Consider the following 57186-nt stretch of genomic DNA (forward strand, 5'->3'; position numbering starts at 1 on the left):
TGAATCCTTCAGAATCAGTAGTGACAGAAGAATTGAAACCATTCGAAGGTGGAGTAATTTCAGAAGTAGCATCGGTCAAAGAAGAATTACCTGAACTTAAAGTAGCATTTTTAAGAGATGAAGAAGGCAATGTCTTAGATGTTTTAGCAATTTCTGAAAAACCAAAAGAACTAAAAGGCTATAAATACACAGGAAAAGAAGAAGTAGATAGTGAAGGAAATAAAATTTACATTTATAAAAAAGCCGGACTAAATGCTATTCAAACTGTAGAGCAAGATGCTATTGTTGTTAATCAATCGCAAGTATTAAAAGAAAATATTGAAAGTAAAACTGAGATTACTACTGATAAGAACGATAAAAAAACAGTAGATAAAATATTGCCTAATACAGGAAAGACACCTACAGAACATGGAGTATTAGGTGGAATGTTACTTGCTGCAACAATGATGTTAGCCAAACGAAAAGTAAAAAAATAATATAATAAAATAAAGAGGAGACTTAGATCCAACAAAATTGGATATGATAGGCTCCTCTTTGTTATAAGTTTTTGTTGTTTGTTAAATTCGGAGGGCTGTGAATAAAGGTTTGTAAATCGGGATATATGCTAACTTAATAGAAAAACTTAACTTGAAATTTTTAATAAATAGATTATTACTAATTGTTTTTAATGAAAGCGTATAAAAGTGAACAAATAGTGAAAATAGATTATATTGTCCGATAATTTTGAGTTTTTTATAAAAAATGGTTGTAAACGTCTGTATTTATGATATAATTATTAATGGAAAAAATATTTGCTTTCAGGAGGCGTAACTAATGTCAATAATCGTAGTAGTAGGTTCACAATGGGGAGATGAAGGTAAAGGTAAAATTACCGACTTTTTAGCAGAACGTGCTGATGTAATTGCTCGTTATCAAGGGGGTAACAACGCAGGACATACTATTAAGTTTGATGGAAAAACTTACAAACTTCAATTAATCCCATCTGGAATTTTTAATGAAGAAAAACTTTCAATTATCGGTAATGGTCTTGTAGTAGATCCTAAGTGGATTTGCAGTGAGATTGATAGATTAAAAGAAAGTGGAGTTACTTGCAACGGATTAAGAATCTCTAACAGAGCACACGTAGTATTACCATACCACTTAAAACTTGATGAGGTTGAAGAAGCTCGTCGTGGTGAAAATAAAATTGGTACTACGAAAAAAGGTATTGGACCATGTTATGTAGATAAATACAAACGTTGTGGTATCCGTATAGCTGATTTATTAGATGCTGATCTATTCAAGAAAAAATTAGAACAAAATCTGAAAGAAAAAAATGAACTATTCGAAAAAATCTATGAAACTGAAGGATTCACGATAGAAGAGATCTTCAATGAATACTTCGAATATGGAAAAAAATTAGCACAATATGTTACAGATACTTCTAAAGTATTAGAAGATGCACAAAATGAAAATAAAAATATCTTATTCGAAGGTGCTCAGGGCGTAATGTTAGACATCGATCACGGTACATACCCATATGTTACATCATCTAATCCATCTGCAGGTGGAATCACAGTAGGTAATGGATTCGTACCGACAAATGGTCTTAAAGTATTAGGAATTTCAAAAGCTTATACTTCACGTGTAGGTGATGGACCATTCCCAACTGAATTATTCGATGAAATCGGAGATACAATTCGTGAAGTTGGTCATGAGTACGGAACAGTTACTAAACGTCCACGTCGTATTGGATGGTTTGATACTGTAGTGATGCGTCATTCAGCTCGTGTATCTGGAATGACTAATCTGTCAGTAAACTGTCTAGATGTACTTTCAGGACTTAAAGAAATTAAAATCTGTACAGCATACGATTATAAAGGTGAAATCTTAACAGAATACCCAGCTAATGAAAACATCATTAAAGATTGTAAGCCAATTTATGAAACATTACCAGGATTTGATGAAGATATTACAGGCGTAACATCACTTGATGAGCTTCCTGATAACGCAAGAAAATATCTAGAAAAAATTGAAGAATTAGTAGGTGTTAAAATCTCTGTATTCTCTACTGGACCAGATAGAACACAAACTCACTTACTAGAAGATTTATGGAAATAATCTAATATAAAAATAGAGATGAACTTCGAGGTGTAGAGAATTATGCCTCGAGGTTTATTTTTGTAAAAATCAGATTGAAAAACAGAGAGTAAAAGTGACGAATATGTCACATAGAGTAGTTATTTTTATAGATATAAAGAGAATATATTAGAATATGACGTATTTGTCACGTTATTAAAATAAGTATTAATTTAATGGTAAAATATATGAGAAAAGACTATTTTAATAATCTTTAATGTATTTATTTATAGAAGAAAATAGGTATAAATTATTCTTAATATTAAAGTTTAGGAGATAAGGAATGAATGAGAAGAATTTGCATGGAAGTATTTTTAAAAAACTAAGAGAGGAGAGAGGATATAAGTTAAAAGATGTCGCAGGCGATGTAATCTCTACGAGAACATTAATGCGCTTTGAAACTGATGAGACTAGTATTTCAATTGCAGTTTTTGAGAAATTATTGGAAAATTGTGGTATAGAGTTTCTAGATTATTTAGTATATTACTATGACAATGCTAACATAGAAACTTCTGAATTTTCAAAAAAAATTAATGAATATCTACAATCTGGTTCTCCATCAAAGATAATAAATGAATGTAAAAAGGAACTAAAGAAAAAAAATATTGAACTATCAAAAAGACTAGATATTTTATCGGCTATACAAGCAGTGGGTTGGAAAGAAGATAGAGAATTATTTGATAATAATAAGAGAATAATTAGGGAGATAATTGAGTCAACTAATAAATTAGGTTGGAATGAAATGTCCGGACTTAAATTTTTAATATATTCCGCTTCACGAGAAGAGTATTCAGTTGAATATATTGATAGAATTATTGAAGAGTGTTTACAAAATATTCCCGTTAGGAATTATCTGAATCAATACGTTGGTGGGGCATATTGTAATTTATTAATTTCATCATTAGCATTTTTATCAAGAAATGGTTATTATGAATTAGTTGAAAAAAGATGTAAGGAGGCAATTGAACTTTTTGATGGACAACCATTGTTAATAGAAAAAATGAATTATTATGCCGACGTAATGAGCATCTTAGCTATAGCATATTTACGCCAAAATAAAAAAGAAGGTATTGCTCTTGCTAATAAGGTTTTAAAATATAAAAACATTGTTGCGGAAATTACGGATGATGCTTATTATAAACGTTTAAGAGACATTGTTTATAAAAGTTTTTGTGAAGCAAATAAAACAGGTATTGATATTGAATTTTAATAATTTATGAAATTGTTAAGGAAATGGGGTTAACCCAGAAGTCCTAAATTTAAAAAAAGTGTATATGCGAACTCATAGGCGTAGTGATTTATTGATATCTAAAAAAAGCTTTTTAGATATCTAATAAACTGTGCGGGAGTGACTCAAAAATTGTGATTTCTTAAGAAAAAAGATTTTGTTGAGTCACTCCCGTCTTTTTTTTTATCATATAAGATAGTATATATATATTTTTAATTGAATTTGTTGAAAGTCATACGACACATATGTCACACTAGAGGGAATAAAGTTTGAAATGTATTGTATTTTTTTATGAAAAGTGACAGTTTCTTCTGAATTTACATAATCATAAATACTCTATGGTAAAATTATATCATAAACAAATTATCAAAAACTTTAGTGGAGGAAAATTATTATGATAAAAAGAAAGCAGAGATTTTCGCTTAGAAAAAACAAAATAGGTACAGCCTCGGTATTATTAGGTTTAACGATAGTAGGAGCTAGTTACACTGGATCACAAGTTCAAGCAGCGGATGTCCCTGTGGAAACAACTGTTAAACAAGATAAAACATACACTGTTTCTGATGAACAAGTACTAGATGCAAAGAAAAAAGTTGATGACAAAAAAGTCGAAATCGATAATAAAACTAAAGAAGTAGATGTTAATAAAAATGAAATTACAACTTCTCAGAATGAAAAAAATGAATTAGAAAAAAAAGTCGATTCTTTAGTAAAAAATATTGATGAAGCTAAAAAAATAACACCAGATGTAATTGAAGGTGTGAAAAATGATATAAAAAAAGCTGAAACAGATAAAGCTACTAAAGAGCAAGAATTTGACCAAGCTCAAAGAGATAAAGCGGCTAAACTAAATGCTAAAAATACTGCAGATGAAAAAGTTAAAGATGCTCAAAAAGCAGCAGATGAAGCAGATAAAGATGTGGATCTTAAGAAAAAAGCATTTGATCCGGGACAAATAGATATAGCGAAAAAGAAATTAACAGAAGCTGAGAAAATTGTTAATGAAAAACAAAAACAAAAAGATAACGCTCAAAAAGAACTAGACGATTCTAAAAAGCACGATCAAGATTTAGCAAACCGTCGAAATGATGCAAACTCTGATTTAAACAGCAAAAAACAAAATAGAGACGAAAAACAACGTCTTTTAGACGAAGCTAAACGCAAGCAAAAAGAAGCTGACGACGCGCTTAAAAAAGCATTCCCATACCCAACTAAATTTTTAGCAACAAAAGAATGGTTAGACGCATTTAATAAATTCAGAAGTATTCATAATGAAGCATTTGATATGCGAGCATGGGAAGCTAAAAATCCAATTACTGATGATACAGATCCGGCAGAATATGCGGCAAGAATGGATAAAGCTATGGACGAGTTTTATGCGGACAGAAATAAACGCCAACTTGACATGATTATAAAATTACAAGCGATTGAAAATAGTCAACCAAAAGCAAATGATTTAAAATATGGTAACAAAACTGATGATAAAATTACTTATGAAATCAACAACTTACCACAAGACGTACTTCTTGAGCTATCTCAATACTTCGCACATTTAGTAAATAACGCACGTTCTCAACTAGGTATCTCAGATAAAATTAAGGTTCATTTAGACTCTATTGAATTCGCTAAAGAGGTTGCTAAATCAGTAGTGGATAATAACGCAACAGTCGACGGGCACTTCGGGCGTGGTATTAACGACGCCGCTCGTAAACGAGGGCTAGCTACATCGGCCGACCCAGGTGTTGACACAGAAAAACAATACTACGAAAACCTAATGAGCTCAAAAAGATCTGATAGTACAGTAACGCGCTCTGAGCTATTCGCTTATCTATACAAATATTTTAATGTATTCATGCATGAAGGGCAATTAACAGGGCACTATAATCACGCATTATCGCTTCTTGATTCGAAGAATGTTGGAGTTTCATTCTCACACTTACAAGATGGCACATTTAAATTACACGCAATCTCAATCAACCCAGGATTTATTCAAAACGATAGAGGTGATGTGGAATATGAAAAACGTTATGGGGCAGCTACACTACTTGATAATGTTGATTATCCAGATAGAGACGTATTACAAAAAGCATACGACGATGCAATAAAAGAAGTTGAAAAAGCTACACAAGAATTAGACAAAGCGATTAAAGACGCTGCTGATGCTCAAAACAGAGTTGATGAGCTAAGTAAAATTAAAGAAAAAACACAAGATGCGCAAATTAAATTTAATAAATCTGCAAAAGATTTACAAGATGCGGAAAAAGAAAAGCAAAAAGCTGAAGAAAATTTAAGAAATGTAACAGCAGATCAAGATTCTAAACAAAGAGCATTAAATGATGCTTTAAATGTTCAAAAACAAAAACATGATGAATTAAACAAAGCTAAAGCTGATGCAAATAGAGCACAAAAAGAATATGATGATGCTCTAAAAGCTTCTAAAGATAAACACGAAGATCTGAACAAAATTATAGAGAAAATCCAATCTTTAAATAAAAAGAAAAAAGATATGGAAGATAACGTAGTTAAACTTAAAGAAAATGAAAAAGAACTAGGTAAAGTAAAAGATCAACTTCAAGATATAGTAACTAAGTTGACAAATCTTTTACAGACTAAAACAAAATTAAACGATCAATTACAAAAATTAATATCTGAATTAAAAGATTTAGAAAAAGAATATAATCGTTTATTAGAAATCTATACAAATGAACGTAAACAAGAGCCACCTATAGATCCAAAACCTTTTATAGATATTAAAGAAGAAGTAAAAGAAGAAGACGTTAATTATAAAATTATTGAACAAAACGATCCAACATTAGAAGAAGGGAAACGTGTCGTTAAAGTAAAAGGTAAAAAAGGTCGTAAATCAATTAAAACAATAACACTATCAGAAAACGGAAAAGTGTTAGATGTAGTAACTCAAGAAACGATGCTTGAAGAAGTAGTAGATGAAGTAGTATTAGTAGGAACTAAGAAACCAGGAGATAACCCAGGAGAAAATCCGGGAGATAAATCAGAAGACAAAGCTCCAGGTTCATCTAATAACCAACCTGACTTACAACGTCCTAGTGTTAATACAAATGGATTAAATACTTTACCTAATACAGGCGAAAGTCAAACAGGTATAGCAACTGTAGCAGGCTTAGTAGCTTTAGCAGTAGCTACGAGACTAAGAAAAAAAGCTAACGAAAACTAAATATAATATTAAATAAATATATAATAAAAGCATAGTTCTTAGTCTATGTTTATTGAAATAGAATTTAAACCCCGAGGTATAAAGTACTAATACCTTGGGGTTTTATTCATATATAATATATAAAAGTAAAATAAAAAATTGTCAAGTATATAAATCAATCAGAAAAATATTCAAGATTTATGGTGAAATATAAATACAGTATCATTATTTTGTTTTTTTCTAATAAGTTACTAAAATTTAATACGAATATTATACGAGTGAAGGGGTAGATTCAAAAGTTCTAAATTAAAAAAAGTGTATATGAGAACTCATAGACGTAGTGATTTATTGATATCTAAATTCGCTTTGTAAAAGCTAGATATCTAACAAACCACTGCGGAAAGTGACTCAAAAATCTCGTTTTTTCGAAACTGCAATTTTTGAGCCACGCCCAGTTTAATTAATATGTATTATATTTAAAGAGGAGATAAACAGTGCAAGAATTTAATATTCATAGTTATAATTTTCCATTTTTGAATTATATATTAAAGTTTTGCGACATATATGTCACTTATTGTTTATCTTGAATATCAAAATTACTGAAAAGAAGAGAAAAATGACAATTTCTTCGCAAAATATGTAAACATAAAAATGTTATGATAAAATATAGGTATAAATAAACTAAGGAGGGATGTTTTAGTTTTCGAAGTATAGCATTATTAGCAGGATTTGAAACTTTGATGGATTATTTAATAAATTGAAATAAAAAGTTTTTAGTGTATTGGTGTATTGACTGTTTAAGTGATGTTGAATTAAACAGATGTTTTTAAAGACTATAGAGTATTTCAATAAAGTAATATATAAAAGAGAGAATCTTAAAAAGTAATAGTTATGCTCTATCAAGAAAAGGATATATTTTATAAACATATATTTTTGATGATTGAAAAATAGTAATTCACGTTTCGCATAATATATAGATATAAACAATTTTTAAAAATAATATGTTTTGTAAAATAGAAGTTTAGAAGTTTATAAAAAGTACTTATAAGAAGGTCAAAACAACACAACAAAAAAAGAAGTTTATGAATTAAGAGAGGGCTGATTCAAAAGTCCTAAAATTTTAAAAAGTGTATATGATAACTCATAGGCACAGTGGTTTATTGATATCTAAATTCGCTTTATAAAAGCTTTTTAGATATCTAATAAACTTTACGGGGGGTGACTCGACAAGATCTTATTTCTTCGGAATCGGAATTTTTGAGTCACTCCCTTTTTATGAGGAACAATAAAAAACATATAATTATTCAAATATCCTTTAAAATACTTTTTGGATTAGATTTTCAATGAAGTTATAAATGTTTGTATTTTTGATTAACGGAAAAATCGTAGGTTATCAAGTGTAATTTGTTAATATTTGATATAATTTTTTGTTAATATTTGATATAATTTATAAAAGTAATGGTGAGATTAACGTTTTTACTCGTGTATTTTTTGTGAAAACCGAACGTTCAGTATTTTAGTAAAAATAGTGTCACCTATGTCACTTCTTCCTAAATATAACTATTAAAATATCGAAAAGTGACAATTATATCACAATTCGTTATTTTATGTAAAATTGATGATATAATGATAATTGTCTATAAGAGTCCGTACTTATTATTCGCTACAAAACAATTGAAATATCATGTTAGCACTTTTGGTTGTTTTTTCGTTAACATGGATATTCTAGGGAAAATGTGGCTATAATCAATGTTTTATAGAGAAGAAGAAAAAGTTTATAAAAAGTAATTTTGTTGACTCGTATTTTAAATTTGTTTGAAAAAGTGTTTAAATAGATTTAAATTAACAAAATTGGAGAAAAAATGTATTATGTACCTAAATACAATTAAGTAAATAAATGATGAAAAAATATTGATTTTGAAGTTTATAAACTAAATTATTATTCGGCGAAATATATAGGCATATAAAAAAGAGTAACTGTGTTGTGTTGTGTTGTCAGTTACTCTTTTTTTATTTTTTTGAAAAAAGATCTATAATAGATTACGGTTGAAGCATCATGGGAGTGACTCAAAAATCGTGATTTTGTAGAAGCAAGATTTTGTCGAGTCACTTTCCGCAGTGGTTTATTAAATATCAATAAACCACTACATCTATGAGTTATCATATACACTTTTTTTAATTTAGACCTTTTGGCTCAACCCCAAGTCGACATAATATCATGAAAAAATAAAATGTATTTCAACATTAGTTGCATGATTTATGTTATAATTATAACAAGACTAATTTAGGAGGCGGATACTTAAATGGACGATAAGAATATACATGGAAAAATCTTTAAAAAAATTAGAGAAGAACGTAGAATCAAATTGAAAGATGCGGCTGGAAATGCTATATCAGCAAGAACTCTTATTAGATTTGAAGCTGATGAGACTAGTGTATCGTTAGAGGTTTTTGAACAATTATTGAGAAATATTGGTATATGTTATCAAGATTATTTTTCTGAGTATTTACCTCTTATTGAAGTAGATCAATCAGGATTTTTAAAAGAGGCTAATGCGTTGGAAAATGCGGGAAATTATTCAGCTGTCAAAACTCTGGCTATTAAAATTCTGGAAGGCGATAATATTTCTATGACAACGCGCTTATATATTGAACAATATTTAGGACTCTTCCAAGAAAAAATGATTCCTAAAATTATAACGGAAAATAGAAAAATTGTTTTAGACTATCTTCAAAACTTAGAAAAACATACAAAAAATGAACTACTGACATTGGCTTTAATGTTGAGAGTTTTGGGAGAAGATCAGATTTCTATTGAATTTATTCGCAGAATTATTGATGAGAATTTAAAGCCTGTTGGTGTCGGTGATATGTTTTCTGTTGATAAAGGGGAAAGGGCATTGCTTACTTTGCATAGTGCTATAGCGTTATTGTCTAGAAGGGGTTATGTAGAAGAAGCAGAGGGTAAATGTCTTAAAGCAATAGAATTGTTAAAGAGTAATTACTATAAGTTGACACACTTTAATTTTCATGCTAATGCCTTCTTCTTTATATTAGCTCAAATGCAATTGAAACTAAACAAACCTGAAGGGGTAGAATTAGCCAATAAGTGTATTCGCATTATTGATGCTCAAATTGAGTTGTATAATATGCAATCAGATATACATATTAGAGATAGTTTAGTTCGAAGTTTTTATGAACGTAATAAAACAGGAATTGATTTTGAGTTTTAGTAATCAATTTTCAATATAAAATAATAGAGTTCATAACATGAGGAGAAAATCTCTGATGTTTTGAACTTTTTTGTTTATAAGATTAGAAATATTTTTTTAAATTTATTTAAAATATATAAGCTATATTTTAAGTAAAAACGTTATCATATAATTATAGAATGATAATAGTTATTAATACTATTTACATAAAAATAAATAAAAGAGGTGTAAAGAATGTCGATTCTAAAAAAGGCATGGTTATATATAATCAGAAAAAGTTTTAAATCATTTGTTATATTCTTGATATTAGCTACTATGTCATCATTAATTTTAAGTACTATATCAATTAAAAAATCAACTGATGCTTTATCAAAAGAGACTTTTCAAAATATAACGAGTAGTTTTTCTATGGAAATAAATAGAAAGACCAATCAAGGGACCGCTAGGGGTGCAGGTAACTTAATAGGTGAGGATATTGAGAAGATAAAAAATCTTCCTGGAGTGAAGAAATATATCAAAAGAATGAACGTAAGTGCGGATCTAATTGACTTAGAACCTTTAAAACTTGCGAATCATCAGCAAGAAGAGAAAAACAATAAGCAAAGACAACTTTTCTCTAAAACGGTTATCGTAACTGGAACTAATGATTCTTCATTAGATGATAGATTCTCAGCAGAGACGTTAAAATTACAAGAGGGACGTCATCTAACTGATAATGATAAAAATTCTGTTTTAATTCACGAAGGTTTCGCTAAGAAGAATAAAGTTAAAGTTGGAGATAAGATTAAATTAAAAGGTAATCCAAATGACGCAGATAATGAGAAAAAATCTGATAAAGAGGTTGAAGTTACTGTAGTTGGTATTTTTGGAGGTCAGAATAAAGGTACTACGTCTAGTCATATGGAACTTTATGATAATATTTTTATAGCTGATACTCAAACAACAAAAACTTTATACAACTATGAAGATGGTAAAGAAATTTATCAAGATGCAACATTCCTAGTTGACGGGAAAGATAAAGTTGATAGTATTATAAATGATGCTAAAAAGCTCCCTATTAATTGGAAACAGTATATGTTAGTTAAAAGTAATCAAAACTTCCCAGCTCTTCAACAATCATTAGACACAATTTATAGTCTAACTAATGGTGTATTCATAAGTACAATAGTCTTTAGTATAGTGATTCTGTCGCTAATATTATTCTTATGGATAAACAGTAGAAGAAAAGAAATCGGTGTAAGTTTAGCGATTGGTATGACTAAAGCGAGTATCATAGGAGAATTTATTCTTGAAGTTCTATTAATTAGTATTCCAAGCTTTATCGCTTCATATTTCGTAGGAAGTGCAATTAGTCAAAATATCGGAAATCAGATACTACAACAATCTATTAAATCTGTAAGTAAAACTATTTCAAATCAAGCTAATGGAGTTAATCTAGGTGCTAATGCTGAAGTAGAGGGAGCAAATAAAATTATTACGGCTTTAGATGTAAGTGTTAGTATGGATAATATGCTAACGGTAGTATTTGTTGGTGTAGCAATAATTGTCATTGCTGTAGGGATTGCTTCTAGCAGATTAGCATATAGAAAACCTAAAGATTTATTATCTGATATTAATTAATGTAAGGAGAAATCGATGAGTATTTTTAATAGGGCATATCTTTATATTATTAGAAAAAAAGTTAGAAGTAGTATTTTGTTTTTAATAGTGACACTGATATCATTTTTCTTATTAAGTGGTAGTGTTTTGAATACTACGGTAAATAATATTTCTAAAAATTTATATAAAGATGTTAATTTTGGATTTAATGTTGAAAGTGCAGATAAATCCAATAAAGAAATAGAAAAGGATACTTTGAAAAAAATTGAAGAATTAAAAGGAGTAACTACGAAAAATTATATTTTTTCAAAACCAGTTACTGTTGAAGGGAAAAAGGTAGTTCAGGAGAATCAAAATATTACTTTAAATGATGAAATAAAAAATAATAGCAATTTAGTAATGTTGAATGGTATTACCGCTTCTAAAAGTAATATTGATTTTAAGAGTGAAGTTTTAAAATTGGAAAAGGGAAGACATATTGAAGAAAATGATAAGAATAAAATCATAATTCACGAAAAATTTGCCCAATTAAACAATGTTAATTTGGGTGATAAAATTAAGTTATCACAAGAAGGTAAAACATTAGAGTTAGAAATTGTTGGAATCTACTCTGGTGAAAAGATTAATACATTTAACGGCTTAAGCTCAGATTTTATTGAAAATACAGTTTATACTGATTATAAATCAAGTCAAGAATTATCAAATTTAATAACTAATAATAAAGTAACTTCAGTAGAATATGGAGTTGAAGATCCAACTAAGTTAGACGATATAATTAAAAGTGTTGAGGATTTAGGACTAAATAACTTAATGGTATCTAAATCAAATAAAAATTATGAGCTTATTACATCATCAGTAGAGAGTATAACGAAAATAACTAATATGATAAGAATAGGTAGTGTTGTAGTTGGAGTAGTTATACTATCATTAATATTAATGTTTTGGGTTCGTGAAAGAACTTACGAAATTGGGATTTTACTGTCGTTAGGAACTAGTAAAGTAAACCTGGTGTTACAATTTATAGTTGAGGTATTATTGGTAACAATATTTGGTCTAATGATTGCACTCGGTATAGAGATAGCGACTATCAAGTATTTAGCGAGCAATGTGGGAAGTATTTTTTCTGAGGAACTACCAAAATCAATAGCTGATGAATTAATGAAGATGTCTGTTAATGGAATAGAGATTGTTAATCTAGTTATAGTAATGATAGCTATAGTGATTATTTCGGTAGTTGTGGCGTTACTGCCAATCTTGAAGATGAAACCGAAGAAAATTTTAACGAATATTAATTAGTGAGGAATAAGAAATGTCGATTTTTAAATTGAAAAATGTAAGTTACTTATATGATAATAGTAAGTCAAAAGTTTTAAGTGGAATTACTTATAATTTTGAAGTAGGGAAGTTTTATGCGATAGTAGGTAAGTCAGGAGCTGGGAAATCAACTTTACTATCGTTATTAGCGGGATTAGATAGCCCTTCAAGTGGAGAGATATTATTTAATAATACAAATATTGAAAAAATAGGTTATAGTGAACATAGACGTAAAGATATTTCTTTAGTGTTCCAAAATTATAATTTAATTGATTATCTGACTCCATTAGAAAATCTAAAACTTGTTTCAAAAAATGCAAGTAAGGATATTCTATTAAAACTTGGATTAGAAGAAGAACATGTTAATCGAAATGTTATGAAGCTTTCTGGAGGGCAGCAACAACGTGTAGCTATTGCAAGAGCATTAGTATCTGAAGCACCTATAATTCTAGCTGACGAACCTACAGGGAACTTAGACGAAAATACTGCCGAAGAGATAATCGAAATCTTGAAAAAGGTAGCTGTAGAAAACAATAAATGTGTTATCGTAGTTACTCACAGTAATCAATTAGCAAGTGCTGCTGATGTAGTATTAGAGTTGAAAGATAAAAAGTTAAAAGTTAAATAAGTAAAAAGCGAGATTGGCTTTAGAAATTGATTATTTTAAATCAAAATTCTCAAGTTGCTCTCGCTTATTTTATTAATTATAAGTGATTTTTTAAACAAAATAGTTTATCAAGTTCGTTTAGTGCTTCTTCAAAGCTATAAACAAGAGTTCCATGTTTTAAAATTCCCCCAAGAACGTAATGATTCATTGCATAACTTGGAATATCATATTTGTTTGCAGATTTTAAGCGAATATCTGAATTTATAGCGATAATTTTTTTCTTAAGTGCAATTGCAATTCCTAACTCGACCATTACACCACTATCTTCATTTGTAACATCAGCTAAGAAGATATCACAATTTTCTACAGCGTGAGTGTCTCCGTTAAAAATATCTTCGGGTGTTGGTAATGTTTGTTTATCTTCGTTAAAAGGTTGTTCTATCGGATTAAAGACAGATAATCTTTCTCCAAATTTTTCTTTTAATAATTTTCCTTCTTTTAAACGTTGAGCTATTTCAGCCTCGTTAAATAATGCTCCAGCTAAATAAAGTTTCATAGAATAGTCCTCCTTAGTTGTTATTTAAATTATAATATATATCAACTCAATTTTACAACTAAAGTAAAAAGAAATTGATAGTGATTATTTGTTTTATTAGTTATTTTAAAGATAATCAATTATAATATATATGAAATGTTTTAAAATGAAAATCAATTAAGATATATATTTTACAGTTTCAAAGGTGAATCATTGACAGGTGTATAGATATATTATATAATGGAGTTAATAAAGAAATGGACGTGGTTCGTCCTACCTAAAAGCTCTTGTCTATACAGGGGCTTTTTTGCATGTTAAAGTGAGTGGGGAATAAGATTATGAAAAAATTTAATAATATAGATAGTCAAATAGAATTATTGAAATCTAGAAATTTAAGAATACTGAATGAAGAAAAAGCTAAAGAAAATCTAAAGTTATATGGTTATTATGAAATAGTGAATTGGAGTCAGAAGTATTTTAAAAAATTATTTATCAAAATATCCAGAAGATAAGAATATGCTTCTTACAGAAATAGGAGTGCCTCCTACAATAATTGAATTTGATTTAGAAGAAATTTTTGATGTAACTTTGTATTAGTTGAAAATCAATTGAGACTAGTTTTTACATTTATAATCAATGCAGTATGTATCAACTTTCTAATTTTACTAGTTATTTTAAACTATTTCTATTATAATAATTATTGTAGTGAAGAATATATATGAGAGGAATTTATTGATGAAAAGTGTAGTACTTTGTGAAAAACCATCGGTTGCTCGTGATATTGCGAGGAATCTTGGTGCGAAAAATAATAAAAATGGTTGTCTTGAAGGAGATAAGTATGTAGTTACTTGGGCGCTAGGGCATTTAATCACCCTTCAAACTCCCGACAAATATAAGGAATTTAACAATGTAAATTTAGAGAATTTACCGATGATTCCAAAGTTTATGAAAACAGAAATAATTAAGAAAACTTTTAAACAGTATAAAGTAGTTGAAAATGCTTTGAACAGGAAAGATGTTAATGAAGTTATCATTGCGACTGATGCAGGTCGTGAAGGGGAGCTTGTTGCTCGTTATATTATCGATAAGGCTAAATGTAATAAAAATGTAAAAAGACTATGGATCTCTTCTGTAACAGATAAGGCGATTAAAGATGGATTTAGAAATTTAAAAGATGGTAAAGAGTATCTTGGCTTATATCATTCTGGTATAGCGCGTGCTAATGCAGACTGGTTAGTTGGTATTAATGCATCAAGGGCATTAACATTGAAATATAACGCATCACTTAACTGTGGTCGTGTTCAAACTCCAACATTGCAGATGGTTTTTGAGAGAGAAGAAAAAATTAAACAGTTTAAACCAAAAGATTATTATACTTTTGAGGCGCAAATCGATGGTGTGAAATTCGGTTGTGGGAATAGCGAGTTTAATCTGGAAAAAGCGGAACAATTTATTAAAAAGAACATCAACAAAGAAATTAAATTCAATGAGGTTCAGAAGAAAGCTAAAACTTCATCAGCAAAACCCTTATACAATTTAACGGATATTCAACAAACTGCTAGTGCGCTATTCGGTATGTCACCAAAACAAACGTTAAATATTGTTCAAAGTTTATATGAGAGACATAAGGTATTAACATATCCAAGAACGGACAGTAGATATTTAACTAGTGATATGAAAAATACTCTAAAAGACCGTATTCAAGCTATCGGTGGAGATTTTAGAGAAACTACTGCAAAATTACTTAAAGTAAAAGATTATAATACTAAGAAAATTATTAACAATGCAAAAGTTAGCGATCACCACGCTATTATTCCAACAGAGCAAAGACCTAATTACATGTCGATGTCAGATATGGAGACTAAAATATATAATTTAGTCGCAAAGAGATTTTTAGAGAATTTATTACCTGAGTATAAATACGAAGAAACTACTTACTCGTTTAATATTGAAAATAAAGTATTTTCTGCCAAAGGATTAAAAGTGATTCAAGAAGGATATAAAGAATTAAGTAGGGAAGAATTACAGGACAAAACTATTAACCTTCAAAATGGTAGTCATAAACTGGAATCATTAGTTTATAATAAAAAACAAACAACCCCACCTAGTTACTATACTGAAGGTACGCTAATTTATGCTATGGAGAATCCATTTGAGTTTGTTGAGGATGAGAATGAAAGAAAGATTCTAAAGGAGACTAATGGTATTGGTACTGTAGCAACACGTGCAGATATATTAGAGAAATTATTTACAAATGATTACTTAGTTTTAGATAGTGGTCGAATCAAAACTACAAACAAAGCGAAGCAGTTATTGAATCTAGTACCTAAAAATCTTAAGAGTCCATCTTTAACAGCGGTTTGGGAGAAACAATTAGATAATATCGCTAAAAACAAACTTTCAAAAGATAAGTTTTTAAATGATGTTAAAGATTATACTAAATCATGTATTGAGAAAATTAAAGATAGTGAAGATAGATTTAAACACGATAACATTAGCGGCAAGAAATGTGAAGAATGTGATAGTTTTATGCTTGAAGTAGATAAAAAAGGTACTAAAATGCTAAAATGTTCTAATCCAAGCTGTCGCAATCGTAAGGTCATTAGTAGATTAACAAATCTGCGTTGTGATAATTGCCATAAGAAGATGACATTATTTGGTAATGGTGAAAATGCTACTTATCGTTGCCAATGTGGTAATTCATTAAAACAAAAAGAAGTAGATAAACGAATTAAATCTAGTAAAAAAGACAAAGCAAGTCGTGTAGACATGAAAAAATATATGAAACAAGAAAAATTAGAAAACAATGCTTTGGCAGGTTTAGCAGGATTGAAATTGAAATAAGGTGCTGACCCAAAAGACCTAAACTTAAACAAAGTGTATATGAGAACTCATAGACGCAGTGGTTTATTGATATCTAAATTCGCTTAATAAAAGCTTTTTAGATATCTAATAAACTTTGCGGGGTGACTCTACAAAATCGATTTCTACGAAATCACGATTTTTGAGTCACTCCCAATGTAAAATTATTTGTAGTGTAATATATTTTTCAATTAATTTTATTGATAATTATAGCTGATAAATTAACTTTTTTCACTTTAATTCTAGTGTTTGAATCGAGACTATGCTATAATAAATAATGAAAAAATTTGTCTGAGAGGTAAATGATGAAATATGTATCGGTGGCTGTAGATGGGCCAGCAGGATCAGGAAAAAGTACAATAACAAAAATGGTAGCAAAATCATTAGGATTCAATTATGTTGATACTGGTGCAATGTATAGAGCTTTAACGTATAATTTCTTAGCTAATGGGTTAGATGAATTAGAAGAAGAAAAAATTAAAGGATTATTAAGTAAAACCGAATTCAAAGTTAAGTATGTTGATGGAGTTCAATACGTTTATGTTAACGATGAGGAAGTAAGTGGTAAAATTCGCACAGCAGAAGTATCGAAATTTACTTCGTTATTCGCTAAATCTCCTGCAGTGAGAGATTTCTTAATTGATACTCAAAGAAATCTAGCCAATACCAATAATATTATTATGGATGGAAGAGATATTGCTTCTGTAGTGCTTCCTAATGCTGATGTTAAAATTTTCTTAACTGCATCAGTTGAAGAAAGAGCTAGACGAAGAATGTTGGATTTTGAACGCCAAGGTATTGCAAATGTAGACTTCGAAAAAGTAAAAGAAGATATTAAAGCGCGCGATTGGCAGGATGAAAATAGAGATATTGCGCCACTTGTTAAGGTGGATTCTGCAATATTATTAGATACGACAAGTATGACTATTGATGAGGTTGTTGTGAAAATGACTGAATTAGTAAAAAGTGTAGAAAGTAGAAATTAGCAGGAGAGTACTATGTATAATTTTATCAGAAGTTTATTGGCTCTTTATTATAAGATTTTTTATAAAGTCACTATTGTCAATAAAGAAAAAATCGAAAATGCTAAAGGTGTTGTAATTTCAGGTAATCATTTAAGTAATCATGATCCGTTATTATTCCCAGCGTTCTTTGATAAGAAAATTCGTTTCATAGCAAAAGAAGAATTATTTAAAATAATTTTTGTAAAACAGGCTTTGGAAGCTACGGGAGCAATTCCAATTAAGCGAGGAACGTTTGATAGAGCTGCGATTAATAATAGCATAAAATTGCTTAGAGAAGGTGAAGTTGTTGGGATTTTTCCTGAAGGAACGCGTTCACATTCGAAAGAATTAGATTTAGGAGAGTCTCACAATGGAGCATCATTCATAGCAACAAGAGCAAAAACTAAAATTATCCCATTTGCAATTATCCCTGATAAAAATTTTAGAATTTTTTCTAGTATTAAGATTGTAATTGGTGATGAAATTGATGCTGCCTCGTTAAAAGAAGAAGGTAAGAGTCACGATGAGATTACTGCAATTTTAATGGAGAAAATTTCAGAGTTGATTGCAAAGGAGAAATAAAGTGTACGAAAAAACAATAAAATTTAAATTAGAAAAAAAATTCTTCAATCAAGCAGGTTTTTTAGATAATAAATATGTTTATGATTGGATGAATTTGGCTAAAAAATATTATTTAAATGGCTTAGGAATAGATATTGATTCATTGATGAATTATAATCTGTATTATGCTGATATTGATGTTAGGTATTCAATTAGATCGAATATTAGATATAATAGTCAAGATATATTTATTAAGACGTGGATAGAAAAGCATAGTGGTATTAAAACTATATTTTCTTATGAATTTTATGTAGATGGTGAGGTAGTAATTCTTGCTACAAGTTCACATAATATTCTTGGTACTGATAGTGATCGTGCTATTAGAATAGACCGTAATTTACCGAAGTGGGACCAGATTCTTAAAGATGTTGTAGGTAATGAATACACAGAATAGGGCTGCTTAAAAGCAATGAACAACTAGTAACTATGAAAAATGATAGTTATTAGTTGTTTCTTTTTTGATTATTGATTAACAAAGTAGCGCTATAAGGTATTAATTTAAAAATTATGATTGATTGAATTAGTGGTAAATTTCTAACATAGTTTTTACGTTCGAAATAGCTTTTGATTAAGGATTTTACTCAAAATTTTAAAAAATTTATATGAGAATTCATAAATGTAGTGATTTATTGATATCTAAATTTGCTTTATAAAAGCTTTTTAGATGTCTAATAAACTTTGAATGAGTGACTTGAAATAATCGATTTCTTTAAAATTATGATTTTTGAGTCGCTTTCTTACTTTGGGAATTAACAAATGAATTAGTTTTATTAATAATAGCCACTTTAATTGATAAAATATCTATTTTGTTATATACTTTAAGGTGGTTTAAAATGTAATAATTTTAAAATTAGATATATTGAAAAATAAAAAAAGAAAGGTAGATAGTATGATATATTTAGATAATTGTGCTACAACTAAACCGTATAAAGAAGTACTTGATACATTTGTTGAAGTTAACAATTCTTATTTTGGTAACGCTGCTAGTATCAATAAATTTGGAAAAACAACTAATAAACTTCTTTCAGCTGCCAGAGGACAAGTAGCATCTATCTTACAAGTAGCAGAAGATAGTATATTTTTTACATCTTGTGCTACTGAAAGTAATAACATAGCTTTACTAGGAAGTGTTGAACATAAGAAAGATTTTGGTAATAGGATTATTGTTTCAAAAATTGAACATCCGTCAGTTTTAGAATCTTTTAGAGAATTAGAAAGAAGAGGGTTCATATTAGATTATTTAAATGTTGATGAAGATGGAGTAGTCGATTTAAATCATCTAAAAACTTTACTAACAAAAGAGACGATTTTATTAAGTGTAATGCAGGTTAATAATGTTTTTGGAGTAATTCAACCAATAGAAGAAATTTCAGAAATATTAAAAGATTATCCGAAGGTTCACTTCCATGTTGATGGAGTACAAGGAGTATTAAAAGATAAACTTGATTTATCAAAAGTTGATAGCTATGCTATTTCAGCACATAAATTTCATGGTATAAAAGGTATTGGTGTACTGTATTTAAAATCTAGAAGAACAGTTCACAATATAACTTTTGGTGGAGGTCAAGAGGACGGTTTACGTAGTGGTACGGTAAATGTTGCAGCTGCGGCAAGTCTTGCGAAAGCTCTGAGATTATCACAAGAAAAAGTAGAAGCTGTAAAAATAAAACATAGAGAATTTAAGGCTATGATTGTTAATGAATTTTCAAAATACAAGCACATGGTGATTAATTCACCTTTAAATGAAAAGTATATTGATTCAATTATAAATATAAGCTTACCTAAAATAAAAGGAGAAGCAATAGTTAATGCCCTTAATGAAAGGGGGATAATGGTTTCAACGACAAGTGCTTGCTCATCAAAAACCTTCCATCTAAATGAAGCTCTTTTTGCAAGAGGGCTGTCAAGAGAGAATATAGAGGGAAGTATTCGTGTAAGTTTTTCGAATGAGACTACTAAACAAGAAGTTGAAACATTTATTGAAGTATTCATTGATGAATACAATAAAAAATTTAAAGAGGTAATTGAAAGTGGAATTTAGTCATATTATAGTAAGATATGGAGAACTTACATTAAAGTCTGGTAATAGAAATGAGTTTTTAAAAAAATTAACAAAAAACATACGTTACAATCTTCAAGGATTAACAGGTTTTCATGTCCAAACAAAAAGAGATAGAATGTATATTCATCTAGATCATAATGAAGATGTTCAAGAAATCATGGAGAGATTAAAAAAAGTCCCAGGTATTCATAATTTCTCTCCAGTATTAAGAGCTGGATTAGATGTTGAAGAAGCTAAAAAGGTTATTGATAGACTTTTAGAAACTAAATTAGATAAAGAATATAAATTCAAAATCCAAACTAAAAGACCTAATAAGAACTTCCCACACAATACAAATGAATTAAATAACGTATTTGGAAGTCATGTTCTGATTAATTATAAAAATTTAAAAGTAAATGTTAAACAACCGGATTTTATAATTAATGTTGAAGTACGAAGTGAAGGAATTTTTATCTTTACCGACTTTATTAAAGGGGTAGGAGGATTCCCGGTAAATACTTCTTCTAAAGCATTGTTATTATTATCAGGAGGTATCGATTCACCAGTAGCGGCTCATACACTGCAAGTAAAAGGTGTAGAAGTTGAAATGATTCACTTCCAATCACCACCATTTACTTCAGCTGAGGCTTTACAAAAGATTTTTGATTTAACAATTAAATTAAGTCAAGTTGTAGGTAAAATTAAACTTCATGTTGTAAACTTTACAAAGTTACAAACAGAAATTGTAAAACGTGTACCTTCAAACTACACAATGACTTCAACTAGAAGATTTATGCTACGTGTCGCTGAAGAAGTTGCGAAAAAAGAAGGCTGTTTAGCTATTGCTACAGGTGAATCTCTTGGTCAAGTAGCATCGCAAACGCTTGAGTCAATGAATTGTATTAATGAGGTAACTAATTTACCAGTTCTACGTCCATTATTAACTATGGATAAGGTTGACATAATTAAAATAGCACAAGAAATAGATACTTTAGAAATTTCTAATTTACCGTTTGAAGATTGTTGTACAATCTTCACACCGAAAGCACCGAAAACTAAGCCAAGATTAGAAAAAATAACAGCTTATGAAGCTCGTGATGACTATTCTGATCTAATTGCTGAGACACTAGCTAGTGTGGAAACATATCTATTTGATAAGAATGGTAGAGTAGTTACTCAAGATATGAGAGAACAAGAAGTTAAAAAAGAAGAAAAAGATGATTTTTCTGGATTACTATAAAGATAGAAAGAGAGACAATTAATGGAAAAAAAAGTAATAGTAATAGGTGCTGGTTTAGCAGGGAGTGAAGCTGCTTGGCAACTAGCAAAACGTGGAGTTAAAGTAGATCTTTACGAAATGAGACCTAAAAAAATGACACCTGCGCACAAGACTCAAAATTTTGGAGAATTAGTATGTTCTAACTCTTTAAGAGCTAATAACGTAACAAATGCGGTTGGTCTTTTAAAAGAAGAAATGAGAATGTTAGATTCTATTATAATTAAATGTGCAGATGCGACTCAAGTACCAGCAGGTGGAGCGTTAGCTGTAGACAGAGATAAATTCTCAGAAATGATTACAGAAACTATCAAGAATCATCCAAATATTAATGTAATTGGTGAGGAGTTACCAACAATACCTAAAGGAGATGTACCGGTAATTGTTGCGACAGGTCCTCTTACATCTGATGCATTAAGTCAAGATATTAGAAATTATACAAAACAAGATGGATTATATTTTTATGATGCAGCAGCACCTATTATTGAAAAAGATTCAATCGATATGAATAAGGTTTATCTGAAATCAAGATATGATAAAGGTGAAGCAGCATATCTAAACTGCCCGATGACAAAAGAAGAATTCTTTAATTTTTATAATGAATTGATAAATGCGGAAGCAGCTCCATTAAAAGAATTTGAAAAAGAAATTTATTTTGAAGGTTGTATGCCTTTTGAAGAAATGGCTAAACGTGGAGAAAAAACTTTATTATTTGGACCTATGAAACCAGTTGGGTTAGAAGACCCAAAAACTGATAAGCGACCATACGCAGTAGTGCAATTGCGTCAAGATAATAGTGAAGGAACTTTATATAACATCGTAGGATTCCAAACGCACCTAAAATGGGGAGAACAAAAGAGAATTATCAACATGATTCCAGGATTAGAAAATGCTAATATTGTCCGCTATGGAGTTATGCATAGAAATACATACTTAAATTCTCCACAATTATTAGAAAAAACTTATAGATTAAAAGAAGAAAAAAATATTTATTTTGCTGGTCAAATGACAGGGGTAGAAGGATATGTAGAGAGTGCAGCTTCAGGGATTGTAGCAGCATTAAATGCTTTGTATAATACTGAAGATAAAGAAATAGTATTCCCAACAGAAACTATGATAGGTGCAATGGCAAATTATATCGTGGATAATACAAGTAAAAATTTCCAACCTATGAATGCAAATTTTGGAATTATTAAACCACTTCCAGAAAGAATTAAAGATAAAAAGGAAAAATACGAAAGATATGCTAAAAGATCACTTGAAATGTTAGAAAATTTCAAAATTGATTAAATTAATTTTTAAAAAGTCTTACAATTTATTAAAATTAATGGTATAATAAGCAAGGAAGTATTTTGTAAGGAGAAAATTAATGGCAAGTTTATTACAAAAAACAAGAAAAATTAGTACAATTTTACAAGAAGGACGCCATGAAAATGTAGACTTTGAAGCTATGGCTATGCGTCTTAGTCCAATTCTAGATTCAGTCGTATATATTCTTGATACTGAAGGTAATATACTTGGATATGATTCGATTATTGATTATTCTAATGAACGAATGGAAAAAATTATTCAAGATAGAAAAGTTCCTAAAGCTTACTTAGATGCAACATTAAAAGTATATGCTACAAAAGTAAATATTCCATTCCAAGATCCATTATCTATCTTCCCTGAGGAAGAACAAGAACGTTTCGAAAGTAATAGCTATACGGTTATCTTACCTATTCGTGGAGGAGGAGATCGTTTAGGAACACTGGTTATCGGTAGAATGGATAGTGACTTTAAAGATGATGATTTAGTACTAGCTGAATATGCATCAACAGTAGTAGGAATTGAAATTTTACATGAGAAACAAGATAAAGAGAAAAACTTAGCACGTGACAAGGATATGGTCAACATGGCACTGAATTCATTATCATTCTCTGAGAAAGAAGCTATTGAACACATTTTTAGAGAGTTAGATGGTACTGAAGGTTTACTTATTGCAAGTAAAATTGCTGATAGGGTAGGAATTACTAGATCTGTAATTGTAAATGCATTAAGAAAATTAGAAAGTGCGGGAATTATTGAATCTAAGTCGTTAGGAATGAAAGGGACTTATATCAAAGTTCTAAAAGAGTATTTCTTAGAATTAATGTTTTCTAATGAATTTTAAAAAGTAAAATTGTAAGAAAAGGGGCTGACCCAAAAGTCCTAAAATTTAACAAAGTTCATATATGAACTCATAGATGCAGTGGTTTATTGATATCTAAATTTGCTTTATAAAAGCTTTTTAGATATCTAATAAACTTTGCGAGAGTGACTCTGCAAAATCTTGTTTCTTAAGAAATCACGATTTTGTAGAGTCACTCTCTTTTTGCTATTTATGGTATTTTTAATGATTCTTATGAAAGTTTTCTTAAGAATTTTTCGTTATTAATGATAACTCTAGTATGAGTAGCATCTCCAATTTTTTTATCTCCCTCGAAAGCCTCTAAAGAAAAAATTATTATTTTTTCTTTGATAATTTCTGTTATCTGACCTTGAACGGTGATTTCTTTACCGACAAGAGTAGGAGCTAGGTGATTTATATTGATGTTACTACCAACGCTACCTAAGTCATCTGTTAGAAAGGTATTTAAGTAATTTTTAGCGGCGTTTTCCATAAATGCAACAAGACTTGGTGTTGCAAGTACATCTAAATCACCACTACCCATATTTTTAGCAGTATTGTTTTCTACTACTGTATAATTTTGTTTGAACTCTGTATTAATTTCAATATTCATAATATTATCCCTCTATTTATTCGTAAAATGTTACTTCATAATCGATAAATTTATTATCTTTATAGTTGAATTTAGCTGAGAAGAATGGTTTATCTTTGACTAACCAATCAAGAAAGATGTAATCCCCTTCCCATGTTTTTATATTTTGTATTTCTGATTTTTTCACCCATATTAGATCGCCTTCGTTGCAATCTTCAGTCAAACTTCCTTTGTAATTTGTCGCAGTATATACGTAAGTGTACCAGTCTTTTTCACCATCGAAATTAGGGAACGTTATAATGCCTCTAAGTTTTGGATTTATTATGTCAAGATTTGTTTCTTCTTTAACTTCTCTAACGACACAATCTTCTGGACTTTCACCTGGTTCGAATTTTCCGCCAACGCTAATTGTTAAACCTTCATGTATGTCATTTTCTTTTTTATTTCTTTTTAACATTAAAAAATTTTCGCCATCATCAACGTAGCACATAGTTGCAAGAACATTGTTCATATAATTATCTCCTATATTTAAAGAAAAAGTAGGAAGGAGGAAAGACTCCTCAATACCTACTTTACAAAATTTCTATGTATTTATTAAAAAAATTATTTTTCTTCGCGTTTTTTATCTAAACCTACTACGTCTAATAGCGCAACAAAAATAGTAAATAATACAGCTAGTATTGCACAGTCGCGAAGTGTATTAATCTCACCATTAGTTCCTAAAATAGATGAAACGATAAATACTATAACAGCTGAAAATATAAACGACCAAATAAGTGAAATAATATATTTCATTGTCACCACTCCTTAAATTTTATCTACAATATCTATTATACAACTATTCTTATAAACTAGCAAGATTTTTATTGATATTTTATATATTTATATGCCTTTTAAATTATAGAGAAAAGGTGTAGAATTATTAATGATAGGTATGACGGTATTTTGTAGGGGATTTTATGAAAACGATAATAAGTTTTCATAAATTGTAGCTATAAATAAAAATTATGTTATAATATATACAACGTTATGGAGGTTACCAATGTACCAAAAAGTATACATAGATAATAATATTGAAAATTTAATAACTGATGAAATTAGGAGTGTATTTAATGATTATTCTATACCTTTTAGTTTTATAGAAGACTCAAATATTGCCGATAGAAATGCATTGTATTTAACTAATGATAAAGAAAAACTTAGTGATAAGTTAATAAATGTATTTTTATTGAGTGATGAATATGATTTTTTAGATGTAAAAAATTCAATTTTTATTAAAAACATAGAAGATATAGTAAATGTTATAAAAAACGATGTTTGGAAAAAATGGGCACAGGAATTGCAGTTTTTAGCACAGTGCAGTTTAGCGTATAGTAAGGATAGGTTTGATAGAGAACGCTCTGAAAGAATTAGAGAAATCGCATGTGAGATGTTAGCATTCAAATATGATTTACCTATTGACAAGATAAAAATAGATTTTGCTGGTGAAATAGGATATCAAACACCAAAAGTTGAAACTAGAGCGGCGATAATTAAGGATAATAAGATACTGTTGGTTAGGGAGCAATTTGATGGGAAATGGGCGTTGCCAGGTGGGTATCAGGATGTGAATATGAGTATTAGAGAAAATGTTATAAAAGAAGCAAGCGAGGAAGCAGGTGCTGTGGTTAAACCGCAAAAAGTAGTAGCAGTTCTTGATTATAATAGACATCATCACGTTAATTTTCCATTTGGTATGGTGAAAATATTTGTCTTATGTGAATATATTTCTCATAATTTTCATGAGAATACGGAAACTTTAGGTGCCGAGTTCTATTCGTTAGATGAATTACCGGAATTATCATTAACTAGAACTACGAAAAAACAATTGGAAACGTGTTTTGAATGTTATAAAAATCCTGAAAAATGGGATACTATATTTGATTAATATATTTTAGGAGATGGTTTTAAAAATATGAATTTACGAGAGACTTTAATAAATAAAAATCTTCCCGTACATGAGCAACTCATGTTTTGTTTGTTGTTAACTGCGGTTGGAGGTTTTTTCGATGCTTATACATTTGTTAACTGTGATGGTATTTTTGCTAATGCGCAGACAGGAAATTTAATTTTTGTAGGTATAGACTTAATTGAAGGAAACTTTCGAGAGGTTTTACATTATTCAATACCGATATTATCTTTTATAGTAGGAGTATTGGTGAGTAAACATATCGAAACGAAGTATAAAGAATTATCTATATTTAAACACATATATATGTTATTGCTTACACAAATATTTGCTTTGTTGGTTATATTATTTAAACATCAATATTTAGGTGTAGATATTAGACCCATTGTAATATCATTTATCTGTGCAATTCAGTTTGATGGTTTTAGAAAAGTAAATAATTTAGTTTTTGCAAGTGTATTTTGCACAGGGAATCTGCGCTCTATGAGCGAGCATTTATATAAGTATGTTGTTTTGAAGAAAAAAGAAAGTAAAACTCCTCTTGCGATTTATTCTACGGTTATCTCGGTGTTCTTATCGGGGGTAGTTTTAGGGGCTGCAATGTCAAAGATTTTCTTGCATAAGGCGATTTTTGTACCACTGATTATTATATGTATTAACTTATTTTTGGTTACTACTATTTATCATAAGTTTGGGAGAAAAAAAATATAAAATAATAAAATTTCAAGGCGATTTTAGATATTAGTTATTAACTTTTATAAACGTCTTGAAATTTTTATATTTAAATAAAAATTGTTATAAATGCATTTACATAAAGTTTTATAGATGTTATAATCAATATAGAGATAAAAATTAGGGTAATTTTAATACTAAGGGGGTATTTTTATGAGTGAAACAGTATTAAAAAAATTCAATGAATATTTGTTAAATAGAAAAGAGTTTTCTACTAACACTATTAATTCGTACGATAGGGATTTGAAAAAAATCTTTTTATATTTAGCGGAAAAAGGGTATTCTACTGAAGATTATTCTTGGTTAAATGAAGAATTTGTATCTAGATACATTGATTACCTTAAAGATAAGGATTATTCTTCTGCAACTTTATCAAGAACTATTTCGACTGTTCACATCTTTGTGGAGTATTTATGGATTGAAAAGATTATTCCAAATAGAGTAAATATAGAAGTTCATATCGATAAAGAAGATCATCATGATTTAGTGATTTTCACAAGACAAGAAATTGCTAAAATTCTAGATGTGAAAACGAACAATTTAATGGGGTATAGAGACAAAGCTATTTTTGAATTATCTTATTCTATTGGAATTAAACCAACAGAGTGTATTAATCTAGAACTTAAAGATATTAATACTACTATCGGATATTTAAAATATAGAAAAAAAGAAGGCTATAGAACAATAGCACTTAATAGAGAATCAGTTGAAGCTATTGAAAATTATATAGTAGAGTTGAAAAAAGAATACCCAAAAATCAAAGATGATAGTAAATTGTTCTTGAATCATGACGGTGAAGGTATTAGTCGTCAAGGCTTTTGGAAAATATTCAAAAAACGTCAACAAGATTTAGGATTAACAAAAGAACTAAATACTATGAATTTTAGAAACTCTCTTGCTATTCATCTGCTTGAAGATAAGGTGCCTGCAGAAGAAGTTCAAGAGTTATTAGGTTTAAAAAATATTAATAGTTTAAAACTATATTTCTCTAGTTTGGAGGGAAATAAATCGAAAAGAATGATGACGAATCATCCAAGAAAAACGATTAATTAAAGGATAAAATAAATGTATAATGTTAACTTAGAGGTTTTTCAAGGCCCACTTGATTTGCTTTTGCATTTGATTGAAAAAATGGAGATAGATATTTATAATATACCTATAGCTCGTCTAACAGAGAGTTATTTGGAATATATAAATAATAGCGAAGAATTTTCATTAGAAAATGCAGAGGAATATATTGTAATGGCAGCAACACTATTACACATAAAGAGTAAAAATTTACTTCCTAAGTTTGAAGATGAAACTATAGAAGACGAAGAAGATTTGGTTCAGCAGCTTCTTGATTATAAAAATTACAAGGAACTTAGCGAAAAACTTGATAATCTTCAAAAAATTAGAGCACAGTTCTTAGATAAAGAAAGTGTAAATATTGAAGTAGAGGGTAGTATAGAAACACTAAGAATGCCTTCTTCGAAGTTGTTACAAGCTATGGAGAATATTCTTAGGTCTCTTGAAGATAAAGAAAATGATGTGTCATTGGTAAGTTATCGCAGAGAAGTTTCATTTGAACAAGTGAAAGAAGAACTAGTTAATAAGTTTAAAAACAGAAGAAATATGTCATTTTTCGAGTTGATTAAGTCATATTCGCAAAAGAATGAAGTTGTTTTGGTTTTTATGGGGATATTAGCGATGATTAAAGATCAGGAATTGCTATGTGTTGACAAAGATAGTGAAATCATTCTAGAATATAAATCGAAGGAAAATTAATATGCTATTAGATGAAATAAAAAAAATAATTGAGGCTTTGCTTTTTATGAAAGGTGAAGATGGACTTAATATTGAATATTTTTCTACTTTTATAGAAGTTGAGCCTCATGAAGCTGAAAATATGCTAAATGTATTTTGTGAAGAGTATAATAATGCTAATAATTCGCTAATAATTAAGAAATTTGGTACAACTTACAAAATGTTATTAAGAGATGAGATGGCTGAGGTAATAAAAAAAGCTGTAATATCTAAGAATCTTGTTAAGTTATCCAAAGCTTCTTTGGAGACTTTAGCAATTATCGCATATAATCAACCGATAACAAAAGTTCAAATCGATAAAATAAGGGGTGTAAGTAGTGATTCTATATTACACTCTCTTGTTAGTAAGGAACTTATAGTATCTAATAAAACATTAGATACTATTGGTAAGCCGAAGCTATATGAAACAACTGATATATTTTTAGATGTTTTTGGATTAGAAAGTCTGGAACAATTACCTAAATCAGAAATTGTTACTAGTGAAGAAATAAATAAATTTTTACAAAATTAGGAGGACGAGATGGCAGAAAGACTGCAAAAATTAATAGCGGCATCAGGGTATACATCACGAAGAAAGGCTGAACAACTTATTCTTGATGGAAAAGTGAGTGTCAATGGTGAAGTTGTAAAAGAATTAGGAGCTAAAGCGGAACCGAGTGACATTATTATCGTAGAAGGAGTCCGATTATTAAAAGAAAACAAGAGATATTACTTATTCTATAAACCAGAAAAAGTAATTACATCTATGTCTGATGAAAAAGATCGTACATGTGTAAAAGACTTTTTTGAAAATGTTAATGAACGTGTAGTACCTGTAGGAAGATTAGACTACGATACTTCAGGTGCACTTATTATGTCAAATGACGGTGAGTTTATTAATTTAGTAACACACCCTAAGCATAAAATTAAAAAGACATATGTTGCAAAAATTAATGGAAAATTAGAAGATAATCATCTGAGAATACTTCGTAATGGGGTTAGAATCGATAATTATAAAACTGCTAAAGCGGAAGTTAATATTGTTAAAAATAAAAATAAGAGTGGAAATACACTAGTGAGATTAACAATTCATGAAGGGAAAAATCGCCAAGTAAGAAGAATGTTTGAAGTATTAGGTTATGAGGTGATTAAATTAAAACGTGAATCTATAGAAGATTTAACTTTAGAAGGGCTAAAAAAGGGTGAGTATAGACCTCTTACAATTCATGAAGTAAAAAGACTTATTAATAAGGCTAAAAATGGAGAGAAGTAAATAATTAGGAAGTGATGTATAGTGGCAGAGAGAGTATTAATAATAGATGACGAGGAAAGAATTAGAAAATTATTGACTATGTATCTTGAAAAAGAAGGATATATTGTTGATGAAGCTAGTAATGGTCATGATGGTTTAGAAAGATTAAAGTATATGGACTATTCTTGTGTGCTTCTAGATGTTCAACTACCGATGCTGAATGGGAAATCAATTTTATCGGAACTTAGAAAGACTAAGGCGACACCGGTGATAATCATGTCAGCTCAAGCTGATGAACAAAGTAGAGTTGAAGGGTTTGAATTAGGTGCAGATGATTATGTTGTTAAACCTTTTAGCCCAAGAGAGCTGATGCTAAGAATTAAAGCCATTCTTCAGCGTACAAAGAGAAGTGTCTTTTATACTCCAGAACTTTATGCAAAAGATGTACTTGTTTTTCCAGGGTTAATCATTGATGTTAATTCGCATAAAGTTATTGTCGATGACAGTGAAGTATTGTTAACTCCTAAAGAGTTCGATTTGCTACTATTTTTAGCTAAATCACCGGACAAGGCATTTAAACGTAATGAAATACTTCGTGCTGTTTGGGATTATGATTTTTATTCAGATCTCAGAACTGTTGACACTCATATTAAACGTGTTAGGAAAAAATTTGATAAAATATCTCCAAAGGTTGCTCAGATGATTGTAACGGTTTGGGGAATAGGATATAAATTTGATACATCACAAAATAGTCTATAAAAGGAGAATATATGCTAGCATTTTATAGAAATTTAGCAAAATTAACTAGAACTGCGAGTAAATTAGCAGGAAAAAAGGGAACGGATTTACCTGGTAAGGTATTAAGAAAAGTAAATGATAATGTTCTTACTAAATTAGCTAGTGATTTTGATGAAATTGTTTTTGTAACTGGGACTAATGGGAAAACAACAACATCAAATCTTATCGGTCACACTTTAAAAAGTGCTGGTGAAAACTTTATTAATAATTTTGAAGGAGCAAATATGCTAGATGGTATTATCTCAACATTTGCTATTCAGGGAAGAAACAATACTAAATTAGCTATTATTGAAATTGATGAAGGTTCTATTAAACGTGTTATGAAATATATTACACCAACAAAATTTGTTATCAATAACTTCTTTAGAGATCAAATTGATAGATTTGGTGAAATAGACACATTAATTGCGACGATTGGAGAACAGCTTGAAGGGGAAAAAATCCAGTTAATCTTAAATAGTGATGATCCATTTGTTACAAGACTTTCTAAGTATGGTGAAGATAATATTTATTTTGGAATTGCAAAGGATGCATATCAGTTTTCTGATTTTGGAATTTCTGAGTCTAAATTCTGTCCGAATTGTGGTATGGAGTTGATTTATGATCATGTTCACTATAGTCAACTTGGATTTTACCATTGTTCTAAATGTGATTTTAAACATCAAAGCGTTAAGTATGAAGTAACAAGAGCTTCAGTTGAACCTTTTATTAAGATGAGTATTAATAATGAAGAAGCAATAGAGACAAAACTAGCTGGAGATTATAATATCTACAATCTTTTAGCAGCTTATTCATTACTTAAAGAATTAGGGTTATCTGAAGAAAAGATAAAAAATGGACTTGGAACATACACTCCTACTAATGGTCGTATGCAAAGTATTAGTTTTGCAAATGGATCTACAGTATTATTAAATTTAGCGAAAAATCCGGCGGGGCTAAATGCATCACTAGCTATAGCTAACTCAATTAAGGAAGAAATAAACTATTTATTAGTCCTTAATGATAACGGTGCTGATGGAATTGATATATCATGGATATGGGATACAGATTTCAATATACTAGCAGGACAAAATATTAATAATATAGTTTGTTCTGGAAAGCGAGCAAAGGAATTAGCTCTAAGATTAAAATATAGTGAAGTAGAAGCTAATATTGTAGTTTATGAAGATATATCAGAGGCTGTTACTAAGCTGAAAAATTATACTGAAAAATATGCGATTGCTATTCCGAATTACACAGCTTTAGTAGAAACTCAAAGAGAATTGGAGAAATAATTCTATGGATTTAAAATTATATCATTTTATGCCAGATAAATTGAATTTATATGGTGATATAGGAAATGTGATTGCACTAAAGAAACGTTGTGAATGGCGTGGAATTAATCTTGAGATTGAAAATATTACATCTACTGATGGTGTTAAACTAACAGATTGTGATATGTTTTTTATCGGCGGTGGATCTGATAGGGAACAATGCATTGCAACTGAACAGTTTAGTAAGATTAAGAATGAATTCAAGGCGGCTATTGAAGATGGGATTCCAGCTCTTACTATTTGTGGTGGCTATCAATTTCTTGGTGAATATTATAAAACTGTGGATGGCGATAAGTTACCAGGTTTAAATATACTAGATTTTTACACAGAATCAAAAAAAGATGCACCGCGTCTTATAGGTAATATACTCGTTGAATCTGAAAAATTTGGTAATATTGTAGGGTTTGAGAATCATGGTGGAAGAACATATCACAATTATGAAACTCTAGGAAATGTAGTGGTTGGATACGGAAATAATGATGAAGATAAAAAAGAAGGGATTCTATACAATAATCTGATTGGAACTTATCTTCATGGTCCAATTTTACCTAAGAACCCTAATGTAACAGATTATCTAATTAAAGCTGCATTAGATAACAAATATGGAACTTATGACTTTATTGAATTAAATAATGATATAGAGTTGAATGCTAATAAACATATGGTCGAACTGTTGAAAAGACAAATAAATAAGAAATAGGACTGATATAAAAGGTCTAAATTTAAAAGTTTATATTAAACTCATATTCATAAATGCAGTGGTTTGTTGGGGCTGACTCAAAAGTCCTAAATTTTTTAAAAAAGTGTATATTATAACTCATAGACGCAGTGGTTTATTGATTTCAAAAATCGCTTTATAAAAGCTTTTTTGAAATCTAATAAACTGTGCGGGAGTGACTTAACAAAATTGATTTTCCGAAATCATGATTTTTGAGTCACTCCCATTTTTTTATTTTTAAAATTGTTGGATACATTCTTTAAACTTAGTGATAAGTTCAGGAATTAATTCTTTATCTAAGCATGAGAATGCTATTCTTATATGTTCATCGTCCATTGAATATACTCCATATTTATATTCATTTAAGAATTTTAATCTAAACCGATGAGCATTAATTGTGCTGGGTAGTTTAATAGTGAAGAAATAACCAGAGTTGAAAGGTAAAACTGTAACTAAAGTATCTATTTGTTCTTTAGTGATAGCTGATTTTAGTTCATTATATCTTTCTTGGATAATATTATCATTTTCTTCTTTTTCTTTAAGTGATTCTTCGTTGTCTAGTAATCTTATTGCAATTTGTTGTGATAAGTTTGATGGCGATGATGTTGTGCTTCTTAAATATCCTTGTGTTTTTTCTTGAAGTTTTAGTCGTAATGAGCCATCCTTTGTATAATATGTGATGAAACCTACACGAAGCCCCCAACTGTAGAACTCTTTAGTGATTCCATCTAATTTAACTATTAGGCAGTTTGAATTTTCTGCAAGTTTATATGTTGCACTAAGAGTAGGAGTTTTGTGATTATCTTCGAAAAATAATCCGAAGTAAGCATCATCAGAAACGATGATAAGTTGTTTATTTGGGTGCTCTTTAGCGAAAATGTTAATTACTTCAACTAATTGAGTTAATTCTTCATCTGATGGCGTATAACCTGTTGGGTTATTAGGAAAGTTTAATATTAATGAAATTTTATCTTCTTTAATTGCATATAGTGCTGTTTTAAAGTTTTCGACATTAAAATTATTATTTTCATCAAATTGGTTGTATTTATAGATGTTGTTCCCTAATTTAATTGTGTATATTTGTGCGTAGTTTTGCCAAAATAGATTCGGTAAAAGTAAAGCATCCTCCGCCTCACTAAATAAATTTGCAGCAATATCAATACCTTGTGTAATACCTGTAGTTACCATTGGTAAAGATAAATATTTATCATTAATTTTAGGATTATCTTTTAAGATTTTTTCTTTCCATAATTCTCTCATTTTAGGTAATCCTGGTGTTGGAGAATATGGTAAATATTCTGAATTGTTTATTTCTGTTATGACCTTGTTTATTGTTGGTAGTGCCATTGCTTTTTTGTTTACTGTAGCAATACCAATTGTAGCATTAATTGCTCCTTCAACGGCGGCTGTTTCTTTTGATTGAATTAGTACATCTTGAGGTAAAATAATATTTTCACCTAATTTTGAAAAAAATGACATAGTATTCCTCCTGTTTAGTATATAAATTAATTATACCACTAATAGCTGATTACTAAAAGATTTTAACAAGAGTATTTTTATAATCGTAGCTAAAATTTGTTATTTGTGGTAGGATAGTAATATCTGATTAAGGTAGGAGAATTTGAATGAAAAGTATAGATTTATTAAAAAATAAAGGTGTAATGAATTTTACTCCGATATTCTTACTAATTATTGCATATTCATTTTTACAAGGTATACTATTTGAATATATCTTTAAAAATATAGTTGGTTATAATATTATATCTGTTTTATGTTCGTATATATTATCAGCTGTTATTTTATTATTTTTTGTGAAGTATTTTGAAAAAACAACGTTTGATTATTTTGGTTTTAGTAAAGAAAATAATTTAGTAGCTGTTAAAGCTGGATTAGGATTAGCTATATTTTATGTTGTAGGAGTAGTAACTATTTTGTTAATGTCGAATAGCATATCTCTAGCGTTATCTAAGGATTTAAATATTGGCATAATAATTATTCTTATAATATTAGTTTTAATGCAAGGCTTTCTAGAAGAGATTGTTTTTAGAGGTTATTTGATGACAAGATTAGCAGCAAAAAAAGGGAAATGGATAGCCATTATATTGAGTTCGTTATTTTACCTAGTTTTTCGTATGTCTAATCCGACTACATCAAAACTAGATTTAATAAATATATTTTTAATATCAATTGTAATGTCATTATTATATTGGTATTTTGATAATGTTTTAATTATTGCAATTTTTCATGCTTTTTGGAATTGTATTTCAGGTGTGATATTTGGGTTTAATATAAGTGGGATTAGGGTATCTGATTCAATATTCATTGTTGAGGCAATTAGTGATAAACAAATACTAATCGGGGGAAGTTATGGAATAGAAGGTACTATCATTACTACAGTTTTCTTTGCTATTTTAGGACTTTTGGTGTATATGGGCTTATATCTAAAAATGTTTAGAAGAATAGCAAAAAATAATTAGAAATTGACTAAGATATAAAATTTTAAGATTATTATTTTATATCTTATTTTTTATTGTTTTTAATGCTAAAAAGCAACAAAACAATCAGTTCAAATGTTCTTATATTAATTATTTTTAGTACTATTTGCTAGTAAATATAGATAGAATATGTTATAATAATGTGTATCTTTTTGGGCTTTATATCGATTTGATAATAAAAAGATAATAAGATATAAGAAAAGTTCAATAATGTGAGGTGTAATTATGGTTAAAAAGAAAGATGAAGTAAGATGTTCTTTTTGTGGAAAAAATACTAATGAAGTTTTTAAAATGATTGCTGGGAATGACGTATTTATTTGTGATGAGTGCGTTGATTTATGCTCAGATATCATAGATGAAGAAATTGACTATAGAAATGCAAAAAATAAACCGGTATTTAAATTATTAGAACCTCAAAAAATCATGGAACATTTAAATGAGTATGTAATTAGCCAAGATAAAGCTAAGAAATCAGTAGCGGTCGCTGTTTACAATCATTATAAGAGAATAATAGCAAAAGAAAACAAGGGTATAGAATTACAAAAAAGTAATATTGCTTTAATAGGTAGCACTGGATCTGGGAAAACATTAATAGCGCAAACATTAGCGAAGATGCTTGATGTGCCTTTTGCAATTTCTGATGCAACTACATTAACAGAAGCTGGATATGTAGGGGAAGATGTTGAAAATATTCTTCTTCGACTTATTCAAAGTGCGAATTACGATATAGAAAGAGCGGAAAAAGGTATTATCTATATCGATGAAATTGATAAAATTGCTAAAAAAGGTGAAAATGTATCGATTACACGTGATGTTTCTGGAGAAGGGGTTCAACAAGCTCTTCTTAAAATTTTAGAAGGGACTGTTGCTAGCGTTCCACCGCAAGGCGGAAGAAAACACCCTGGGGAAGAAATGATTAAAATCAATACTAAGAATATACTGTTCATAATTGGGGGGGCATTCTCAGGTATTGAAGAAATTATTAAGCGCCGTCTAGGAGAGAAAGTTATTGGTTTCTCTAAGAGTGAGGAATTAAATGATAGTGAGGATATCATTTCTAAAGTTAAACATGAAGATTTAGTTAAATTTGGTATGATTCCAGAATTTATCGGTCGTATTCCAGTTGTTTGTTATTTAGAAGAACTAGATGAGAAAGATTTAGTTAGAGTATTAACTGAGCCTAAGAATTCTGTTGTTAAACAGTATGAGTATCTTTTTGAACTTGATGGAGTAAAACTAGTATTTGAAAAAGAAGCTCTTGAAGAAATTGCTAAAGAATCGATTAAGAGAAAAACAGGAGCGCGTGGATTACGTTCTATTATCGAAGAGTTGTTACTAGATGTAATGTTTGAGATTCCAAGTAAAAAAGATATTAAAACTTGTACCGTAACGCGTGATAATGTAATTAATAAAACAAAACCAATTTTAAAATAAATAGGTTAGAGAGGAGTTCGTTTTGACAAAATATTATTTATTAGAGAATAGAGATTTATTCTTTCCGTCTAATACTTATACAATAGATGTAACGGACAAAAAATTTTTAAAAACGATAAAAACTGTAAAAAAAGATAAGATCCCAGTTTTTGTAACATATAAGAGAAAACCAATTGATAGTTATGATGATTCTTTTTCTGAAGAGGATGTATTTGATAGTAATGGATTCAATGTTTTCTTTGGGACATATGGTCAACTTACAATTGATAAAAAGAATAAAAAGTATGAATACCACTGCTACGGTATAGCCGAGGTTAAAAGTGGCGTTTATAACAATAATATTGTAGAAAATTTAGATATTAATATAAGAGAAATTGTAGATAATGGATTTGATAAAACATCTTTATTAAATAGTATTAGAACTAATTTCCTTAATTACTTAAAAAGAGAAAACTTTGATATTGATTACTATAAAACTGATGATTTGGAGAAGTTTATAAATAAAAACATTAAATTTTTCCCAATTGATAAGATTCTTAAACAAAGAGTGTTGTTTTTACTAGATTTAGAGAAAAAAGCAATTTTCTTAAATAGAAGTTTAGAAGCATTTTTAGTTGGTAATAGATATAAGCGTGAGATAGATGAAAAAGTACGTGAGAATATTGATAATCAACAGAAAGAATACTTCTTAAGAGAACAGATGAAAGTTGTTCAGGATGAATTGAAACAAATTGCACCTGAAGATGATGATATTGAAAAAATTCGTCAGGCTATTAATGCAATTGAGTTATCAGAAGAAGACAAGGCAGTATTATTAAAGGAAGTAGACCGTTTAGAGAAAACACCGGTGATGAGTCCGGAACATTCTATAATTAGAACTTACCTAGATACTGTAGTAGCTTTACCATGGAATACATTAACTGATGATGAAATTGATATACAAAATGCTGAAAAAATTCTAAATGAAGATCACTATGGCTTAGAAAAAATAAAAGAGAGAATTTTAGAATTTTTAGCGGTTAAAAAATTAAGAGAAGATATGAATTCTCCAATATTATGTTTATCTGGACCTCCGGGAGTAGGTAAGAGCTCATTAGCTAAGTCTATTGCCGCTTCTATGGGAAGAAGTTTTGTACGTATTTCTCTAGGAGGTGTTCATGATGAAGCTGAAATTCGTGGACATAGGAGAACATATTTAGGTGCTTTACCAGGTAAAATTATTCAGTCACTGAAGAAAATTAAGACTAAAAATCCTGTAATTCTTCTTGATGAAATCGATAAGATGGCTTCTGATATAAAAGGTGATCCGGCGGCTGCGATGCTTGAGGTGATTGATCCAGCTCAAAATAATGAGTTTGTTGATCATTATTTAGATATTCCGTTTGATTTATCGAAAGTGCTGTTTATTGCTACTGCAAATAATTTAAGTTTAATTCCAGCCCCTCTTAGAGATAGGATGGAAGTTATTGAACTTGAATCATATACGATTAAAGAAAAGGAAAATATTGCTACTAAGTATTTAATTCCACGTCAAATTAAAGAAAATGGACTTAAAAAAGGTCAAATTACTTTTAGTAAACAAGCTATTAATAAAATAATTAATGGATACACTTATGAGGCTGGTGTTAGGAACTTAGAGCGTGTCTTTGGCTCTGTTTGTAGAAAAGCTGCGTTAAAAGTTCTTAAGGGAGAAGAAAAAATCAAGGTTGGAGTTAATAATCTTGAGGAATTTGCGGGTCCAGAGAAATATAGTGCTAAAGATAAAAATGTAAAACCTGAGATTGGTTTAGTTAATGGTTTAGCATATACTGTTGTAGGTGGGGATACACTTGAGATAGAAACGGGAATTTCTAAAGGTAATGGGAAAATCATTCTAACTGGTAAGCTAGGGGATGTTATGAAAGAATCAGCACAAATGGCTATTTCATTCTTACGCTCTAATGCAGCAAAACTAGGAATTGAAGATGTTAATTTCTCAGAAATTGATATACATCTACATGTTCCAGAAGGAGCAGTTCCTAAAGATGGTCCATCAGCAGGTATTACAATAACTACTTCAGTTTATTCAGCTTTAACTAAAAAGCCAGTTGATAATAATATTGCAATGACTGGAGAAATGACCCTACATGGTAAAGTGTTGCCAATAGGTGGAGTTAAAGAAAAAATCTTAAGTTCAGAAAAAATGAATATTAATACTATAATTATTCCAACTAAGAATAAGAAAGATTTAATTGATATACCTGAAGAAGTTCTTGAAAAATTAACTATTCACACAGTAGATAATATTCAAGAAGTGTTTAAAATAGTATTTGGAGAATAGAAATGAAAAAGTTAAATACACATAATGTTGACCTACTTATTAGTGCGGTATCGCAAAAACAATATCCAGAACATGAAAAGCCTGAAGTTGCGATGTGTGGTCGTTCAAACGTTGGGAAATCATCATTTATTAATACAATTTTAGAGAGAAAAAACTATGCTCGTGTTTCTTCTAAACCAGGGAAGACTCGTACACTAAACTTTTTTGATGTAGATAATCAAGTTGTTCTAGTAGACGTACCGGGATATGGATATGCAAAATTATCAAAACCTGAAAAAGAAAAACTATATGATATGATAGTTGAGTATTTTACTAATAGTGAAAACCTTGGATTTGTATTACATTTAATTGATAGTAGACACAAGCCTTCTCAAGATGATATTGAGATGAATGAATTTTTAAATTACTACGAGATTCCATTCGTAATCGTTATGACAAAAATTGATAAAATATCAAAAAATGAATTGGCTAAAAATACGGGGATTATAAAACGAGAATTAGACCTAACGAATAATATGGCAATTATTCCATTTTCTTCGGTTACTAAAATAGGTAAAGAGCAAGTACTTAGTGAAATTGCTAAAGTATTAGAAGATTAATATATGAAATAGAGGTGAGGAGTGGCTCGAAAATCGTGATTTCTTAAGAAACAAGATTTTGTCGAGTCACTCCCTCAAAGTTTATTAGATAACTAAAAAGCTGTTATGAAGCTAATTTAGCTGTGAATAACTCACTACAACAATGAGTTCTTATATAGCCTATTTTAAAATTTAGAATTTTTAGGTTATTCCTATATAATATAGGTTAATTTTTATAAATATTTTATCTTTACATGATAAAACAAACCTGTTATAATAAGGTTTAGGTGAGTCAACAAAAAAAGTTGACATTTTTCACCGAAAAGTATTGACATACTTTTATTTTAATGTTAGAATTATATCTAGCTTAGAAAACTTAGCGTTATAGATTCAACTTTTTCATTAAAACACTTCATAAACACACACACATAAAATTAATAAAAAAGTTGAAACATAAGGAGTACAAACATGGCAGTAAAAATCCGTTTAAAAAGATTAGGTGCTAAAAAATCACCTTTCTACCGTATCGTTGTTGCTGATTCAAGATCTCCACGTGATGGACGTTCTATCGAAACTATCGGTACTTACAATGCTGTTAAAGAACCAGCAGAAGTTAAAATCGATGAAGAGTTAGCATTAAAATGGTTAGGTAATGGAGCTCAACCTTCTGACACAGTTAGAAGTTTATTATCAAAAGAAGGAATTATGAAAAAATTCCACGATTCAAAATTAAATAAATAAGATATTTAGCCCCTTAGTAAAATAAGGGGTTTTTGTTTGTTTGGAATTGTGTTATAATATAGTAAAATTTTAAATAATATCCGACTACATGGCTGTAGGGTGAGGTTGAAATATAATATAATAGGAGGATAATATATGGAATATTTAATAGAAATATTACCTAGTTTAATGAACGGTGCTCTTATAACACTAGAAGTATTTTTTCTAGTATTAGTTTTGTCTATACCGTTAGGGGTTGTTGTTGCTTTTATAATGCGTTTTAATATAAAATTATTAAATTATTTTATTAATATCTATATATGGATTATGCGTGGAACGCCATTATTATTGCAGTTGATCTTTATCTACTATGTATTACCATCTGTAGGAATACGTTTCGATAGACTTCCAGCGGCTATAATAGCATTTACATTGAACTATGCAGCTTATTTTGCTGAAATTTTCCGTGGAGGTATTGAATCGATACCAAAAGGTCAATATGAAGCAGCAAAGGTATTGAAATTTACTCAGTTTCAAACAATTAGATACGTTATATTACCGCAAGTAGTTAAAATAGTTCTACCTAGTGTATTTAATGAGATAATGAGTCTTGTTAAAGATACATCATTAGTGTATGCATTAGGTATTAGTGATTTAATATTAGCAAGTAGAACAGCAGCCAATAGGGATGCTAGTTTATTACCAATGTTTGTTGCAGGAGCTATTTATCTGATTTTAATAGGGGTAGTAACGCTTGTATCTAAACAAGTAGAGAAACGTTATAATTATGATAGGAGGTAACTTATGTTAGAATTAAAAAATATTAGTAAAAAATTCAAAGATCGACAAATACTATCGGATTTTAATTTAACAGTTGAAGAGAATAAGATTTTAGCAATAGTAGGACCTTCTGGTGGCGGTAAGACTACTTTATTAAGAATGTTAGCCGGTCTTGAAAAAATTGATTCAGGCGAGATTATTTATAACGGTGCACCACTTCCAATAGACGAATTGGAAAAAAGAAATCTTTTAGGTTTTGTATTCCAAGATTTTCAGTTATTTCCTCATCTTACTGTTCTAGAAAATTTAGTTTTATCTCCAATTAAAACTATGAATATGGCAAAAAATGTTGCAGAGAAAAAGGCTGTTGAGTTACTAGAGAAGCTAGGGTTAGAAAAGCAGATTAATAATTATCCGACTTCATTATCAGGAGGTCAAAAACAAAGGGTTGCTTTAGCTCGAGCTATGATGATAGAACCAAAAATTATAGGTTATGACGAACCAACGAGTGCATTAGATCCTGAGTTAAGATTAGAAGTTGAAAAATTAATACTTAAGAACAGAGAATTAGGTATTACACAAATTGTTGTAACTCACGATTTACAATTTGCTGAAAATATAGCGGATAGTATTGTGAAAGTAGAACCAAGATAAGAGGTGATTAAATGAGAAAGTTAAAATTCCTTATTACACTTATTATTACCGTTCTAATAGTTACTGCATGTGCCTCAGGAGGAAAAGATAAACCAAAAAAAGATAATTGGAATGATTTTCAAACAGATAAGAAGATTATTATTGGTTTTGATAACACATTTGTACCGATGGGATTCCAAGATAAAAGTGGTAAAAATATAGGTTTTGATATAGATTTAGCGAATACAGTTTTTGAAAAGTATGGAATTAAGGTACAGTGGCAGGCTATTAACTGGGATTTAAAAGAAACTGAATTAAAAAATGGAAATATTGATTTAATTTGGAATGGTTATTCTAAAACTACAGAAAGAGAGGCTGTTGTTCAATTTACTAAACAGTATATGGTTAATGAACAGGTCATAGTAGTAAAAAAATCTAAAAATATTAAAAATTTAAGTGACTTAAAAGATAAAGTTCTAGGTGCCCAAAACGGTTCATCTGGATATGATACTTTTAATGAGAATCCAGAAGTTCTTAAAAATATTGTGAAGAATAATGATGCAACTCAATATGAGAGTTTTAATGAGGCTTTAATTGACTTAGAAAATGATAGAATAGATGCATTGTTAATCGATAGAGTATATGCGAACTATTATTTAAAACAACAAAACAAATTAAATGATTTTGATATTTTAAATGCTGGGTTTGATAGTGAGGCCTTTGCAGTTGGAGCAAGAAAAGCAGATGTAACACTTGTTAATAAAATTAATGAAGCATTTTATGAGATGTATAAAGAGGGAGCATTCCAAAAAATTTCTGAGAAATGGTTCGGAGAAGATGTTGCAACTGAAGAAGTAAAAAGTAAATAAATTATTTGGAGGCAAGCTATTGAAAAGAATTTAAATAGTAAGCCTCCTTTTAGTGTAAACATGTAAATAAGAAAATTAGGGATAAAATTTAAAAGGTAGAAGAAGTAATAGCTGTCAACAAAAAAAGTTTACAAATATTAGTAAAAGTACTTGATTTTTTTTAGAATATTATTTATAATAAGTAGGTATGTGATTAACTCACTGAAAAATAACTCTGTTCGTATTAAAAGCGTTCAGGGCAGAAGGAGACGATAATAATGAGAGAAGGAATTCACCCAGATTACCGTAAAGTTGTATTCATGGATACTACTAGTGGTTTCAAATTTTTAAGTGGTTCAACTAAACCATCTAAAGAAACTATTGAGTGGGAAGATGGAAATACATACCCATTATTAAAAGTTGAGATCTCTTCAGATACACACCCATTCTACACAGGGCGTCAAAGATTCGCTCAAGCAGATGGTCGTATCGAACGTTTCAACAAAAAATACGGTATCAAGTAAGAAAAATAAAACAGACATTTCTTTATTGGATTGTCTGTTTTTATTCTATTAGTAATTGTATAATATAAACCCGAGGGGATATGTAATGATAGAAAATAGAAAATTCGGATGGATAGAATGTATTTGTGGTAGTATGTTTTCTGGGAAGTCAGAAGAGTTACTTAGACGTATAAAACGTGGAGTAATTGCTAAACAAAATGTGCTTCTATTTAAACCGTCTATAGATAATAGATACGAAGAGAATAAAATCTCTACTCATAATGGAAATAGTTATGAATCTGTAAATATTGATAAAGCAGAGCAGATTTATGACTATATAAATGATAAAAAATATGATATCATAGGAATTGACGAAGTACAGTTCTTTGACGATAAAATTGTTGAAGTTATAAATAAGCTTGCTGATGATGGAATTCGTGTTATTGTTGCAGGTTTAGATATGGATTTCAAAGCAGAGCCATTTCATCCAATGCCTGAGATTATGGCTATTAGTGAGATGGTAACTAAACTTCATGCTGTGTGCAATAAATGTGGAAAAGAAGCAAGTAGAAGTCAAAGGTTGATAAATGGTGAACCTGCTAAGTATGATGATCCAATCGTAGTTATTGGAGCTAGTGAATCATATGAAGCTAGATGCCGTCATTGTCATGAAATTAAGAGATAAATTAGGAGGAACAAATGGAAATTTTTGGACAACTTGAGATAGTTGAAGAGCGTTATGAAAAGTTAAACGAATTACTTAGTGATCCAGATGTTGTTAGTGATACAAAGAAACTTATGGAATATTCAAAAGAACAACGCTCTATAGAAAAAACAGTAGCTGTATTTAGAGAATATAAAGATATAGTTCAACAAATTAAAGATACAAAAGAACTTCTTGAAATAGAAGAAGATAAAGAAATGAAAGAAATGATGCAAGAGGAGATTAAAGAATTAGAACCAACTCTTGCACCTATGGAAGAAGAATTGAAAATTCTATTATTACCAAAAGATCCTAACGATGGTAAAAACGTTGTTGTTGAGGTTCGTGGAGCAGCAGGTGGTGATGAAGCACAATTATTCGCAGGTGATTTATTACGTATGTACACTAGATTTGCTGAATCTCAAGGATGGAAAGTTGATGTACTAGAACGTTCAGAAACTGGAATCGGTGGTATTAAAGAAGCAATCTTTATTATTTCAGGTGAAGATGTTTACTCTAAGATGAAATTCGAAAGTGGAGCACACCGCGTACAACGTGTTCCTACAACAGAATCAAGTGGACGTATCCACACTTCAACTGCAACAGTAGTAGTATTACCAGAAGCCGAAGAGATTGAAATCGATATTAATGAAAATGATATCCGTGTTGATACATTTGCATCAAGTGGTGCTGGAGGTCAATCGGTTAATACAACTATGTCAGCTGTACGTTTAACTCACATTCCTACAGGGGTTGTAGTTTCTATGCAGGATGAACGTTCACAGATTAAGAATAAAGAGAAAGCTATGAAAGTACTACGTGCTCGTGTATATGATAAATACCAACAAGAAGAACAAGCTAAGTTCGATGCTGAACGTAAATCTAAAGTTGGTACTGGGGACCGTTCTGAACGTATTAGAACATATAACTATCCTCAAAACCGTGTTACTGATCATAGAATTGGTTTAACTATTCAAAAACTAGACCAAATTATGGAAGGTAAACTTGATGAAGTTTTAGAAGCACTTCGTATTGCTGAACAAGCTGAGAAAATGGCAGAACTTAATAAAGGTGAAGAACTATAATGAACAGAAGGCAAGCTATAACAAAAGCTTGTCTTCTTTTAAGAAGACAAGGAAAAGAAGAATCTTTGGCTAGATTTTTACTAATGTACATGCTAGACGAAAGTCCGCAGTTATTCTCGAATTGCATGTCAGAGCAAATGTCTAAAGAAAATGAAGAAAAATATTTTTCTCTGATTGAAAAACACATTAAAGAAGATGTTCCATTAAGCCATTTAGTAGGTTTTGAATATTTTTATGATAGGAAATTTAAAGTTACGAAAGATGTCTTATCACCGAGGATGGAGACTGAGGAGCTTATATATAAAGTAATTGAATATGTAAAAGCGACTAATAAAAATAATTTGAAGATTCTAGATCTTTGTACAGGAAGTGGTATTATTGCTATTACATTAAAAAAAGAACTAGATGAAATCTTGATTGATGTCGTAGCTAGTGATATTAGTGAAGAAGCTATAGAAGTTGCAAAAGAAAATGCACAATATCATGATACTGATGTTAGATTTATACAATCGGATATTTTTAATAATATTGATGATAGATTTGATATTATTGTTTCTAATCCTCCTTATATTGACCGCAAAGATGAAGTGACTATGAAAGAAAATGTACTGAACTATGATCCACATCTTGCTTTATTTGCTGAAGAAGAGGGGATGTACTTTTATAGAAAAATTATAGAACAAGCTAAAGACTATCTAAAAGAAAATGGCGTAATGTTCTTCGAGATTGGTTATGATCAAAAGGATAAGATAATAAAGCTATCTAAGAAAAATGGTTATTTAGCACAAGTCTATAAAGATATTAATAATAGAGATAGAATGGCATTTTTAGTTCGTAAATAAAAAAAGCGAGAGTTACTTAGAAAAAGTATCTAAGTTATCAAACTCTCGTTTTTTTGTCGTAAATAATCTGTTTAAAATCAAAAAATTAAAGTTCCCTATATACACCAACGCATTCTCCAATTATTTCTACGTTACGCGTAACAATAGGCTCATAATCAGGATTGCAAGGATAAAGAATTACATTGTCATTTTTAACGAATATTTTCTTTAAAGAAGCTTCATTCCATTCAGTTAAACGAACAGCAGCAATTTTTCCGTTTCTAACTGAACTTTGCTGACGGATAAATACTAAATCGCCATCAAAAATACCAGCTTCAATCATACTATCTCCCTTTACTCTTAGTGCAAAATCAGCTCTCATTCCTTGATCTATGAAAATATGCTCATCATATTCCTCTTCAATATAAACACCATCACCGGCACAGATAGTTCCAAGAATAGGTAACTTTGAAACATCATCGGAAAAATCTTCTGTGTTAAATAACTTTTCTTTAGGAGTTTCGATATCCATTGTATCACTGTCGCCGACAAGCCAATCTGGATTAACCGATAAATATTCAGCTAAAACAATAAGCTTATCTCTTTTTGGAGTATATTTACCTTTAGACCAATCGCTAATTGATGATGGAGTAATATTAGTAGAACGAGCAAGTTCAGCTTGCTTTATATTCTTTTCTTTTAAACATTGTTTAAATCTGATACTAAATGTTGTAGTCATAATATTTTTTCCAATCTTTTTTTTATCTATATATAAATTATAAAGTAAACCGTATATAAAATCAAGTAACTTTATAAAAAAAATTAAGAAATATGAATTTTTTACTTGATTTTCGGTTTTCCGTATGTTATTATATAAGTACGATAAGAAATTAAGTTTTACGTATAAAAAGAAAGAAGGTAATTTTATGTTTATATATTGGATAATTATACTAGTTTTATTGGCAAAAGTATTTACATTTTTTGAAACTAATAAATTAAAAATTGTAAAAAGAGGAAAGTTGAACCGTAAAGTGTATTAATATAAACATTTTCTGTTCTAAAGGTTATTATGATAAAAAAATATTGTTTACTACTTTAAGATTAGGTGTACTGTAATTAGAGCCTAATCTTATTTTTATATACTAATATATATCAGTAAATACTACAACATAAATATTTGAACTACATCTTGTAGTTATAACGTTTTCAATTGTGTTTTTCACATAAAAACTATGTACTAATACTAGAAAATATTGTATAATAAAAATATAATAACAAAACTAGGAGGATTTCTTAAATGAAATTAGTATTAACTAGACATGGTGAAAGCCAATGGAACCTTGAAAACAGATTTACTGGATGGGTTGATGTAGATATCACTGATAAAGGTAGACAAGAAGCTATTAAAGGTGGACAAACTCTTAAAGAATTAGGTCTTACTTTTGATGTAGCTTACACTTCATACCAAAAACGTGCTATCAAAACTCTAAACTTATTCTTAGAAGAATTAGATTTATTATGGATTCCAGTACACAAAAGCTGGAGATTAAACGAAAGACACTATGGAGCTTTACAAGGTCTTAACAAAGCTGAAACAGCTGAAAAATATGGTGACGAACAAGTTCACATCTGGAGAAGAAGTTTTGACGTAGCACCTCCTGCGTTAGATAAATCTAGCGACATGTACCCAGGAAACATCGATAGATATAAAGAAATTCCAGAAGGAGAAATCCCAACAGGAGAAAGCTTAAAACTTACTATTGATCGTGTATTACCATACTGGGAAAGCGATATTTCTAAACAAATTAAAGCTGGTAAAAACGTACTTATCTCTGCTCATGGTAACAGTTTAAGAGCGTTAATCAAATACTTATTAAACATCTCAGACGAACAAATCTTAGATCTTAACTTACCAACTGGTACTCCATTAGTATTTGAAATCGACGAAAACTTAAACATTATCTCAGCACCAGAATTATTCTAATAAGTAATGAAAAAGCTGATAATATTACTGACAACCTTGCTAATTTTGCAAGGTTGTAGTTCTAAAGGAGATATTTCTACTGAACAATTACAAAATCTTACTAATTCTGTTTCAATAAGCCAGCTAGAAAAAACAGAATTTAATAAAAAAGATAATAAATTAGTTATTTCAACTAATGATGAAGTAATAAGTAAAGAAGGTTTTGATGCACTGTTAAAATCATTGAAATTAAATGGTTTTAATGGGAAAGCAATTAATATCGAGGGTATTAATTCAAACGAATTTAATAATAAAGACTTCAATATTGTAATTGTTACTAAAAACAATAATAGTGTAACATTTAGTGTTAAAGATAGTGCTAATAAGAGTTTTGAAATTTCTAATAAGAAATATTCAAAAGATTTTATGAAAAATAAATTAAATGCATTTTCTAAAGAGTTAATTAGTTTCGATGAATTAGCCGGAACTATTCAAACTGATCTTGATAAAGGGCGTTCTTTAGGAGATAAAGTTGATAAGTTCAAAGAAGTGACAGAGAAGATAAATTCTTCAATGTTAACTATCAAATCGTTATCTAATGAGAATATTGAATATGCAAAATTAGATGATGTTAAGCAAAAACTTACACGTTTAGAAGTTTTAACTAAAAATGTAGTGAGTGCTGTAAATTCTTCAGTAGAAAGCAAGAAAGGTACTGCAATAGATGCTGCTTTCTTAAATATTAATGATATAGATAAGATTGCACGTGATCTTGTAGCAATGTAAATACAATAAACAAAACCTGGAAGTGGATTTAACTCTATTTCCAGGTTTCGTTATTATGATTAAAGGAAGTCTGTTGGTTTTATGTTATCCATGCCTATCATTGGATCGATATTGTTAATATTTTGAAAATCTAGTATATATCCTTTAATTTCTTCATCTAATTCTATTGACTGTATTTCTGCTTCTCTATCAGTAGTGAAAAACCATTCTAGGGCAGTTTGTCTAGTAACAACATTCGTTGGCTCAATTGATTTATAAAAAACATTTGGATTACCACATAATATTAGTTTTTTCTTAGCTCGCGTTATTGCTGTATATGTTAGATTTTTATTTAGCATAAAATTATAATTATCAATAAATGGTATTATAACATTTTCAAATTCAGAACCTTGAGCTTTGTGAATAGAACAAGCATAAGAAAGTGTGATTTGGTTTAATTCTTGTTTTTCATATGTTACATAATTACCGTCATAATCTATAACTATTTTTACTTTGTTCCCTTCTTTGTACACTTCTTGAATATACCCGATATCACCGTTAAATATATTATCTTCTGGTCTATTTACAAGTTGCATAACTCTATCATTAATTTTATATATTAATTCGCCATATTCAATTTGTTCATCACTATCATTAAATCTTGCTTGAATCGCGGTATTAATTTCGTTTATACCACTTGTCCCTTTGTATATAGGAGCTAATATTTGAATATTTTCTTTGCTTGAATTTTTTATTAAATCATCATAAACAGCTGAAATCACGTTTATCATTTCATTTTTGTTTGCTGAAATGAACTCTTTATCATCGAAGTTTTCTAATATATCAAATGGTATATTATTTTTTATTGAATGTGAAATGTTAATAATACTTGAGTGTTCGCTTTGTCTAAAAATTTTATTTAATTTAACAGTCGAAATTGCTTTTGAATTAATCAGGTCATTTAGGACGTTACCTGGAGCAATGGAAGGAAGTTGATCATTGTCACCGACTAGAATAATTTTAGCATCTTTGTTAATGATTTTTAGTAAATTGTACATTAAGAATACGTCAATCATACTAGATTCATCAATTATGACAAGTTCAGATTTTATATATTTTTCACTAACGAATTCTTCCATGTTTTCATCCTCTGTACTCCAACCGATGGCTTTATGAATTGTCGAAGCATAAAAGCCTGTACTTTCTGACATTCTTTTTGCTGCTTTTCCTGTAGGGGCACATAGAGTAAGAATACTTCTAGTCTCATCAAGTAAATCATGTATACTATAGTTTTTTATTTTCTGGAAGATTTTTATTACAGCCAGTATGATAGTAGTTTTACCTGTTCCAGGTCCACCGGTAAGAATAGAAAAGTTATTGAGAATACAGTTTTTGATTGCTGCAATTTGTACTATATCGTAAGAGATTTCTAATTCTTCTTCAACTTCTTCGATATATTTATCAAGTAAGCTGTCGCTGATTTCAAAATTATCATCGAGTTCTAATCTTCTACTAATGTCACTATAGATAGAGTATTCAGAGTAATAAATTTCTGGTAAAAACACCCTATCTTCAATTTCAACTAATTTTCCAGTGTCTAAAGCAAAAGTGTAAGAGTTTAAGATATCTTCTTTAGATACTGCTATGTTTCGTGATGCATATAATGTATTAAATGTATTGTATAGTAGGTTATTTTTTGATATGTAAGTATTACCTGTTGAAAAACAATATGAGCTGATAGTAAAAATAAATCCATATAAAATTCTATTTTGATCATTTGCAGGAATTTCATTAGTTTCAGCTATTTTATCTACAGTTTTAAAGTTAATTCCTTTTATATCTTTTATTAAAGCATAGGGGTTTTCTGTGATTGTTCGTAAGGTATTGTGTTTATAAAAATTATATATTTTAAGAATTAAATTATTGCTTAAATTATATTCATTAAGTTTTAATATAATATCTTGGGTTTGTTTATTTGCAACAATAGTAGCATATATTGTATCTTTTCGTTGTTCTGGGATACCTTTAATACTGAATAGAGTCTCTTTATCTTCATAAATTTTATCTAATGCATCAACTCCAAGTGTATCAACTATTAATTCTGCAGTTTTTCTACCAACACCTTGGAATATAGAGCTTGAAAGATAAGAAACAATAGCTTCTTTATCTTTTTCTATAACCGGTTCTACTACAATTGCAGATAATTGCGTACCGTACTTTCTATGTTGTACTATTTCACCTTTAAATGAGTATAAATCATCTTCAACAAATTCAAAGTCGTTAAATGTTCCAACAACACTTAAATAATCTCCCTCAACGAAATCATATTGATCATTTAAAAATATTGATAAGATATAATAATTATTCTCTTTGTTATGGAAAATAATTTTATTTAAATAACCTTCTATTGTCTGCATAATAAACTCCTACTAATTTCTTTATAAGAACAATAATAATATAATATATAAAAAATGTCTAGTAGTGCTGAAGCAAAAGTCCTAAATTTTAAAAGAGTCTATATGAAAGCTCATAGCCGCAGCGGTTTATTAATATCTAAATTCTCTTTATAAAAATTTTTTAGATATCTAATAAACTGTGCAGAGGGTACCCGATAAAATCTTGTTTCTTCGAAATCGTGATTTTTGAGTCACTCTTTTCTAAAAATCGCCTTTTTAAAGTTACTTCCTTCGATAATCTTTTATTGTTATTAAAAATATTATTTGAACTTACAATTTTATAGATTTAGCAAAAAATATTAAAGAAAATAAATATGTTATTTTAGTTACAAACTATGTTTCATTATGGCAATATTTTTTATAAAGTGTTATAATAAAATGATAATAATATAAGGAGGTTAGATTTGTGATCACTGTAGAAAATGTATATAATCATTTAAATGAATTGGCAGATGTTAAATTAGCAGAAAAATGGGATAATGTAGGCTTAATGTTAGGTAATTACAATAATAATGTTAATAAAGTTTTGGTATGTTTAGATGTCACAACTAAAGTGGTTAAAGAAGCTATTGACAATAATATTGATTTAATAGTCTCTCATCATCCTTTAATATTTAAACCATTGAAATCATTGGATTTTACAGGTGATTTCAAATCTAATATTATTCGGGATTTAATAAAGAATGATATTTCTGTTATTTCGTTTCATACTAATTTAGATTCTGCAAAGTTAGGATTAAATGATTATCTAGCTAAGTTATTGGATTTAACTGATATTAAAGTATTGTTTGAACATAGCTTAGATAAGGAAGCAGGATTAGGAAGAATTGGGAAATTACCTACACCACTAGCTATAGAAGAGTTTATTAAATATATTAAAGAAAGATTTTCACTTGATAATGTTTCTGCAGTTATTGGCTCTGAAAAGGAAGTCAGAACTGTTGCATTATTAGGAGGGAGTGGGGCTGATTTTCTATATTCACTACCTGAGGTTGATATATATTTGACTGGAGATGTAGGGTATCATACGGCACTTGATGCTATTGAAATGAATAAGAATATTATTGATATCGGTCACTTTACAGAAAGTCTAGTTAAAGATTTATTACTAGATTATATTTCTAAAATTGGAGTTGAAGTTATTAAATCAACTGTCGAGAAATCACCATTTAAAATTTTATAAAGGAGGAGTACTAATATGGCAAAAGCTACACCAACCATGGAAGATTATATTGAAGTAATATATTCTTTAGTTAAAAACAAAGGTTATGCGAGAAGTGCTGATATAGCTGAGAAATTGGAAGTTTATCCATCTACTGTTACTAAGATGCTGAAAAAATTGGATGTTGAAGGGTATATTGTATATGAGAAATATAGAGGTATCGCCCTTACTGAGCAAGGTGAGAAGATGGGTGAATATGCACTAACAAGACATGAATTGTTAGAAGATTTCCTAAGATTAATCGGAGTAGATGAGGATAAAGTTTACGAAGAAGTAGAAGGTATTGAACATCACTTTGGTAAAAGTTCTTTAGAAAAAATTAAGGAATTGATGAGATATCTGAGAGAACATAATTATAGAGCGTAATGGAGAATTAGAATGGCAGATAAAGAGTATTTAAAATTGTGTAATCATATTTTACAAAATGGAATTGAGAAAGATGATAGAACGGGCGTTGGAACTAAAAGTGTTTTTGGTTACCAAATGAAGTTTGATCTGTCTGAAGGATTTCCGTTATTAACTACAAAAAAAGTTAATTTTAATTTAGTATGGTCAGAATTACTTTGGTTTATAAAAGGTGATACAAATATTAAGTTTTTATTAGAAAATAAAAATAACATTTGGAATGAATGGGCTTTTAAGAAATGGATTGAAAGTAATGAGTATACTGGACCTGATATGACTGATTTTGGGCATAGAACATTGATAGATGAGGAGTTTTCTAAACAGTATAAAGAACAAATGACTATTTTTAAAGAAAGAATTCTTTCAGATGAAGAGTTCGCTAATAAGTTTGGTGATTTGGGTAATGTATATGGAAAACAATGGAGAGATTTCAATGGTATTGATCAATTGAAAAATGTAGTAGAGCAAATTAAAACTAATCCATCTTCTCGTCGATTAATAGTTTCTTCTTGGAATCCAGCGGAAGTAGATACTATGGCTCTTCCACCTTGCCATTCATTATTCCAATTTTATGTAAATGATGGAAAGTTAAGTTGTCAGCTGTATCAAAGAAGTGGAGATGTATTTTTAGGAGTACCTTTTAATATCGCCTCTTATTCACTTCTTACTATTTTGGTAGCTAAGGAATGTGGACTTGAGGTAGGGGAGTTTATTCATACACTGGGAGATGCACATATTTATAAAAACCATTTTGAACAAGTTACAGAGCAAATGTCTAGAGATCCTTATCCGTTACCAAAAGTGAAAATTAATGATTTTAAAAGTATCTTTAATCTTAAGATTGAGGATGTTGACATTGTTAATTATGAAAGTCATCCATTTATAAAAGCACCAATAGCAGTTTAGGAGGGATAATATGTTATCACTAATAGTTGCATATGATAAAAATAAATCAATAGGTCAAGAAAATACTATACCATGGCGTATAAAAAGTGATATGCTGAGAGTTAAAGAGTTAACTACAAATCAGACGATTATTATGGGGCGGAAAACACTAGACAGTATTGGTAGAGCTCTACCTAATAGAATTAACAGGGTTCTTACTCGTGATAAAAATTCTTTAAATCATTATTCAAATATAGAAGTGTATACTGATGATTCAATTTTAGAAAATATTGAAACAGAAAAGGCATATATATTTGGTGGTGGGACAGTATATAGTAAGTATTTACATAAATGTGATGAAATGTTTATTACCGAGGTGGATACGGTTGTTGAGGCTGATACAAAGTTTCCAGAATTTGATGAAAATGATTGGGATTTAATTAGTAGGGAAGAATTCTCAAAAGATGAAAATAGTGAATTTAATTTTGTATTTATGCATTATAAGAGAAAGAGGAAAGAGTAAATGTTAGAGAAAGTAAAAGTAATTATTGATTCATCAAGTGATTTAACTTTTGATGAAATTGAAAAATATAATGTGGATGTAATTCCACTGACTATTAATATAGATGGCACAGAGTATGATTATCGTACAATTAGTAATGATGAATATATAGAAAGAATGAGGACAGCATCAACTTATTCAACTAGTCAGCCAGCTATAGGTAAATTTATCGAAGCATTTGAAAAGTGGACTAAAGAAGGATATAAAGTTATAGTTTTAACTCTTTCTTCGGCTTTAAGTGGAACTTATAATACAGCAGTTACTGCAAGCTCAGAATTTGAAGGAGTGCACGTTATTGATACAAAGACAACAACACGAGGTATGGTTTTCTTACTTAAAGAGTGTCTAAAACAACTTGAAGAAAATTTAGACGTAGAGGTAATTGCAGAAAATTTAAGAGAAAAAGCTAAGAATATTTTAACTTATGTTACAATCGATAAACTTGACAATTTGGTAAAAGGTGGTAGACTAAGTAAATCACAAGCTTTAATCGGAGGGTTACTAAACATTAAAGTTTTAACTCAGTTAAAAGAAACTGAGTTGGTTGCTTTAGATAAAGTTCGTGGTAAGAAAAAGTTAGTTCATACCTTAATTAATCATATTGAAGAAGAAAAACAAGGTAAAACAATTAAAAGTATAAGTTTACCAAATTCATTAGCAGATGAATATGTTACATTGATAAAATCAGAACTAGAAGAAGTATTTGGTTATGTTGTTGATGAAAAAGAGATATTCACCACAACACCAATTATTTCAACGCACACAGGAGAAAATGCAGTAGGTATCTTAGTAGAGTTAGTATAATCGGAGGTAAAGATTATGACAAATTTCGATGAAACAAGATTATTTGATAGCAATTTTTATGATAAAAATGATATTCACAACATCTTAAGAAATGTTGTAGAAACAATTAAACAGCGCGGATATGACCCAATAAATCAATTAATGGGCTATATTAAAACAGCTGATCCAGTGTATATTCCTAGGGATAATCATGCTAGAGAGCAAATAAGATTAATAGAAATGGATGATATACTAGAGTACTTATTATACTTTTTTATACAGGAGTCGTAAATGTTAGATAAGAGAATTATGGGCCTAGATTACGGATCAAAGACCATTGGGGTTGCCGTAAGTGATTTGTTAGGTTTTACTGCTCAAGGTATCGAAACAATAAATATTAATGAGCAGGTAAAAGATTTTAAAATAAAAAGAATTAAAGAGTTGGTTCAGGAACATAATGTTGGAACTATCGTTGTGGGTCTTCCCAAAAACATGGATAATTCTGTAGGATTTAGAGGGGAAGCAACACTATATTTTGTAGAAGTATTGAAAAAGAAAATAAAGAATGTTGAAATAATTCTACAAGATGAGCGCTTAACAACAATGGGTGCTGAAAGAGTACTTCTTGAAGCTAATGTTTCAAGAAAAAAAAGAAAAAATGTTATTGATAAAATGGCTGCGGTATTAATACTACAGACATATTTAGATAAATTAAATTAATATAAAATTTCAGGAGGAAAATAAAATGCAAGAGAAAGATTTAAAAAACATTAGTATTGATAATACTGAAGAGGTGTACACACTTAGTACATTAGAAGGTGAAGAAAAAGAATACCGTAAAATTTTAGAGTTTACTAATCCAACAAACGGTAACTTATACTATATCTTCGCTGAAGAAGAAACGATTGATGAAGAAGAAATTAGTATCTTCCCAATGGTATGTGTTGAAGATGGTGATGAAATGAGATTCGAACCTGTCGAAACAGATGAAGAATACGATATGATTTCTGAAGTATTAGATACTTTTTACTACGACGAAAGTGAGTAAAAAATGAGAGAAGATAAAATAAGAAGAAGTAGAGAATTAAGGCAAAAAAATAAGAAGAAAAAATCATTTATTCCTACAATTTTAACTATTATAGTTGTTCTAGGAATTGCTGCCTTATCAGTTTTCTATTATATGATAACACCGGTAGATAAAAGCAATAATAAAGACATTTCTGTTGAAATTAAAGAAAATTATGGAAGTGCCAAAATTGCGCAGGAATTAAAAAATAAAGGCTTAATCAAAAATGAAGAAGTTTTTAAAATCTATTCTAGATTATCACCTAGTACTTCATTTTATGTTGGGAATTTTAAATTAAAGAAAAGTATGAGCTTACCACAGATTATACAAGAATTAGGTTCTAAAAATAAGGCGAATTCAGGAAATACATTTGCTTTAATAGAAGGGGATAGCATACTTAAGATTGCTAAGAATTTGGAAAAGACTAAATTAAACAAAGATGAATTTTTAGAGAAGGTTAATGATGCGGAATTTATCAAAAAATTACAAAAACAATTCCCTGAATTAATCACTAATGAAGTATTCGGTAAAGATATTAAATATGCATTAGAAGGGTACCTGTATCCAGCAATTTATGATCTTAGTGACAATGAGACTGTAGAAAGTTTAATCACTAAGATGGTTAAGTTAACTAATGAAAAAGTTGTTCCATTATATCAAAAGAATAATAAATCTTGGAAAATAAATGGTCAACAGATGCAAATATCTATTCATGATTATATTACTATGGCAAGTATTCTTGAAAAAGAATCTACTAAATCTGATGAGAACAAACTTATTGCAAGTGTATTCTTAAATAGATTAGCCCAAGGAATGAAATTACAGACAGATCCATCTGCTAACTATGCAGCTGATAAATTGACAGGAGCACCTACACAGGCTGAATTAACGTTAAATTCTCCTTATAATACTTACGTGATTGTAGGATTGCCACCTGGTCCAATTTCATCTGTTGGAAGTGCTTCATACGAGGCATTAAATAATGCTGAGAATACAGATTACTTATATTTCTTACATGCAACAAAAGATGGAAAAGCATATTTCTCTAAAACATATGCTGAACATGAAACATTAGCTAAGGAACATATTGAAGGTTATATTCCAGCTGGAAACTAATTAAGATATTATAAATTGAATATTAGTCAGAATTTTGTTTGAATTATTTTCAAGCTGAATTTAATAAAGAAAGTAGCGACTTGTAAATTCTATTTGCGAGTCGTTACTTTTATGGTTCTTTGTCAAATTCGGTTGATTTTGAAAATTAGGAGGAAGCTATGCTATAT

General features: G+C 29.4%; 56 protein-coding genes. 49 read left to right on the plus strand and 7 right to left on the minus strand.

Translation table 11 applies throughout. From position 1 onward, the window contains the following. The 8 genes from ACO6OL_RS03380 to ACO6OL_RS03415 form a co-directional block, all read left to right on the plus strand. On the plus strand, nucleotides 1-476 hold a 476-nt coding region (locus tag ACO6OL_RS03380), incomplete at its 5' end, for an LPXTG cell wall anchor domain-containing protein (protein ID WP_485502136.1). 337 nt (nucleotides 477-813) lie between these two features. Next, nucleotides 814-2100 (plus strand): adenylosuccinate synthase, encoded by a 1287-nt coding sequence (locus ACO6OL_RS03385; RefSeq protein ID WP_485502137.1) that lies wholly within the window; start codon nucleotides 814-816, stop codon nucleotides 2098-2100. A gap of 301 nt (nucleotides 2101-2401) precedes the next feature. Then, entirely contained in the window at nucleotides 2402-3328 is a 927-nt protein-coding gene (locus ACO6OL_RS03390; RefSeq protein WP_314397167.1) for a helix-turn-helix domain-containing protein, read from the plus strand. A 412-nt stretch (nucleotides 3329-3740) separates the two neighbouring features. Next, entirely contained in the window at nucleotides 3741-6539 is a 2799-nt protein-coding gene (locus ACO6OL_RS03395; RefSeq protein WP_485502138.1) for an SEC10/PgrA surface exclusion domain-containing protein, read from the plus strand. 2282 nt (nucleotides 6540-8821) lie between these two features. Continuing rightward, nucleotides 8822-9751 carry an XRE family transcriptional regulator gene (locus ACO6OL_RS03400; protein WP_314396617.1) on the plus strand — a complete coding sequence of 310 codons (930 nt, stop codon included), beginning with the start codon at nucleotides 8822-8824 and terminating at the stop codon, nucleotides 9749-9751. Between the two features lie 213 nt (nucleotides 9752-9964). Continuing rightward, nucleotides 9965-11350, plus strand: coding sequence for an ABC transporter permease (locus ACO6OL_RS03405; RefSeq protein ID WP_485502139.1), 1386 nt, complete (start codon nucleotides 9965-9967; stop codon nucleotides 11348-11350). 15 nt (nucleotides 11351-11365) lie between these two features. After that, complete coding sequence (locus tag ACO6OL_RS03410) at nucleotides 11366-12625, plus strand: ABC transporter permease (protein WP_485502140.1); 1260 nt, start codon at nucleotides 11366-11368, stop codon at nucleotides 12623-12625. Between the two features lie 13 nt (nucleotides 12626-12638). Further along, the gene (locus tag ACO6OL_RS03415; protein ID WP_314396610.1) at nucleotides 12639-13271 is read left to right on the plus strand and encodes an ABC transporter ATP-binding protein; all 633 of its coding nucleotides are present in this window, start codon (nucleotides 12639-12641) and stop codon (nucleotides 13269-13271) included. A gap of 76 nt (nucleotides 13272-13347) precedes the next feature. Here ACO6OL_RS03415 and ACO6OL_RS03420 read toward each other — a convergent pair whose 3' ends face one another. After that, a complete protein-coding gene (locus ACO6OL_RS03420; RefSeq protein WP_314396608.1) occupies nucleotides 13348-13806 on the minus strand; it encodes a nucleoside 2-deoxyribosyltransferase in 459 nt (152 codons plus the stop codon). A 317-nt stretch (nucleotides 13807-14123) separates the two neighbouring features. On the opposite strand from ACO6OL_RS03420, the gene ACO6OL_RS03425 reads away from it, so the two are divergent. The 9 genes from ACO6OL_RS03425 (at nucleotide 14124) to codY (ending at nucleotide 23741) form a co-directional block, all read left to right on the plus strand. Next, the gene (locus ACO6OL_RS03425; RefSeq protein ID WP_314160556.1) at nucleotides 14124-14297 is read left to right on the plus strand and encodes a hypothetical protein; all 174 of its coding nucleotides are present in this window, start codon (nucleotides 14124-14126) and stop codon (nucleotides 14295-14297) included. Nucleotides 14298-14520: 223 nt separating this feature from the next. Next, entirely contained in the window at nucleotides 14521-16629 is a 2109-nt protein-coding gene (locus ACO6OL_RS03430; protein WP_485502141.1) for a DNA topoisomerase III, read from the plus strand. 320 nt (nucleotides 16630-16949) lie between these two features. Then, nucleotides 16950-17633: a (d)CMP kinase gene (cmk, locus tag ACO6OL_RS03435; RefSeq protein ID WP_485502142.1), complete on the plus strand. Its 684-nt coding sequence runs from the start codon at nucleotides 16950-16952 to the stop codon at nucleotides 17631-17633. 12 nt (nucleotides 17634-17645) lie between these two features. Beyond that, the gene (locus tag ACO6OL_RS03440; protein WP_485481659.1) at nucleotides 17646-18233 is read left to right on the plus strand and encodes a lysophospholipid acyltransferase family protein; all 588 of its coding nucleotides are present in this window, start codon (nucleotides 17646-17648) and stop codon (nucleotides 18231-18233) included. A gap of 1 nt (nucleotide 18234) precedes the next feature. Further along, the gene (locus ACO6OL_RS03445) at nucleotides 18235-18666 is read left to right on the plus strand and encodes an acyl-CoA thioesterase (RefSeq protein ID WP_485489620.1); all 432 of its coding nucleotides are present in this window, start codon (nucleotides 18235-18237) and stop codon (nucleotides 18664-18666) included. Nucleotides 18667-19161: 495 nt separating this feature from the next. Further along, the gene (locus tag ACO6OL_RS03450) at nucleotides 19162-20313 is read left to right on the plus strand and encodes a cysteine desulfurase family protein (protein ID WP_485502143.1); all 1152 of its coding nucleotides are present in this window, start codon (nucleotides 19162-19164) and stop codon (nucleotides 20311-20313) included. Then, nucleotides 20303-21553: a tRNA uracil 4-sulfurtransferase ThiI gene (thiI, locus tag ACO6OL_RS03455; RefSeq protein WP_485502144.1), complete on the plus strand. Its 1251-nt coding sequence runs from the start codon at nucleotides 20303-20305 to the stop codon at nucleotides 21551-21553. The genes ACO6OL_RS03450 and thiI overlap by 11 nt, the downstream gene beginning before the upstream one ends. A 21-nt stretch (nucleotides 21554-21574) precedes the next feature. Next, complete coding sequence (trmFO, locus tag ACO6OL_RS03460; RefSeq protein WP_485502145.1) at nucleotides 21575-22879, plus strand: FADH(2)-oxidizing methylenetetrahydrofolate--tRNA-(uracil(54)-C(5))-methyltransferase TrmFO; 1305 nt, start codon at nucleotides 21575-21577, stop codon at nucleotides 22877-22879. A gap of 79 nt (nucleotides 22880-22958) precedes the next feature. After that, nucleotides 22959-23741: a GTP-sensing pleiotropic transcriptional regulator CodY gene (gene codY / locus ACO6OL_RS03465; protein ID WP_314160548.1), complete on the plus strand. Its 783-nt coding sequence runs from the start codon at nucleotides 22959-22961 to the stop codon at nucleotides 23739-23741. A gap of 229 nt (nucleotides 23742-23970) precedes the next feature. Here the strand turns inward: codY and ACO6OL_RS03470 are convergent, their stop codons facing one another. The 3 genes from ACO6OL_RS03470 to ACO6OL_RS03480 form a co-directional block, all read right to left on the minus strand. Continuing rightward, a complete protein-coding gene (locus tag ACO6OL_RS03470; protein WP_485502146.1) occupies nucleotides 23971-24351 on the minus strand; it encodes a thioesterase family protein in 381 nt (126 codons plus the stop codon). A 16-nt stretch (nucleotides 24352-24367) separates the two neighbouring features. Beyond that, nucleotides 24368-24841, minus strand: coding sequence for an NUDIX hydrolase (locus ACO6OL_RS03475; protein ID WP_485502147.1), 474 nt, complete (start codon nucleotides 24839-24841; stop codon nucleotides 24368-24370). Nucleotides 24842-24933: 92 nt separating this feature from the next. After that, entirely contained in the window at nucleotides 24934-25125 is a 192-nt protein-coding gene (locus ACO6OL_RS03480; protein ID WP_314160204.1) for a DUF2929 family protein, read from the minus strand. A 247-nt stretch (nucleotides 25126-25372) separates the two neighbouring features. On the opposite strand from ACO6OL_RS03480, the gene ACO6OL_RS03485 reads away from it, so the two are divergent. The 9 genes from ACO6OL_RS03485 to ACO6OL_RS03525 all read left to right on the plus strand — a co-directional run bounded on the left by ACO6OL_RS03485 (nucleotide 25373) and on the right by ACO6OL_RS03525 (nucleotide 32858). Next, the gene (locus ACO6OL_RS03485; protein WP_485502148.1) at nucleotides 25373-26257 is read left to right on the plus strand and encodes an NUDIX hydrolase; all 885 of its coding nucleotides are present in this window, start codon (nucleotides 25373-25375) and stop codon (nucleotides 26255-26257) included. Between the two features lie 27 nt (nucleotides 26258-26284). Continuing rightward, the gene (locus ACO6OL_RS03490; RefSeq protein ID WP_485489613.1) at nucleotides 26285-26989 is read left to right on the plus strand and encodes a YoaK family protein; all 705 of its coding nucleotides are present in this window, start codon (nucleotides 26285-26287) and stop codon (nucleotides 26987-26989) included. Between the two features lie 174 nt (nucleotides 26990-27163). Continuing rightward, nucleotides 27164-28063, plus strand: coding sequence for a tyrosine-type recombinase/integrase (locus ACO6OL_RS03495; protein WP_314160207.1), 900 nt, complete (start codon nucleotides 27164-27166; stop codon nucleotides 28061-28063). A gap of 12 nt (nucleotides 28064-28075) precedes the next feature. Further along, nucleotides 28076-28777 carry a segregation and condensation protein A gene (locus ACO6OL_RS03500; protein ID WP_314160208.1) on the plus strand — a complete coding sequence of 234 codons (702 nt, stop codon included), beginning with the start codon at nucleotides 28076-28078 and terminating at the stop codon, nucleotides 28775-28777. 1 nt (nucleotide 28778) lies between these two features. Next, nucleotides 28779-29327, plus strand: a complete 549-nt coding sequence (scpB, locus tag ACO6OL_RS03505; RefSeq protein ID WP_485502149.1) for an SMC-Scp complex subunit ScpB — start codon at nucleotides 28779-28781, stop codon at nucleotides 29325-29327. A gap of 9 nt (nucleotides 29328-29336) precedes the next feature. Then, a complete protein-coding gene (locus ACO6OL_RS03510) occupies nucleotides 29337-30068 on the plus strand; it encodes a pseudouridine synthase (RefSeq protein WP_485502150.1) in 732 nt (243 codons plus the stop codon). A gap of 21 nt (nucleotides 30069-30089) precedes the next feature. After that, entirely contained in the window at nucleotides 30090-30806 is a 717-nt protein-coding gene (locus ACO6OL_RS03515) for a response regulator transcription factor (RefSeq protein ID WP_314160211.1), read from the plus strand. Between the two features lie 11 nt (nucleotides 30807-30817). Further along, complete coding sequence (locus ACO6OL_RS03520) at nucleotides 30818-32119, plus strand: MurT ligase domain-containing protein (protein ID WP_485502151.1); 1302 nt, start codon at nucleotides 30818-30820, stop codon at nucleotides 32117-32119. Nucleotides 32120-32123: 4 nt separating this feature from the next. After that, nucleotides 32124-32858 (plus strand): type 1 glutamine amidotransferase, encoded by a 735-nt coding sequence (locus ACO6OL_RS03525; protein ID WP_485502152.1) that lies wholly within the window; start codon nucleotides 32124-32126, stop codon nucleotides 32856-32858. 255 nt (nucleotides 32859-33113) lie between these two features. Here ACO6OL_RS03525 and ACO6OL_RS03530 read toward each other — a convergent pair whose 3' ends face one another. Further along, nucleotides 33114-34355 (minus strand): aminotransferase class I/II-fold pyridoxal phosphate-dependent enzyme, encoded by a 1242-nt coding sequence (locus ACO6OL_RS03530; RefSeq protein WP_485502153.1) that lies wholly within the window; start codon nucleotides 34353-34355, stop codon nucleotides 33114-33116. Between the two features lie 146 nt (nucleotides 34356-34501). Between ACO6OL_RS03530 and ACO6OL_RS03535 the strand changes: the two genes are divergently transcribed. The 12 genes from ACO6OL_RS03535 (at nucleotide 34502) to prmC (ending at nucleotide 45817) form a co-directional block, all read left to right on the plus strand. Beyond that, on the plus strand, nucleotides 34502-35353 hold the full coding sequence (locus ACO6OL_RS03535; RefSeq protein WP_485502154.1) for a CPBP family intramembrane glutamic endopeptidase: 852 nt from the start codon (nucleotides 34502-34504) through the stop codon (nucleotides 35351-35353). Between the two features lie 243 nt (nucleotides 35354-35596). Continuing rightward, nucleotides 35597-36805: an ATP-dependent Clp protease ATP-binding subunit ClpX gene (clpX, locus tag ACO6OL_RS03540; RefSeq protein ID WP_314160216.1), complete on the plus strand. Its 1209-nt coding sequence runs from the start codon at nucleotides 35597-35599 to the stop codon at nucleotides 36803-36805. Nucleotides 36806-36827: 22 nt separating this feature from the next. Beyond that, the gene (lon, locus tag ACO6OL_RS03545; RefSeq protein ID WP_485502155.1) at nucleotides 36828-39125 is read left to right on the plus strand and encodes an endopeptidase La; all 2298 of its coding nucleotides are present in this window, start codon (nucleotides 36828-36830) and stop codon (nucleotides 39123-39125) included. A 2-nt stretch (nucleotides 39126-39127) separates the two neighbouring features. Continuing rightward, nucleotides 39128-39724 (plus strand): ribosome biogenesis GTP-binding protein YihA/YsxC, encoded by a 597-nt coding sequence (gene yihA, locus ACO6OL_RS03550; protein WP_485489606.1) that lies wholly within the window; start codon nucleotides 39128-39130, stop codon nucleotides 39722-39724. Nucleotides 39725-40171: 447 nt separating this feature from the next. Then, nucleotides 40172-40444 (plus strand): 30S ribosomal protein S16, encoded by a 273-nt coding sequence (gene rpsP, locus ACO6OL_RS03555; protein ID WP_003145074.1) that lies wholly within the window; start codon nucleotides 40172-40174, stop codon nucleotides 40442-40444. Between the two features lie 135 nt (nucleotides 40445-40579). After that, nucleotides 40580-41224, plus strand: coding sequence for an amino acid ABC transporter permease (locus tag ACO6OL_RS03560; protein ID WP_485502156.1), 645 nt, complete (start codon nucleotides 40580-40582; stop codon nucleotides 41222-41224). Nucleotides 41225-41227: 3 nt separating this feature from the next. Beyond that, complete coding sequence (locus ACO6OL_RS03565) at nucleotides 41228-41857, plus strand: amino acid ABC transporter ATP-binding protein (protein ID WP_314160220.1); 630 nt, start codon at nucleotides 41228-41230, stop codon at nucleotides 41855-41857. 11 nt (nucleotides 41858-41868) lie between these two features. Continuing rightward, a complete protein-coding gene (locus ACO6OL_RS03570) occupies nucleotides 41869-42705 on the plus strand; it encodes an amino acid ABC transporter substrate-binding protein (protein WP_485502157.1) in 837 nt (278 codons plus the stop codon). Between the two features lie 257 nt (nucleotides 42706-42962). Continuing rightward, complete coding sequence (locus ACO6OL_RS03575; protein ID WP_003145327.1) at nucleotides 42963-43208, plus strand: type B 50S ribosomal protein L31; 246 nt, start codon at nucleotides 42963-42965, stop codon at nucleotides 43206-43208. A gap of 85 nt (nucleotides 43209-43293) precedes the next feature. Beyond that, nucleotides 43294-43872, plus strand: coding sequence for a thymidine kinase (locus tag ACO6OL_RS03580; RefSeq protein WP_485502158.1), 579 nt, complete (start codon nucleotides 43294-43296; stop codon nucleotides 43870-43872). 14 nt (nucleotides 43873-43886) lie between these two features. Beyond that, nucleotides 43887-44975: a peptide chain release factor 1 gene (gene prfA / locus ACO6OL_RS03585; RefSeq protein WP_003145535.1), complete on the plus strand. Its 1089-nt coding sequence runs from the start codon at nucleotides 43887-43889 to the stop codon at nucleotides 44973-44975. Next, complete coding sequence (prmC, locus tag ACO6OL_RS03590) at nucleotides 44975-45817, plus strand: peptide chain release factor N(5)-glutamine methyltransferase (RefSeq protein WP_485502159.1); 843 nt, start codon at nucleotides 44975-44977, stop codon at nucleotides 45815-45817. Before prfA ends, prmC begins: the two co-directional genes overlap by 1 nt. 85 nt (nucleotides 45818-45902) lie before the next feature. Here prmC and ACO6OL_RS03595 read toward each other — a convergent pair whose 3' ends face one another. Then, the gene (locus tag ACO6OL_RS03595; protein WP_314160223.1) at nucleotides 45903-46535 is read right to left on the minus strand and encodes a LexA family protein; all 633 of its coding nucleotides are present in this window, start codon (nucleotides 46533-46535) and stop codon (nucleotides 45903-45905) included. Nucleotides 46536-47093: 558 nt separating this feature from the next. Here ACO6OL_RS03595 and gpmA point away from each other — a divergent pair. Continuing rightward, a complete protein-coding gene (gene gpmA / locus ACO6OL_RS03600; protein ID WP_060914713.1) occupies nucleotides 47094-47780 on the plus strand; it encodes a 2,3-diphosphoglycerate-dependent phosphoglycerate mutase in 687 nt (228 codons plus the stop codon). A gap of 6 nt (nucleotides 47781-47786) precedes the next feature. Then, nucleotides 47787-48545, plus strand: a complete 759-nt coding sequence (locus ACO6OL_RS03605) for a hypothetical protein (RefSeq protein WP_485502160.1) — start codon at nucleotides 47787-47789, stop codon at nucleotides 48543-48545. 59 nt (nucleotides 48546-48604) lie between these two features. Here ACO6OL_RS03605 and recD2 read toward each other — a convergent pair whose 3' ends face one another. Continuing rightward, nucleotides 48605-50941, minus strand: coding sequence for an SF1B family DNA helicase RecD2 (gene recD2 / locus ACO6OL_RS03610; RefSeq protein ID WP_485502161.1), 2337 nt, complete (start codon nucleotides 50939-50941; stop codon nucleotides 48605-48607). A gap of 445 nt (nucleotides 50942-51386) precedes the next feature. Between recD2 and ACO6OL_RS03615 the strand changes: the two genes are divergently transcribed. The 9 genes from ACO6OL_RS03615 to mltG are packed head-to-tail and all read left to right on the plus strand — an operon-like array spanning nucleotide 51387 to nucleotide 57019. Continuing rightward, nucleotides 51387-52163: a Nif3-like dinuclear metal center hexameric protein gene (locus tag ACO6OL_RS03615; RefSeq protein WP_485502162.1), complete on the plus strand. Its 777-nt coding sequence runs from the start codon at nucleotides 51387-51389 to the stop codon at nucleotides 52161-52163. A 15-nt stretch (nucleotides 52164-52178) separates the two neighbouring features. Then, nucleotides 52179-52568 (plus strand): transcriptional regulator MntR, encoded by a 390-nt coding sequence (gene mntR, locus ACO6OL_RS03620; RefSeq protein ID WP_314160227.1) that lies wholly within the window; start codon nucleotides 52179-52181, stop codon nucleotides 52566-52568. A gap of 6 nt (nucleotides 52569-52574) precedes the next feature. Beyond that, nucleotides 52575-53513 (plus strand): thymidylate synthase, encoded by a 939-nt coding sequence (locus ACO6OL_RS03625; RefSeq protein WP_485502169.1) that lies wholly within the window; start codon nucleotides 52575-52577, stop codon nucleotides 53511-53513. A gap of 10 nt (nucleotides 53514-53523) precedes the next feature. After that, nucleotides 53524-54015 (plus strand): dihydrofolate reductase, encoded by a 492-nt coding sequence (locus ACO6OL_RS03630; protein ID WP_485502163.1) that lies wholly within the window; start codon nucleotides 53524-53526, stop codon nucleotides 54013-54015. Then, nucleotides 54016-54858 carry a DegV family protein gene (locus tag ACO6OL_RS03635; protein WP_485502164.1) on the plus strand — a complete coding sequence of 281 codons (843 nt, stop codon included), beginning with the start codon at nucleotides 54016-54018 and terminating at the stop codon, nucleotides 54856-54858. 15 nt (nucleotides 54859-54873) lie between these two features. Next, nucleotides 54874-55128: an IreB family regulatory phosphoprotein gene (locus tag ACO6OL_RS03640; protein ID WP_314160230.1), complete on the plus strand. Its 255-nt coding sequence runs from the start codon at nucleotides 54874-54876 to the stop codon at nucleotides 55126-55128. Then, nucleotides 55129-55557 carry a Holliday junction resolvase RuvX gene (gene ruvX / locus ACO6OL_RS03645; protein ID WP_003145599.1) on the plus strand — a complete coding sequence of 143 codons (429 nt, stop codon included), beginning with the start codon at nucleotides 55129-55131 and terminating at the stop codon, nucleotides 55555-55557. It begins immediately after the preceding gene. Between the two features lie 25 nt (nucleotides 55558-55582). Next, nucleotides 55583-55885, plus strand: a complete 303-nt coding sequence (locus tag ACO6OL_RS03650; RefSeq protein WP_314086248.1) for a DUF1292 domain-containing protein — start codon at nucleotides 55583-55585, stop codon at nucleotides 55883-55885. Nucleotides 55886-55888: 3 nt separating this feature from the next. Further along, nucleotides 55889-57019 (plus strand): endolytic transglycosylase MltG, encoded by a 1131-nt coding sequence (gene mltG, locus ACO6OL_RS03655; protein ID WP_485502165.1) that lies wholly within the window; start codon nucleotides 55889-55891, stop codon nucleotides 57017-57019. Nucleotides 57020-57186 lie beyond the last annotated feature (167 nt).

Source organism: Gemella sp. (genome assembly GCF_057272915.1).

Bases quoted from the DNA above. Each gene is read 5' to 3' on its own strand.
- ACO6OL_RS03605 (WP_485502160.1), top strand. From the start codon at position 47,787: ATGAAAAAGCTGATAATATTACTGACAACCTTGCTAATTTTGCAAGGT.
- trmFO (WP_485502145.1), top strand. From the start codon at position 21,575: ATGGAAAAAAAAGTAATAGTAATAGGTGCTGGTTTAGCAGGGAGTGAA.
- ACO6OL_RS03390 (WP_314397167.1), top strand. From the start codon at position 2,402: ATGAATGAGAAGAATTTGCATGGAAGTATTTTTAAAAAACTAAGAGAG.
- codY (WP_314160548.1), top strand. From the start codon at position 22,959: ATGGCAAGTTTATTACAAAAAACAAGAAAAATTAGTACAATTTTACAA.
- ACO6OL_RS03450 (WP_485502143.1), top strand. From the start codon at position 19,162: ATGATATATTTAGATAATTGTGCTACAACTAAACCGTATAAAGAAGTA.
- yihA (WP_485489606.1), top strand. From the start codon at position 39,128: ATGAAAAAGTTAAATACACATAATGTTGACCTACTTATTAGTGCGGTA.
- ACO6OL_RS03430 (WP_485502141.1), top strand. From the start codon at position 14,521: ATGAAAAGTGTAGTACTTTGTGAAAAACCATCGGTTGCTCGTGATATT.
- ACO6OL_RS03405 (WP_485502139.1), top strand. From the start codon at position 9,965: ATGTCGATTCTAAAAAAGGCATGGTTATATATAATCAGAAAAAGTTTT.
- ACO6OL_RS03475 (WP_485502147.1), bottom strand. From the start codon at position 24,841: ATGAACAATGTTCTTGCAACTATGTGCTACGTTGATGATGGCGAAAAT.
- ACO6OL_RS03565 (WP_314160220.1), top strand. From the start codon at position 41,228: ATGTTAGAATTAAAAAATATTAGTAAAAAATTCAAAGATCGACAAATA.
- ACO6OL_RS03650 (WP_314086248.1), top strand. From the start codon at position 55,583: ATGCAAGAGAAAGATTTAAAAAACATTAGTATTGATAATACTGAAGAG.
- ACO6OL_RS03420 (WP_314396608.1), bottom strand. From the start codon at position 13,806: ATGAAACTTTATTTAGCTGGAGCATTATTTAACGAGGCTGAAATAGCT.
- ACO6OL_RS03385 (WP_485502137.1), top strand. From the start codon at position 814: ATGTCAATAATCGTAGTAGTAGGTTCACAATGGGGAGATGAAGGTAAA.
- ACO6OL_RS03400 (WP_314396617.1), top strand. From the start codon at position 8,822: ATGGACGATAAGAATATACATGGAAAAATCTTTAAAAAAATTAGAGAA.
- clpX (WP_314160216.1), top strand. From the start codon at position 35,597: ATGGTTAAAAAGAAAGATGAAGTAAGATGTTCTTTTTGTGGAAAAAAT.
- scpB (WP_485502149.1), top strand. From the start codon at position 28,779: ATGCTATTAGATGAAATAAAAAAAATAATTGAGGCTTTGCTTTTTATG.
- ACO6OL_RS03425 (WP_314160556.1), top strand. From the start codon at position 14,124: ATGAAAAAATTTAATAATATAGATAGTCAAATAGAATTATTGAAATCT.
- ACO6OL_RS03490 (WP_485489613.1), top strand. From the start codon at position 26,285: ATGAATTTACGAGAGACTTTAATAAATAAAAATCTTCCCGTACATGAG.
- prmC (WP_485502159.1), top strand. From the start codon at position 44,975: ATGAACAGAAGGCAAGCTATAACAAAAGCTTGTCTTCTTTTAAGAAGA.
- mntR (WP_314160227.1), top strand. From the start codon at position 52,179: ATGGCAAAAGCTACACCAACCATGGAAGATTATATTGAAGTAATATAT.
- ACO6OL_RS03410 (WP_485502140.1), top strand. From the start codon at position 11,366: ATGAGTATTTTTAATAGGGCATATCTTTATATTATTAGAAAAAAAGTT.
- ACO6OL_RS03500 (WP_314160208.1), top strand. From the start codon at position 28,076: ATGTATAATGTTAACTTAGAGGTTTTTCAAGGCCCACTTGATTTGCTT.
- ACO6OL_RS03580 (WP_485502158.1), top strand. From the start codon at position 43,294: ATGATAGAAAATAGAAAATTCGGATGGATAGAATGTATTTGTGGTAGT.
- ruvX (WP_003145599.1), top strand. From the start codon at position 55,129: ATGTTAGATAAGAGAATTATGGGCCTAGATTACGGATCAAAGACCATT.
- ACO6OL_RS03480 (WP_314160204.1), bottom strand. From the start codon at position 25,125: ATGAAATATATTATTTCACTTATTTGGTCGTTTATATTTTCAGCTGTT.
- ACO6OL_RS03525 (WP_485502152.1), top strand. From the start codon at position 32,124: ATGGATTTAAAATTATATCATTTTATGCCAGATAAATTGAATTTATAT.
- cmk (WP_485502142.1), top strand. From the start codon at position 16,950: ATGATGAAATATGTATCGGTGGCTGTAGATGGGCCAGCAGGATCAGGA.
- ACO6OL_RS03495 (WP_314160207.1), top strand. From the start codon at position 27,164: ATGAGTGAAACAGTATTAAAAAAATTCAATGAATATTTGTTAAATAGA.
- ACO6OL_RS03640 (WP_314160230.1), top strand. From the start codon at position 54,874: ATGACAAATTTCGATGAAACAAGATTATTTGATAGCAATTTTTATGAT.
- ACO6OL_RS03395 (WP_485502138.1), top strand. From the start codon at position 3,741: ATGATAAAAAGAAAGCAGAGATTTTCGCTTAGAAAAAACAAAATAGGT.
- ACO6OL_RS03635 (WP_485502164.1), top strand. From the start codon at position 54,016: ATGTTAGAGAAAGTAAAAGTAATTATTGATTCATCAAGTGATTTAACT.
- ACO6OL_RS03575 (WP_003145327.1), top strand. From the start codon at position 42,963: ATGAGAGAAGGAATTCACCCAGATTACCGTAAAGTTGTATTCATGGAT.
- mltG (WP_485502165.1), top strand. From the start codon at position 55,889: ATGAGAGAAGATAAAATAAGAAGAAGTAGAGAATTAAGGCAAAAAAAT.
- ACO6OL_RS03485 (WP_485502148.1), top strand. From the start codon at position 25,373: ATGTACCAAAAAGTATACATAGATAATAATATTGAAAATTTAATAACT.
- ACO6OL_RS03630 (WP_485502163.1), top strand. From the start codon at position 53,524: ATGTTATCACTAATAGTTGCATATGATAAAAATAAATCAATAGGTCAA.
- ACO6OL_RS03535 (WP_485502154.1), top strand. From the start codon at position 34,502: ATGAAAAGTATAGATTTATTAAAAAATAAAGGTGTAATGAATTTTACT.
- ACO6OL_RS03510 (WP_485502150.1), top strand. From the start codon at position 29,337: ATGGCAGAAAGACTGCAAAAATTAATAGCGGCATCAGGGTATACATCA.
- prfA (WP_003145535.1), top strand. From the start codon at position 43,887: ATGGAAATTTTTGGACAACTTGAGATAGTTGAAGAGCGTTATGAAAAG.
- ACO6OL_RS03470 (WP_485502146.1), bottom strand. From the start codon at position 24,351: ATGAATATTGAAATTAATACAGAGTTCAAACAAAATTATACAGTAGTA.
- ACO6OL_RS03595 (WP_314160223.1), bottom strand. From the start codon at position 46,535: ATGACTACAACATTTAGTATCAGATTTAAACAATGTTTAAAAGAAAAG.
- ACO6OL_RS03440 (WP_485481659.1), top strand. From the start codon at position 17,646: ATGTATAATTTTATCAGAAGTTTATTGGCTCTTTATTATAAGATTTTT.
- recD2 (WP_485502161.1), bottom strand. From the start codon at position 50,941: ATGCAGACAATAGAAGGTTATTTAAATAAAATTATTTTCCATAACAAA.
- ACO6OL_RS03520 (WP_485502151.1), top strand. From the start codon at position 30,818: ATGCTAGCATTTTATAGAAATTTAGCAAAATTAACTAGAACTGCGAGT.
- gpmA (WP_060914713.1), top strand. From the start codon at position 47,094: ATGAAATTAGTATTAACTAGACATGGTGAAAGCCAATGGAACCTTGAA.
- ACO6OL_RS03570 (WP_485502157.1), top strand. From the start codon at position 41,869: ATGAGAAAGTTAAAATTCCTTATTACACTTATTATTACCGTTCTAATA.
- ACO6OL_RS03560 (WP_485502156.1), top strand. From the start codon at position 40,580: ATGGAATATTTAATAGAAATATTACCTAGTTTAATGAACGGTGCTCTT.
- ACO6OL_RS03530 (WP_485502153.1), bottom strand. From the start codon at position 34,355: ATGTCATTTTTTTCAAAATTAGGTGAAAATATTATTTTACCTCAAGAT.
- rpsP (WP_003145074.1), top strand. From the start codon at position 40,172: ATGGCAGTAAAAATCCGTTTAAAAAGATTAGGTGCTAAAAAATCACCT.
- ACO6OL_RS03415 (WP_314396610.1), top strand. From the start codon at position 12,639: ATGTCGATTTTTAAATTGAAAAATGTAAGTTACTTATATGATAATAGT.